Below are 50,055 nucleotides of genomic sequence, written 5' to 3' on the forward strand. Positions count from 1 at the left end.
ACGTGAGCAGGACCCGGCGACAAGCTTAGCACCATGTCCCGCCCGCTGTTTTCGATCGCTTGCCGGATCAGTTCGACTTCGCCTTCGTGGTAGCCGTACAGCCGCGAATCTGCAATATCGTCGACCTTCACGTAGTCCACGCCCCAGTCGGCATACAGCTCGAACAAGGAATCGTAGTATGCTTGCGCGCCTTCCTTGGACGGATCGACGCCGTACATATCCGTGTTCCACGGACAGATCGAATTGGTGTGCGCGATCTGCCGGGCAGTCGCTTCCGTGCCGAGAAGCTTCGTATCCGCGTGCACGGCCTGACGCGGAATGCCGCGCATAATATGAATCCCGAATTTCAATCCGAGTCCGTGCACGTAAGCCGCCAGCTCTCGGAAGCCGCCGCCGTCGGCAGCGGACGGAAAGCGGTTAGCCGCCGGAATCAGGCGCGAGTATTCATCCATCTCCAGCGGCACGAACGGCCGATAACGGGACGAATACGCGCCCGGTTCATACCATTGGATATCGACGACGACGTATTCCCAGCCGTGCGGTTTCAAATGCTCCGCCATATAATCCGCGTTGCCGCGAACTTCTTCTTCCGTCACGCTCGCGCCGTAGCAATCCCAGCTGTTCCAGCCGAGCGGCGGCGTCTGCGCGTATCCGTGATGCTTCATGTTTTTGCTCCTCTCTTGGTCTCCTGTTAGATGTCCGCCTGACGGGCACAAAGAATCGTAACCGCCGCATGCCTGCGCGCGGATACGGCGAAACGGACGACGGGTCGTCCGGCGTCCGTTTTTTCCGCTTTGGTCGCGCGTTGTCGGTACTAGCCTTTGATCGTCAGCACCGTTACCGACATCGGAGGCAGCGTCGCGTCAAGCGTTCCGTTTTCGCCGCGCGCGAAGCCGTCGAATGCCTGCGGCGCGATCGTTTCCGGCTGCTCGAACGTGTTATGAGCATCCATTTGCTCCGCCGTCAGCACGCGTCCGCTTACTTGGCCTTCCGCTCCGATGCCGCGCAGGTTCAGCTTGACGCTCGCGCTGTCCGTCGTGCTGATGTTGCACAGGCTGATATGCACGTCGCCGTCTTTTCTCGACGCGGATACGCTCACCTGCGGCAGCGTCTCCCCGTTCAGCTCGTAGTCCGCGCTGTCCACGGCCATTTGCAGCACGTCCGCGTCCTGGTGCACTTTGAACATTTCGAATACGTGGTACGTCGGCGTCAGCAGCATCTTGTCGCCTTCGGTCAGGATCATCGCTTGCAGCACGTTGACCATCTGCGCGATGTTCGTCATTTTCACCCGTTCGTGATGCTTGTGGAAAATATGCAGATGCAAACCCGCTACCAAGGCGTCGCGCAGCGAGTTTTGTTGATACAAGAAGCCCGGGTTCGTGCCCGGCTCGCTCAGGAACCACGTACCCCATTCGTCGACGATCAGCGCCACTCTTTTCTCCGGATCGTATTTGTCCATGATCGTCGTATGGCGCGTGATCAGCTCGTCCATATGCAGCGATTTCTTCATCACTTCGAACCAGCCGGCTTCGTCGAAGCCGAGCGCCGGTTTCTTTTCTTCCCAGCTGCCTTCCATCGTGTAATAGTGCAGGCTGAGTCCGTCCATATGGCGTCCGGCTTCGCGCATCAGCACTTCGGTCCAATGGTAATCGTCGACGTTCGGTCCGCCCGCGATCTTGAACAGCTTATTGTCGCCGTAGTTGCGGGAATACGTCTGGTAACGGCGGTATTCGTCGGCGTAATACTCCGCGCGCATATTGCCGCCGCAGCCCCAGTTCTCGTTGCCGACGCCGAAGTATTTCAGTTTCCAAGGCTTCTCGCGGCCGTTCTCCTGACGCCACTTGGCCATCGGGGATTCGCCGTCGAACGTCATGTATTCCACCCACTCGGACATCTCCTGCACCGAGCCGCTGCCCACGTTGCCGCAGATGTAAGGCTCGGTCTCCAGCAGCTCGCACAGACGGAAAAATTCGTGCGTGCCGAAATGGTTGTTCTCCACCACGCCGCCCCAGTGCGTGTTGACCATGCGTGCGCGGCCTTCGCGCGGGCCGACGCCGTCTTTCCAGTGATACTCGTCCGCGAAACAACCGCCCGGCCAGCGCAGTACCGGAATGCTCAGGTTTTTCAGCGCTTGCAGCACGTCTTTGCGGATGCCGTCGACGTTGGGCGTCTCCGAATCTTCGCCGACCCACATGCCTTCGTAAATGCAGCGTCCCAGATGCTCCGCGAACTGCCCGTAAATATTTCGGTCGATCTTGCCCAGCGCGACATCGGCGTTTACGACTACGGATGCTTTTGTCATTTCAGTTCCTCCTCGAGTTCTATGTAAATAATCATTTTGGATTGTACGTACAATCGTACCTTTCGGTATTCGGTATTGGCTCCTCGCTCGCTGCAAATGTGCTCAAAACGTCAACTTTTTCTATCAAAAGCACGAGCATTTTTGAAAATGTAAGCGTTTGATCAACAATTTAAGCCTCAAACCTTGAAAATGTGCATTTTTCGCTAAAAATTCGAACAAAACATCAACATTTCAAGCTGAAAAGCGATTTTCAGCAATAAATTTGAGCATTTGATCAACTTTCCTCTGATGCTCCAAACAAACCAACAGGAACGTCCCGGCAGCGCTTCGCGGATTCCGAAGCGATTGCCGAATCGTTCCTTGTTTGGTTTTCGGGAAACGAGATCAGCCGCGTTTGCGCAAACGGATCACGTTCCACGACGCTTTGGCCAGACGGCCCGTTACCACGCCGTCTTTCAGCTCGGAAGCGCCGCGGTTATGCGGAGCAACTTTCTCGCTGTCGGCCGTGTTCACGGCTTTGAGGTCGTCGTTTTCGAGCACGATATGCTCTTCGATCGCATACCCTTCGAAGCTGCGCACGTCGCAAGTCAGATCGAGCGCCTCGGTCAGGTGACGGTTCAGCGCGAAGATCGTCAGCGTGTCTTCTTCTTCGTTGTGCACGACCGCCGTATCCAGATAAGGCACGTCCGTATAGTCCTTCGCGTCGTATTTCGGCGAATCGACAACCGGCTTGAGCGATACGCCGCGCCCATAGACGGAAGCATGCAGGTACGGATAGTAGATCGTTTGCTTCCATGCGCGTCCGCCGTCCTCGGTCATGATCGGCGCGATGACGTTGACGAGTTGGGCCAAGCAGGCCGATTTGACGCGGTCCGCGCGGCGAAGAAACGTCATCAGCATGCTGCCGACGAGCAAAGCGTCTTCGAAGTTGTATACGTCTTCCAGCTGCGGCGGCGCCACGGTCCACGGATTGCGGTCGATTTTCGCGTCCGCTTCGTTGGAGTGGTACCAGACGTTCCATTCGTCGAAGCTGAGCTTCATCGTTTTTTTGCTGCGCTTTTTGGCCTTGATGAAGTCCGTGGTCGAGATGACCGTGTGAATGAAGTGATCCATGTCCATGCCGCGCGCCAGGTAGTTGGCCGAGTCGTTGTCGCGGTTGCCGTAGTATTGGTGCAAGGAAATGAAGTCGGCCACCTCGTACGTGTGATCCAGCGTTTCCGCTTCCCACGACGGGAAGGTCGGCATGCCGGTGCTGGAGCTGCCGCACGATACGAGTTCGATCGACGGATCGATCAGGCGCATCGCTTTGCCCGTTTCCAGCGCGAGACGTCCGTATTCTTCAGCCGTCTTGTGTCCGATCTGCCAAGGTCCGTCCATTTCGTTGCCCAGACACCACATTTTGATATTGTGCGGTTCCGCAAAGCCATGCTGCTTGCGCAGGTCGCTGTAGCGGCTGCCGCCCGGATGGTTGCAATATTCGACCAGGTTGCGGGCCGCGTCGATGCCGCGCGTGCCGAGGTTGACCGCCATCATGACGTCCGTGCCGGCGTCTTTGGCCCAGCGCATGAATTCGTTTGTCCCTACATAGTTCGGCTCCAGCGTTCTCCATGCCAATTCCAGGCGCTTCGGACGGTCTTCGACCGGGCCTACGCCGTCTTCCCAATCGTAGCCCGAGACAAAGTTGCCGCCCGGATAACGCACGATCGGCACGCGGAGGTCGCGGATTAGCTGCTTCACGTCATTGCGGAAACCGTGCTCGTCCGCCGTCGGATGACCCGGATCGTAGATTCCTCCGTACACGGCCCGGCCGAGATGCTCGATAAACGATCCGTAGATGCGCTCATCGATCTCCGAAATACGAAACGACTTGTCGACGATCATTCTGGCTTTCAGGTTAGATGCTGTCATGCTGCTTATTCATCCTTTCCATCTGCAAAATAATGAAGGCTCGCTTCCGGTGAAACGCTTACATTTGATGCTTTGTCAACTCTCAATCAGAGAGCTCAACCTTGCTATATTGTTGACAAAACACTATCGTCGAACCGTAAATCCGGGCGATCTCATGTCTCCTCGGGCATCGGTTGTACGGACGGAAGAACCTTTACGCACCCACTTTATCACGCATGTCCGTACAAGTCAATTCTTATATGAATTATTAATATTTATATTAACCATATTAAATCTATTGTTTGCTTTTTTATTAAAAACCCAACTCCTTCCGACTTGCGCGCGTCTTATCCATAACAGCTCTTGAATGGAGACAATTCCTTTGAAAACGAGATCGCAAAACCTTTATTTCGGCAGCATCGTCTGGGCATACCCGGTTCTGGCCTTTTTCATTCTGATCGGCGCTCCCTTTTTTCGAACATGGACGATTCCTTTAATCTTCGCATTGTCCTTCTGTTTATTATGGAAAAACGCGAAGCATTGCGCTTATTCTAATCTGTTGTTGTGGGTCCTGACCGCACCGGCCTGGTGGCTCTACGAACATGTTCATGCTCCGCCGTCGGCTGTTCATTTATTGGCTTCATGGCCTTTTATCGCGTTGATGCACGTGTTTCTCGTATTCGTTCCGCAGTTGTTGATCGTACTGGTCCGAAATTATGCGATTGGCGCTCGGTCGGGTCGGCGAACGTTCAAATCCTGAATAACGAAAAAAGCCGGATCGCTTTGACGCCGCGATCCGGCCCTTCCGTTTTTACCCCAACCGATAAATCGCCGCTTCGTAAGGACGCAGCTCGAAGTCGCTTCCCTGCGTCACGCCCGGTTCGTAGTTCCCGAACAGGAACTCGCGCGGACGTTCGCACAGCCGATCCGGGCATTTGAACGTCGGCGTCTCCGCGAAGAAGTTCAGCACGATCAAAAGCGTCTCGTCTTCGAACGTGCGCGTGTACGCGAAAATATGCGGGTCCAGCGGCAGCAGCAGGCGATACTCGCCGTACAGCAGCGTCTGGCTCACCTTGCGCAGCTCGATCAGCTTTTTATAGTAATGATAGATCGAATCCGGGTTGTTGATCGCGGCTTCAACATTGATCTCCTCGTAGCCCGGCGCCAACCTGATCCACGGATGACCGGTCGTGAAGCCCGCATGGGACGAAGCATCCCACTGCATCGGCGTGCGGCCCGCGTCGCGGGTGTTGCGTTTGGCCAGACGAAGCGCTTCTTCCTCGTCGATGCCGTTCTCGCTCGCATGATCGAGGAAATTCAGCGTTTCTTCGTCGCGGAAATCGTCCGCCGTCTCGAAGCCGCCGCCGATCATGCCCAGTTCCTCGCCTTGATAGATGGCCGGCGTGCCTTCGAGCGTCATCAGCAGCGTCGCCAGCATTTTGGCCGACAGCTCGCGATATTCGCCGGTGTGGCCGAACCGGGCAACGGAACGCGGTTGGTCGTGGTCGGCCAGATTGTTGGCGTTCCAGCCGTGGCCGTGCAGCACCGTCTGCCAATGGCTGATCGATTGCTTCACGTCGAGCAAGGTCCACGTTTTATCCGTCCAACGGCCGATTCCTTGCGACGAATGGGAAAGCAGCATATGGTCGGAGTTCAGCACCATATTCGCTTTGCCCGGCTCGTCGCTGATCGAATCCAGCGTCTGCGACGGATCGAGCCCGGCCGCTTCGCCGATCGCGACAATATCGTATTCTTCGCCGATCTCTTCATATAAACGTTTGACGATGCCGTTCACTTTGTCCAAGCTGGAAAACATCTGATACGCCCGCTCGACCGGCATATGCTGCGCGTTTCCCGTATCTTCGTCGTCGTGGCCTTCCGTTTTCACGATATGGGCAATGGAGTTGAAATGGAATCCGTCGACCCCTTTGTCCGCCCAAAACTTGACGATCTGATACGCTTCTTCGCGCACCTGCTCGTTGTCCCAATTGAGGTTCGGTTGGCGATGGCTGTACAGGTGCATATAATATTCTTCCGTATCGGCATCGAATTCCCAGACGGAACCGCCGAAGTACGACCCCCAGTTGTTCGGGAACCCGGAGCCTCGCCCTTCGCGCCAGATATAGTAGTTTCGTTTGTCGTTTTTCTTGGATGCGCGCGATTCTTCGAACCACGGATGCTCATTCGACGTATGGTTAAAGGGCATCTCCAGCATGATCTTCATGCTCCGGGCATGCGCTTCCTCCAACAGACGGTCGAAATCTTCCATCGTGCCGAATTTGTCCATGATCTTCCGGTAGTCGCGAATATCGTAACCGCCTTCATGATCGGGCGAATCGTAGACGGGCGTCAGCCATAACACGTCCACGCCCAAATCCTGCAAATAATCCAACTTCGAGATAATGCCCGCCAAATCCCCGACACCGTCGCCGTTTGCATCCATAAAGCTTTTCGGATAGATCTCATAAACGACGCTTTCCTTCCACCATTTCGGATTCATGAGTCTTCCTCCTTCCGATTCGCGAACCAAAAGAAGCGGAAAGGTCTGCCCTCTAACGAGACAACTTTCCGCTTCCCCTCATTTACGTCGAATACATCAAGCGACCGACCGTTACCCTTTTCCGCCTTGGAAAGAAGGATATTTGGTCATGCCTCCGTCGGCAAACAGCGTGATACCCGTCACGTAGCTGGATTCCGACGACGCGAGCCAGGCGGCCACCGCGGCGATCTCCTCGGGTTCTCCTACGTAACCCATCGGGATCATGCTTTCCACCTGTTTTTTCTGCTCGGGATCTTCGAATTTCTCTTTGTTGATCGGCGTGTTGATGGCACCGGGCCCGATCGAGTTTACCCGAATGCCGTGCGGCGCATACTCCAGCGCAAGCGTCTCGGTCATCATCTTGACCCCGCCCTTGCTCGCCGCGTAATGCACGAAGTGGGGCCATGGAATGATCTCGTGGACGCTGGACATGTTGATGACCGTGCCCTTGACGCCGTGCTCGAGCATGTAGGCGATCGCCTCGCGGCTGCCCAGGAAATACCCCGTCAAATTCAGCTCGATAACCTTGTTCCAGTCGTCGAGCGACAGCTTGTGCGATTCGACTTCGTTTTCCTTGCCGGCATTGTTGATCATGATGTCGAGACTGCCGAATTTGTCGTGCGCGGCTTGGATCAAGCTTTTTACGCCGTCCTCTTCCGAGGTGCTGGCTTGAACCGTAATGGCTTGCCCGCCCGCCTGTTCGATTTCTTTCACCATATCTTCGATACCTTCGCTATTGCTGTGGTAATTAATGACGACATTGGCTTTCTCACGGCCGAGCCGCAGAGCGATCGATTTGCCGAGGCCCGATGCGGCACCGGTCACGATCACCGTCTTTCCTTCCAGATCCGGATACATAACCATCCCTCCTTCTTCTTATTTGTACACGCTTGGGCTGTTGCAGAAACTCTATTTTTGCTATCGCTTTTTTTTTAAAAAACCCTCAAAGTTAAGCTTGGGTTAAGATTCGGGGTTTATAGTACAGATAGAAAGAGGCAACAAACCACCAAACACGCAAACAGAAGGCCGACCTCCATATAGCAAAAAACGACAGGTATCCAAAATAAGAAAGCGAGGAATTTGTATGAAAACCATGCGAAAAAACAGTACGAAAAACACGCAGCCCCGAACCTTGAGCGCGGCGTCCGAACTTCCGGTGAAAAAAAGCATCAATCTGAAACGGATCTGGATCATCGGCACGCTTGCGCTCGGCATCACTTTGGGGAGCGGATTGGCCGGAGGCAAGGTTGAAGCCGAAGCCGTTTACCGCGAGACGCCTCCTTCGTCCAGCGACGACGCAGCGAACAAACCGAACGCTTTCTTGTACGCGCTGGGCGCGCAAAACGAGCAAGCCGTCTATGACCTGATGTACGAAGGTCTGTCGCTTCGCGAAATCGCCGTGCTCGGCGGAGGCAGCGAAGACGAACTGGCCGCCCTGCAAGTGCGCGAGCTGGAACAGCAGTTGGAGCAACGGCTGGCCGACGGCCAAATCACCAAGGAAGCTTACATAGCGTACAAGGCCGAACTGCCTGAGATTATCTCGGCGAGCCTGTCGTCGAGCATGGAAAGCTTGTAATCCTGACGTATACGCCAACCACATAGACTGCTTCAAGCGCGCAACGAAGACTCCCTTTTCTTTTCGGAAAAAGGAGTCTTTTTATCGTGCTCTTCTTTATTCTTCCTCTAACTTCATCAGCAGCTGTTCGATCCGCAAAGACATCCCCGTCGGCTCCTCCTCCATCCCGCGCTCGATCCAATTCTGAATCACGCCGAATACGCCCGACACGATAAATAAACTTTCTGTTTCTTCGAACACGGTTGGCGGATGGCTCAAGGCCCTTTCGGTCAATATCTCTTGCAGCACTTTGGTTTTGAAAAAGTCTTTGAATGTATTCGGCGTGAGCAGCGTGTTTTGGGGATCGGCCAGCATGCGGAACAACGTTCGGTTTTCATAGATGTAGTCGGTGAGTTTTCGGATAAAATGAACGACGCCGCGGCGATCCTGTATCGGAAAAGACTCGTCGTACAGCTGATCCATGCGTTCGAACATCTCTTTCTCGATTTCTTCGTACAGCGCGTAAATATCCTGGTAATGCAAATAAAATGTCCCTCTGCCGATATTCGCCCGCTCCGTGATTTCAAGAATCGTGATTTTGGAGATGGTTTTGGTATCCAGCAGGGTTAAAAAGGCTTGTTTGATCGCTGCCCGGGTTCGGACGGCGCGACGGTCTCCCACGACGGTTCCCCCTCATTTTATGTACAATCCGGACGACTCTGTTCATTAATAGACAAAGTCGGCGAATCCGCTATATTTTATTTCTTTTCCGCTTCCTACAATAAAGAAAACGTACAGACAAAGAAAATCTGCACACCAAAGGAGAAAACCATGCAAACTTACCGTTTGGCCGAAAAGCACGAAATGCGCGAGGTCGCCACGTTGTTCACGGAGTCGTTTATGGACTATCCGCTGTTCAAGCTCATTTTGAGCAAAGGCGAAGCGTACCGAAACGAATTGTTCAAGCTCAATTATATCAATACGAAGTCGTATGTTCAGCAGGACTCCTGCTTTGTCGGGATATTGGACGGGAAGATCGTATCGGCGGTATTGCTGAAAAAAAGCGGAGATCCGGGGCCGGGCTTCATGCGGTATCTGTTCAACGGCGGATTGGCGCTGGCGGCGCGGGTAGGCGTCAAGCGGATCACGCATATTTTGAGTACGTTGGACAAGATGAAGGAGGCTTGCAGCCGGTACGGGAAAGACACGTGGTACGTGGATTCGTTTGCGGTGGCGAAAGGCTATCAGGGGAAGAGCCTGGGGAGCGCGTTGTTCCATTACTTTATTTTCCCGCATGTGCGCAAGCAAGGGGGCGGAATGGTCACGCTGGTAACGCATACGGAATTGAATAAGAAGTTTTATTGTAAAAACGGGTTTGAGGTGTTTAGCGAATTCGGGATCGGGCCGGAAGGCGGGCGAATTCCGAACTATAGTTTTCGGCACGAGATCGGAGAATGATGGGGGGAAGCTTGGGCGCTGCGGGGGAAATTACAAGCATATGCTTCCGAAGTGCATTTCTTCGAAATGCTTCACAAGACGCTGTCTCACCCGGAAAATTTGATTAAAGTTTTAAATGGAATTTTCCGGGTTCAAAGGCGTCTTTCACTGAATTCCCCCCTTCGCTATAGCTTCTTGAGAGGGTAGAACAGGGAAAAACAACTACTAAGATCTTGATTTTGAGAATAAGTGCGAATATGCAGTTGTTTTCTTCTAATTTCACTTTTCCAGAAGAATAGATGCGAATATCCATTTAATCTTTCGACCTTGTGCTTTTTCACGCGTTTTTGCTTCAAATAACTGTAGATTTGCATGTATGCAAAGAATGCAGAGCGAATCGCTCGAAACAAGTGTATGTGAGCACTTATTTCAAAAGGTTCGCTGCTGTATCGAGTGCCAATCACGCCTCGGCAGGCTCAGGGGAGATCAGACGGATGCCTAAGCGGCCGGTCAGTCCCTCGATGCAGTCGGCCATGACGCGGTTGTGGTTCCAGACGAAGGCCGGGCGGAAGAACGGGGCCCAAAGGTTCATCCAGCGTTTTTTCGTTCGTACCTCCCAGGTGTAGCGGACGCGGGTGCAGGCGCCGATCTGTTCGAACTCCAGGCGTCCGCGGCCTTCGAGGTGGCCGTCGGCGCGCAGTTCGATCAGGCGGGGTCTGCGCTTTTCGACGATCTGCGCGGTAAAAGATAGCTTATAGAGCATGCGGGTACGGATGACGGTGAGGTATTCGTCTCCAATGCCGTCGCCGCTGCTTCCCGCTTTCACTTTGCAGATCGAACAGCCGCGCCACCAATCGGCACGCTCGGGTTCTTCGATCAGTTTCCATAATTCTTCCGCGCTCGTCTCCAACATCCAGTCGCTGACGAATCGGTATCCGTTCATAAGGCTTCGCTCCCTTGCCGATTGATCTTCTTCCTTTCATTAACACCGGGCAAGGAAATTGAACAGCGGGTCAGTAGAAAAAACGAGGAATGTCTTTTGGCGAAAATTGATTTCCTCTATGGACATTGCATACGGAGGTTTTTTCGCATACCGACATCCATGATCGATCCGAAACTTGTTTCCTGAACGCCGGTATTCCTGGGCGATCCGAAGATCGTGTTCCGAAGGCGTGGATTTTCGGTCCGCGACTTTTAACGGATCGTAGCGACACTTAGCAGCTGATATCGGCCTTTTGAAAAATGTAACGGATCAAGCAGACGCTTAGAGGAGAAAACTCGGATTTTCAAAGCCGAAAACGGCTCTTTTTCCGGCTAAGCGTCGTCTGGTTCCGTTAAAAATAAACAACCGCCTAAAAGAGATCGCTAACGGACATACGATCCGTTACGAACCCTTTTAGACGGTTTTCAAGAAATCAGCGTCCAACTTCCACCTCTACCCGTTGCAATTACGCCGTCACGGGTTTAAAAGGATTCGGCAGCTTGCTCCAATCCTGCCCCATCTCCTCAGTCGTCAGCAGCGTCGCATCCAGCGACCGCTCGATCTCTTCGCGATCCATGCCGATCCCGATGAACACCAGCTTCGTCACGCGGTCGCCCCATTTATCGTCCCAATCCGGCGAGTTTTCTAGCGATTCGCCTTCGCCAAAGTAGAACGCGCGCTCCTCCGGCGTCAGTGCCGACACCCAAAGTCCCGCGCTGGTGAATTCTTTCGAGCTGCCCGCCTGGCTGAACGAATACGCTTTACGGTTATCGAACGCCATCCACACGATGCCTTTGGAACGCACGACGGCTTCCGGCCAGCGTCCCATCCAGCGGCCGAAGCGTTCGGGATGGAACGGGATCTTTCTTTTATACACGAACGAATTGATCCCATACTCCTCCGTCTCGGGCGTATGCTCCTCCTTCGACAGTTCCAGAACCCAGCCCGCCGACGCACTCGCCTGATCGAAATCGAAACGTCCGGTGTTCAGGATTTCCTTCGGATCGACTTTTCCTTTGACCGAACGAATAAACTTCGCCGTCGGCTGAAGGCTGCGCAGCACCTCTTCCAGACGATCCAGCTCTTCCGGCTCCACGAGGTCGCATTTGTTCAAGATCAGCACATCGCAGAATTCCACCTGTTCGACCAATAGATCCACGATGCTGCGTTCGTCTTCGTCGGCGACTTCCTGTCCGCGATCCCGCAGCTTTTCCCGCGACTGATAATCTTTCCAGAATTCCGCCGCGTTCACCACCGTCACCATCGTATCGAGCTTGGTGAGCTGCGTCAGGTCGATGCCGTTTTCTTCATCCACGTAGCTGAAGGTCTGGGCTACCGGAACCGGCTCGCCGATCCCTGTCGATTCGATCAGAATATAGTCGTAACGTCCGTCCTGCGCCAAGCGCTCCACTTCCACCAGCAAATCTTCGCGCAGCGTGCAGCAGATGCAGCCGTTGGACATCTCCACCAGCTTCTCGTCGATCCTCGACAGTCCGCCGCCTTCCCGCACCAGATCCGCGTCGATGTTCACTTCGCTCATATCGTTCACGATCACGGCCACCCGCAGCCCTTCCCGGTTATTCAGCACATGATTCAGCAACGTTGTTTTGCCCGATCCCAGGTAACCGCTCAGAACTGTAACCGGAATCCGGCGATCGCTCCCTGTTTGTTTGGTATCAAAAAGACTCATAAGACTTCTCGCTTCCTTTCGGAATGAATTTAATCGTAATTATTACGATTTAACTTGTTGTATCTTAATCCTTTTCGATAGAGATTGTCAATGCGTGCCGATTTTCGTTCGCGAAACGGACACCATGCTGTCTCAGTTAACGGACTATAATGGAGGTTGAGGAAAAAGGAGGAATTCCATGCCAAGTTACGATTACGCATCCAAACACGAGTTGAAAGCCGCGATTCACGCCGCTTACCTCAAGCTGGATGCCGAGTATGACGGAATCAGCGACGCGGATCGCGACGCACGTTTTCCCGATGTCGATCGCACGCCTGCGGAGATTTGGGCGTATCAACTGGGTTGGGGCGACACACCGAAAATGCCCGCTCCGGGCTACAAATGGAACCCGTCCCTTGTCAGATCCAGAGGTATGGTTACGTCCAACTGAAACCCACCTACACCATGCGGGTTTCAGCCGAACGAAATCCAAGGATTTAAGTCTGACAAGGAACCCACTCGGCGGGATGTACGCAGACTTTTATCGGCAGTATGAAGGCTATTCGCTGACCGAGCTTCGAGCAATGTTCGCCCAAGCGGAATCGGAATGGCTGGAGTGGATCGAGAATTTGAGCGAGGAGGAGCTGTTCGTTCAAGGACAGCGCCGCTGGACCGGAGACAAGCCGAACTGGCCGATGGCGCGTTGGATACATATCAATTCGGCTGCGCCGTTCGGGACTTTTCGGGCGAAAATACGGAAGTGGAAAAGGGCGAAGGCGGCGGCGTGAGATAAAGGAAATGCGCGGCATTCTGACATGTCTTGCAGAAAGTTAGCGGGGGGTTGATCGGAAATTTACATCCTCCAACCATACCCGATCCACGCCCGCGTATTCGGATTAAAATACAGACTTTTGTTCTCATTGCCGAACCGCGGATTCAAATCCGGGTAGGTTACGCGCACCGCATACCCGCCGTTCGTCCAGCACAACCAGCGGTGAAAAGTCTGCCAACCTCCAATAGAAGCGACGTTGTTTGACCCCACCCGCTCCACCTGAGCCTCAAGCAGCCCCGGATACCCGTCCAGCGCTTCGCGCTCTTCGACCTCCATATGCCGATAAGACGCCTGAATAAAAACATCTTCCGCAATAAACATCGTGCTCCATATCCAATAACCGATCACCAAAACCAATATGGACAAAGCCGTCACAAGGCGCGCTTTGCCCCATCCTCGGCTCTGTTTGGTTTCGCTCGCTTCTTTTCGTGCGGTCAACTTCATACTCTTTCCTCCTGGTCGGTGCTTGAGCAATCGAGGTCACTCCTACACCCGATTCGTCAAGAAAAAGGAAATTCCTGCTATTCATCAACATATCGATGAATAGCAGGAATTTAGAAAAACGCAGCTTAAGCTTTTTCAACTCCGGTCCGGCTGCTCGTTTTCTCTGCGTTAGACCGGCCTTGCGTCATCTTCCATTGCAACGCAATCATCGCGACAATCGCGGCTAACATCACAGTAAGCGCCCCGTTGAAATGACCTGACGCATCGTGCAAAGCCCCGATCGTCAGCGGCCCCATAGCCCCGAGCATATAACCGCCGCCCTGCGTCATGGCCGACCAGCCGCTGGCTTCTTCGGGCGTATTTGCTTCCGCGATCGGCAGCATTAATGCCAACGGGAACAATCCGCCCGCTCCGATACCGAGTGCGATAACCGCCGGAAGCATGGGAAGTCCAAGCAGCAGCATGCCGATCCCCGAAAGTTCGAACAGCGCGCACCCCACCAACACCGCTCTAGGATTCCCTAATTTGGCGACCAGGCTCGGCGCGGTCAGCGATATCGGAATCTGGATCAGCGTGAACAGCGTCAGAAACGTCGCCGCTTGATCCGAGGTATACCCGAAATCGACCGCTATCGGCGCGATCCAAGCCGTGACCGAATAGAACATGCCGGACATCAGGCCGAAAAACAACGTCAGTTGAATCGCTTTGCGGTTGCGGATCGGCAGCACGGAACGTGCACGAAGACCCGATGCGGATGTTCCTCCGCGCCGGGCGAAGCCTACCCAGAATACCGCTGCGACTACACCAAGAACCGCCCAACCCGCCAACGCAACGTTCAAATGCTCGCCGCTCTGCTCATACACCGGAACCGACAGCGAAGAAGCAAGCGCCGCTCCCACCGTCATCGAGGCGGAATAGATACTAATTACAGCAGGCCGATGCGGAAACATCTTTTTAATAAACGCCGACAACAGCGGCCCCGCCAGACTGATCCCGATCCCGCCGACAATCGCCGTCAGAATCAACAACCACACCGAGCTGCCCAATCCCCGAAGCCCGGTCATCGCGGCGATCAACAACAACGAAGCCCAGATCGTCCGCTCCATCCCCAACCGATCCCCGATCTTCGCAGCCAACGGCGCAAACAGTCCCATACACAGCACCGGAATCGTCGTCAACAAACTCGCCGTCGCCCCGCTCATCCCAAGCTCCTCCTGAATCGTCCCCAGCAAAGGCGCAACCGAAGTCATAAGCGGTCTAAGATTCAACGCCGCGATCCCAATCGCCAGCAGCGCATAAATGTTTTTCATCTTCACAAGCCCACCTCCATCAATATTTCAGTTGGCTCTTAGTATAGGCAAGCTTCATTCATTGATCAATTCTATAATCTTTATTATTATAATAGGATAAAACTATGATTGGGCATGTGAAGAAAAGCCCTTTCTTGACTGAAGCGACAAGCGGAGGGAGAAATTCAGTGAAAGACGCCTTTGAACTCGGAAAACTCCCTTGCTTAAATTCAATCCAGTTTTCCGAGTGAAACAGCACCTTGAACGAATTTCTCCCGCAGCGCCCACACGCTTCCCCAACGAACAGGATTTTCCCCACACCCGAAATTATAAAGGTGGCGACGATTATGGACACCCGCAATATCCAATATTTCATGGCCGTCTACGAACATCTTCACTTCACCCGCGCCGCCGAAGAGCTGGGCATCTCCCAACCGACCCTCAGCCAACAAATCCGAGCGTTGGAAAACGAACTCGGCATCCCCCTGTTCGACCGGATCGGCAAAAAAGTCGTCGTAACCGAAGCCGGCAAAATGTTCAAGCACTACGGCACAAAGATGCTCCAAGCCGAAATGGATATCAAAACCGCGGCGACCGAACTCAAATCGGGTAACCAAGGCGAAATTCGTTTAGCGGCTCTGCCTTCCGACCTTGATTTCCGCCTGGTCCCGCTGTTCGTCCGCTTCAAAACTAAATACCCCGATACCCGGCTTCAGGTGATCTCGACCATCTTCGCACACGACGAAGTGTTGAACCATAAGGTCGATCTGGGCATCGGGCTTCAAGGCTCGACGGACGATCGGCTTACCCGCATCCCGCTCGGCTCCGAGCCGTACCATCTGTTCGTGCACGCTGACAGCAAGCTGGCCCGCAGAAAACGAATCAAGCTGGAGGATCTGAAAGACCACCCGTTGGTCATGTATCCGAAAGGCTACGTCGGCCGCGATCTGGTGGATGCCACCTGCCGAAAGCTGGGTTTCGAGCTGTCCACGGCGATGGAGACGGCGTCGGCCGCTTCGCTGCTTCAGCTTGTTTCCGCCGGAATCGGCGCCACGATCCAGCCCGCGGGACTGATCCGGCAAAACGGCAAAGATTATCCCGATATCGTCGCGATTCCTTTGTCCGGCGTAGAGCCGGTTCGGCATCTGGAGCTGACTTACTACGCGGACCGCTTTTTGACGGGCGCGCAGCAGGAGTTGATTCGATGGCTGACGGACTTTTTCTCGGAGATGCGAACTTTTCCTTAAGTTTTTGCCGGCGGAACAAGTCTTTTGGCGGATCAAAAGCGTCTATGAGTTAACGGATCGATAAAAGGAGGTTCGACTTTGCGATGAAAAAACGAAGATTCCCGGCGGCCGTGATCCTGCTGGCGCTGTTAACCGCATGTTCCGCCGACCCGGCTCCCGACTCCATCGGGAAAGACTCGGACACGGTAACGGCCGTCAAAAAAATTCCGGACAGCGATTTCGAGCTTCGCCTGATTGCGGAGCGCGTCGAGCAGGAAGATAACGTCTTTAAGCTCGAAGCCGGTCTGCGTTACACGGGCGATCAGCCGGAAGCGACGGTCATGCACGGCGATCCGTTGTTCTACGCGGGACTGACGATCGACGGCGAACAGGTCAACGGACCGATCGCCATATCGACGGTCGGCCTTTTCACGCCGCTTGCCGCGAACGAATGGCATACGAGGGACGTCAGCATCCAATCTTCCCGTACGCAGATCAAACAGTTTTACGCAAAAGGCGGGGAGATTACGCTGCATGCCGAATTCAGCGCCGACGACTACGCGAACGGGTCCGGTTACGATGCGACATTAAGCTTGAAAAGCGCCGAAATCCTCCACGAAAAGGAAGGCTAGGACTTGGATGCGTATCCGCGAAAAAAGCCGATTCGACAGGCATTGCGCCCGTCGAATCGGCTTTCCTTGTTTACGGCCTTGGTTACTTTGCCGCCATTCTTTTGATCGAGAGATTGGATATGTTCTCGTCGCTGGAGCGCCCGGTAACGATCACTTGAAACTTCTTCCCGTTCTTTTCCACCGAAATCACTTTGCTGCTTTCGATTTCGGTCAGCGTCCAGCCTTCCTGATCCAACTTGTCGTGATAAGAAACGTGAAAAGAATCGTAATCTTGAGGCACTTCGTACTTCCCTGCTTTCCTTTCGGCATCGAAAGCCAGCTGCTTCGCCTCGACGGGAACCGGGATGCCGCCCAGTTCTTCAACGTAACGATACTGCGATTCTTGTTCGACGGGATCGGTTTGACTTCCGCAAGCGGTAAGCAGAACGATCAAAACCACAAGCATAAAACGCATATCTTTTCGTCACCTCGATTTTCCGGAATTTCGTTTGCAGCGGATCGGTTCCGTTAACCGCTAACGAAAAACCTGATCGACTTATTATTTTACTCTGCGCATTCCGTCCTCACAAATCCGAACTCCGGCTTTTTGATGCATTCCGTATCGAATTCGGCAGGCCGCATATACGTACATCCATTCCGCTTACGGCTGCGCTGCGCCGTTTTTTCGCATAAAAAAAAGCGATTCCCGAAGCCGCATAACGGCTTTCGGGATCGCTTTTTTTCTCGATTTCGCTTCTATCTCGCGCTTACTTCGCCGCCAATTTCAGCACCGTCTCGTCCATTTGTTTGAACAGCTCTTCCTTCGTGATCTTCTTCGCCACGTAAGCTTGCATCAAAGCGCCGAATTCTTGGGAAGTGCCGTCCGGCAGCTTAGGCCATTGCCAGCCGAGGGTTTTGTCGGCTTGCACGTATTCTTGGATGCTGGCCGCGATCGTGCCGAGCTGTTCCGGTTCGTACGTGATCGTTTTGAGCGCCGGGATGAATTTGAATTCTTCAACCGTGTAGCGTTTGCCTGTCTCGGAAGTGACCATCCACTCCAGGAACTTTTTCGCTTCTTCTTTGTTGGCCGAGTTTTTGTTCACGACCCAGTTGTTCGGCACGCCGACGAAGATGTTGTCGTTCAGCGCTTCGTCGTCGTTGATCGGCATCGGCAGAACGCCGACTTGCAGCTCCGGATCAATGCCGTCGATTTGCACTTGCGTCCAGTTGCCTTGCTGCGTCATCGCCGCCATGCCGGAAGCGAATTCGGTCATTTGCGTGTTATAGTCGGTCGTCAGAGGGCGGTCGTTGCTGAACTCCATCGTGAGGTCGACCAAGTTGATCCATTCGTTGAAGATCTCGTTGTCCACGACCGAAGTCTTGCCTTCTCTCCAGTCCGCGATGAATTTGTCGGGATCGTCTTGTTTCGCGTAAGCGCCGTTCACCAAGTGCTGCCCGATAACCCACCATTCCTGGTAGCCGTTTTCGAACGGTACGATGCCCGCGTCTTGCAACTTCTGAGCGGCTGCGCGCAGTTCCGTAAGCGTCGTCGGAATCTCCGTGATGCCGGCTTGCTCGAACAGCGCTTTGTTGTACAGGAAACCGTAACCTTCGATGTTCATCGGCAGGCCGTACAGCTTGCCGTCCATCGTCATCGGGTCTTTCACGTTATCGCTGAGGTCCGCGACCCACGGTTGATCCGACAGATCTTCCATGCGGTCTTTCCACAGCTGCGCTTCGTTATAGCCGCCGTTGTTGAAAATGTCCGGTTCGTCGCCCGAAGCGAATTTCGCTTTCAGCGCCGCGCCGTAGTCCGCGCCGCCGCCGACCGTTTCGATCGTGATCGTCACGCCGGTTTCTTTTTTGTACTCGGCCAGCAGTTTCTCCATCGCGTCCGCGATTTCGACTTTAAACTGGAACATCTTGAGCGTGACGTCGGATGCCGGGGCGTCGGTTCCCGTTGCCGGTTCCGTCGTATCCGTTCCGGTCTCGGTCGTGCCTGTTCCCGTCGTCGTGCCCGTCTCCGGATTCGGCATGCCGCCCCCGCCGCAAGCGGCAAGGATCGAAATCATGAGCAGTAAAGCCAGGGTGAGAAAGCTTGTTTTTTTCATGCGTGTAGCCTCCCTTGTGTGTGATGAAACGGTGCGCCCCTCGATCTTTCGAAACTGTCGTGCGCCGACGCGTTTTCGAACGCCGCCGACGGACTCGTCTTGACCTCTTTCCAATCGTTTGGCAAGCGTTTACAATAAGGGAGCTTTACGTCCCTCATCTCGCTTTTATGTGGTCGTTCCGCTTACCCGTGGTTGATACGTCAGCCTTTCACGGCTCCGGCCGCGATACCGGCGATGATATGTTTTTGCAGTGCCAGGAAAAAGACGATGATCGGCGCGATGCCCATAAGCAGTCCCGCCAGCGCCAAGTCCCATTGTTTGGTGTATTGGGAGAAGAACGCGTTGGTGGCCAGCGGAATGGTTCGCAAATCCGCGTTGCCCCCGACGATCAGGAGAGGCAGCAGGAAGTCGTTCCAGATCCACAGCGTGTTCAAGATGAACACCGTCACGATCATCGGCTTGAGCAGCGGCATGACGATTCGGAAAAAGACGCCGAACGGCGAGCAGCCGTCCACGATTCCCGCTTCTTCGACCTCGATCGGAACCGACTTCACGAAGCCGTGGAACAGGAAGATCGTCAGCGATGCGCCGAAGCCCAGATAACAGATGATCAGGCCCGGCAGATTGTTCGTCAAGCCCAAGTTGGCCGCGACCCGCACCAACGGGATCATGATCGACTGGAACGGGATGACCATCGCCGCGATGAACGCCATGAACACGATATTGTTGAAACGGCTCGGGAAGCGCACCAGCCGGTAGGCCGCCATGGAGCAGAACAGCGCCAGCAGGACGTTCGCCAATAGCGTGATCACGAGCGAATTGGTGAACGCTTTCGGAAATTCGAGAATCTCCCAAGCCCGCGTGAAGTTGTCGAAGGTGACGGCTTTCGGCAGCGCGGCGGAATCCTTGAGGATATCGGCGAACTTCTTGAGCGAGTTCACGACCACGAAGTAGAAGGGTACGAGGAACAGCAGCGCGAGCAGAACGGCGATAAGTTCGAGCGTAAGCGTTCGCCACGAATATTTGCGATCCGTTTCCATTTACGACTGAACCTCCCTTCTCTTCGTGAACCAGACTTGCAGCGACGAGACGAGCGCCACGATCACGAAGAACAGCAGCGCTTTGGCCGTGCCGAGTCCGTAGTTGCTGTTGGTGAACGCCTCGGTGTAAATGTTGAGCGCCAGCGATTCGGTTGAACCGAACGGCCCGCCCCGCGTCAGCGACAAGTTGAGGTCGAACATTTTGAACGCGTTGGACATCGACAGGAACAAGCAAACCGTGATCGAAGGCATGACCAGAGGGAACGTGATGAAGCGCAATTTTTGCAAATAACCCGCTCCGTCGATATCGGCCGCTTCGATCAGCGAACGGTCGACGTTCATCAGGCCCGCGATATAGATAATCATCATGTAGCCGGCAGCCTGCCATACGAACACGATCACGATGCCCCAGAAGCCGGTCGCTTCCGTGCCGAGCCATTCGAGATTGAAAAATCCGATGCCGGTCGCTTTGCCCACGGCCGCGAAGCCGCGGATGAAGATGAACTGCCAGATGAAGCCGAGCAGCAGTCCGCCGATGACGTTGGGAATGAAGAACAGCGTCCGCAGCAGATTGCGCATCTTCAGCGGCTGCACCAGCAGCAAGGCCAGCAAGAACGCGATCACGTTCGTAAGAATGACCACCGCCAGCGTGAACCGGATCGTGAACCAGAAAGAAACCCAGAATTTCGTGTCCGCGAACATGGCGGCGAAGTTGCGCGTGCCGACCCAATTGACGGTCACCGCGACGCCGTTCCAGTCCGTGAAGGAATAATACATGCCCAGGAAAAACGGGATGACGACGATAACAATAAAAAAGAGCAGCGACGGACCCAGGAATACGCTCTGCATCAGTACATTCATCCAGCGCTTGCGTCCAGCCAAGTTGGTGCACCTCCCGTTTCGGTCTTTTTTTCGGGTACGCACTTATTATAGAATCAAAAAGAAAGCGCTAACATAGAAGCAAATGACGAATTCGGTGGACTATATTGACCTACTGCCCGATCTCCGTCGACAATGAGATCAATATGCGGGAAAAAAGAAGAGTTCCTACTTTGTCAAGAAAGTCACGCGCGTGCGCAAAGCGAAGAGACGTCGTCGACCGTTTGAGAGATCGTTTCTATTTTCGGAAAAGGAGAGCGCCATGTTCAGACATTCGATCCGCAGCAAGTTGATTGTATTCCTTGTGTTCGCCACGGCTTTGCCTATTCTGCTCTCCGCCCTGATCGCCTACAATCTGACCAAAGAGAACGTCAAACGCAGCGCCGTCGAAGACAACGCCAGCCTGCTTTATCAAGGACAGATCAATATCGTCAACTATCTCGACACGGTCAACAAACTCTCCCTGCAAATTTACGACGAATCCGTTTACGGGGATACGGTGATCGATATCATTCTCGCAGGTTCCGACGAGCTGGATTCCGGCCTCGACCGAAACGACGTCATGGGCGCGCTGCGACGCTCTTATTACTCGCTGGACGGCATCTACCAAGTCTTTTTGCATATCGACAAAAGCAGCAACTCCTACCTCTACTTCGCGGGCAAACCGTACGGGCCGATGCGCCAGGAGCAGCTTCCGGAGTATCGGCGCTGGAACGTGCAGGCCTTCGCGGGCTTGACCCACCGGGCGGGCACCTACAGGCTGCGGCCCGAAAACGAGGAGCGGACGACGGACGTGTTTACGTTTAACCGGATCGTCTACGATATTCCCCGCAACGAAAAAGCCGGCCTGCTCGCGATCGACGTGCGCATCGATTTCCTTCGCTCGTTGACGCAGCGCCTGGCCGCCGAAGGCGAGCAGGTGTATATCGTGGACGGCGAAGGGCGGCTGATCGTCGGCCCTCCCGACCGCCTCGGCGAGAAGCCTGACCTGAACGGACTGGACGAAGTGTTGGCGGCGCGCGACGAATCCGGCTACACGGTGCAAAAAGACGGCAGCGACTCTTTCCTTTTTTACGAAAAGGTACGCAGCCCGCTCGCCGATTGGACGTTAATCAAAAACGTCGATACCGACACGCTGTACCGCCGCGAGCGGCAAATCCTGCTGCTCAACGCCGCCGTAGGCGCGCTGTCGCTGATCGTGGTCGTCGTGGCAACGGCGTTTATCTCGCTCAAATTCACCCAGCCGATCCGCAAACTGATCCGCGGCATGCAGCAGGTCGAATCGGGCGGGCTTCCGCTTGAACTGGAGACGAACCGGACCGACGAATTCGGCGTGCTGTCGAGGCGGTTCGAAGGCATGGTTCGCAGGTTGAACGACTCCATTTTGAAACAGTACCGGTTGGAGATCATGAACAAGACCAATCAATTGAGGGCGCTCGAAGCGCAGGTCAATCCGCATTTTCTGAACAACGCCCTGCAATCCATTGCAACGCAGGCGCTCCGAAAAGGCGATAAAGAGGTCTACGGCCTCATCACCTCGCTCGGGCGCATGATGCACTACAATATGCACGTCGGCGACGCCTTCGTCCCGCTCAGCCGGGAGCTGGAATACGTGCAGGATTATCTCGGTTTGCAAAAGCATCGCTTCCAGGGCAACTTCCGTTTCTCCCTGGAGATCGAGCCGGAAGCGAAAACCGTGCAGGTGCCGCGAATGATTCTCCAACCGCTCGCGGAAAATTATTTCAAGCACGCGGACGAAGCGCCGGAAAAAGAAGGCGTGCTGCGCATTCGGGCCTTCATCCGTTGTATGGAAGTTGACGACATGAATCCGAGATCCAATGCTGCTCTTCGCCGCGAACTGATCATCATCGTCGCCGATAACGGCCCCGGCATCGAACAAAACAAACGGCAGGAATTGCAGGATATGCTCGACCGACCGCTCGTGTTCGGTCAAAATACGGAATCGCCGCAGATCGGACTGCGCAGCGTCGGCGATCGGCTCCGGCTCTATTTCGGCGAATCCGCTGCGGTTTTCTTGAGTCAGGCGCTGGAAGGCGGGCTTCAGGTTACGCTTCGGATCCCTTTGTTTGGAGACGAGGATTTTCGGACATAAATAGAAGAAGAGATCGATTTTCCAAAAAAAGGAGCAGCCATCATGAAAGTACTCATCGTAGACGACGAAGCCCATGTCCGCGAAGCGATTAGACTCCTGATCGATTGGGAGCGCTACGAACCGACCGAAGTGTTGGAAGCCGCGAACGGCCGCGAAGCCGTCGCCATGATCGAACGGCACGCCCCGCATATCGTGCTGACGGATATGATCATGCCGGCCGGAGGCGGAATCGACCTGCTGGAGTGGATCAGCGTCCAAGCGCCGGATACCAAGACTTTGGTCATCAGCGGGCACGGAGACTTCGACTTCGCCCGTCAGACCTTGCGCTACGGCGGCATGGATTATTTATTGAAGCCTATCGACGCGGATCAGCTTAACGACTCCTTTTCGCGTGCCGTGCAGAGTTGGAAAACGAGCGAAGCCAATCGCAGGCAGCTGCTTGCCCAGGCGATGGAGGTCAACCGCTTCAAGCCCGTTTACCGCGACAAACTGTGCTCCGATCTGCTCGGCGCCCCTGCCGCGCGGGAGACGGCGGAGCGGGAGCTGGCAGGGGAGTTCGGCTTGAACGAACCCGCAGGCACCGTGCGAAGCGCCGTTGTGCGATTGAGCGAAAACTCGCCGCTGTGGCACAAATATGCCGGGCGTACCGAACTGCTCTTCTTCACGTTGGCCAACGTCGCCAACGAAATGCTCGGACGCGGCTCGGACGGTTATGCTTTCCGCAATCTGGGGCGCGAACGGGAGATCGCCGTTTTCTTCTGGAACGGCGCGGCGCATGCCACGGAAAAGCTTAATCGGATCAATGCGGGTCTGGCCGCCGTACTCGGCGAGCCTCTGCATTTCGGCATCGGCGGATGCGCGGACGGCTTGGGCGACGGGTTGCGCGCTTCGTATCTTCAGGCAGAGGAAGCTTTGAAACAATATTCCTTACAGCCTGCCGTCATAGCGGCCGCCCATGCCGGAGCCGCAGCGGGCAGCAAAGACGCTCGCAGCGCCTTCGCCGCCCCGGAACCCGACAGCAATGAGAACAGCATCTATGTCCACGCCTTCGAATCCGGTTCCGCCGGCGGCGCAGGCGTGATGGAAGAGATCGCCGCCTATATCCGCGAGCATTACCGCGAAGAATTGACCCTGCAAGACTTGGCAGACCGCTTCTTCCTGAGCCGCGAATACATCTCGAGGCGCTTCAAACGCGAACTCGGCGAAAATGTCTTCGACTACCTCGCCAACATCCGCCTCGAACGCGCCAAACGCCTGCTCCTCGACTCCGACATGACCGTCGTCCGCATCGCCGAACTGGTCGGCTACCAAGACGAAAAATACTTCAGCCGCGTGTTCAAAAAAACGACCGGCCACACGCCAAACGAATTCCGGCGCGCCTTTTGAATCTTTTTTCCCAAATCAGACCATGCCGTCAAAAAAAGAGCTGCCCCCAAGCCGCAACCGCGACTCCGAGACAGCCCTTCTTTTCTATATGCCTTATATTTCTCTTGAGTTGCCTTATTTTCTTCCGTCTTTTTCTCTATTCTTTACCTTACTCTCCCCACCGGGAGAGGCTTCTTCAGCATCCGCAAAGCCCTATCGGAGAGGAAGCGCAGCAGCGGAGGGAGAAATTCAGTGAAATACAGGATTTCGAAGAAAACCTGCGGTAACATTCAGTATGATGTTGACGCCTTTGAGCGCGGAAAACCGAAGGTTTTCTGCGCGAGACAGCGTCTTGAACGAATTTCTACCGCAGCGCCTCCAAGCTCCCTCCCCGAATAGGGTTTTCCGAGGCTGCCCCAAGCCTCTCCTCCCCTCACACTCTAAATTGACCGACTTCCCCCTGCAACTCGCTCGACAACCGGCTCAATACCTCCGCCGACGCCGATACTTCCTGCATCGAAGCCAACTGCTGCTCGGAAGCCGCGGCCACGCTTTGCGAACGGGCCGAAATATCCCGCGACAGCTCGTTCATGTCCCGCTCCGAGCTGAGCGTCTGCTGCATCCCCGCCGAGATTTGTTCAACTGCCGCGGCGGCTTCCTGCATCCGGCCCGTAATTTGCTCCAAAGAGCCGTAAATACGGTAGAACGATTCTCCCGCGCGGTTTGCCGTCTGCGCTCCGCTTTCTACTTCGCGCGACCCGACCTCCATGGCTTCGACTGCTCCGTGCAGTCGATTCACGATGCTGCCCAGAATCGCTTCCACCTCGGAGGCCGCCGTTTTCGACTGCTCCGCCAGCTTTTTCACCTCTTGAGCCACGACGCCGAAACCTTTGCCTTGCTCGCCTGCGCGAGCGGCTTCGATCGAAGCATTCAGCGCCAGCAGATTCGTTTGCCCCGCGATAGCGGCGATCGTTTGCACGATTTCGGCAATACGTTTCGATTCCCGTTCCAATTCATGCACCGCTTCGGACGAACGCCCTACTGTTTCCTTCGCCAATCGCATGCGTTCCATCGTTTCCCCGATCAGCTTCGTGCCTTCCTGAGCGCCTTCGAGCGCTCCCGCCGAAGCTTTCGACACATCCGAAGTCGTATCGGCTACGCGGCGAAGATTTTCGCCTCCGTCTTCGAGAGCCAGCTTGTTCTCGTCCATTCCCGCCATTTGGCGCTCGGCTCCGGTCGCCACGCTTTGGATCGCCGACGTGACATGGTCCGCTGCTTCGGTCGCCTGCCCGGAACTTTTGAGCAGCAAGTTCGAAGCGCCCGATACCTGCTCCGAGCTGCTGCCGATCTTGACGATCAGGTTCCGCAAATTGTTTTTCATCATATTGAACGCTTCCGCCATCTCGCCGATCTCGTCTTTATTGGTTACTTGCAAATCGGCTCCGCGCAGATCGCCTTCCGATATCCTTTTCGCTTCGGCGGCGATCAACGATACCGGACGCGCGATTTTGCGGCCGATCACGAAAGCGATCAACGTGCCCAACAGCAGTCCGGTCGCGACGACCCCGACGATAATCATTTCGATGTTCCGAACATTCGATGCGGTATCGGCGACCGAAGCGTCGAGCATTGAGCGTTGAATCGTTTCGAGCTGCTGCGAACGGTCGGCCAGCGCGTCGGCCAGCGGTACGCATTCTTCTTCCACGACGCGGGTATAACCTTCCGTATCGCCCGCCTCCTTGAGCGCGACCAGTCGCTGTCCGACTTCGCCGTAGCTTCGCTCCAGTTCAGTGATTTCGCCCAACAGCGCCTGCGATTGCGAGTCGGTCAGCAGAATGTTCAACTGCTGCATTTTTGCTGCCATATCGGCTTTATTTTGTTCAAAAGAATCCGCATGCTCGGTATTGCCCGTTATCAGGTAACCCCTTAAATTTTTCGCCTGCGCGGTCGCTTCGTATTTCATGTCCGCGATCGCCTGAATTTCGGCCACGTGCCGATCGATCAAATTTGCGTAGTTCCGATGAACCTGTTCAACCTCGTAGAAGCTGAACGCAGCCAAGATCAACATAATGACCAGTACTCCCGCAAAACCCGCATGTAGCCTTCTTCCGATCGTCATTTTCATGATTGTCCATCCCGTCCTGTCTCTGAAGTGTGTATAACATGCTCCCATCGACAGGCGGAAAGAAGGAATCCTCATAACCTGAACACGGGTCTTTCGGTGACTGTCCGCCTTGTTTCTTCTAGTTATTTAGACTCATATTTTAAGAATGAAACAATCTTCGGCAAAATTCGATTGTTTACGTTCTTTTTACAATCCGCGATAAGCGATCCGATTTCCGACCGCTTGGCCACGCTTGCTTCCGACTCCCCGCTCGAGGGTATAATGAAGGTATGCAGGATAAGGCAAACTCGAATCGGGCACGCGATTTTCCGTTCCGATTCATGTTCGCGCTTTTTCCCACTCTGACGCAAAGGCAGGTTGATCGTTATGTTCCTTTATTTGTTCCACGGCACGCTACCCGAAGATCCGCAGTTGGATAACGTATACACGCTACAAGACGACAAAGAGACGCTGTACTTGTTCGAAGCGGCCCACCCGCCGGATACTTCGATCGATTCCAGATCCGCTTATCAGGCGATCGACAGCGCCGGTTCGTTGGCGGGCGGCTTCGCGGTCCTGAACAATATTCCGGTCAGCGAAGACGGTCGCGCCGCTTTCGAAGAACGGTTCCTCGGACGGGCTCGCCGCGTTGAAGACATGCCGGGCTTTTCGGGCATTCGCGTCCTGCGTCCGCTGCAAGGCGATACGTACGTGATCCTGACCGTCTGGAAAGACGAAGACAGCTTCAAAGGCTGGCAGGAATCGGAAGCCTACAATCACGCCCACCAAAAACGCGATACCGCGCAGGGCATCACGCAGCAGCGGCCGGAGATTTTCGCCCGCCCTTCTTTCGTGACCACTTACCGCGTGACGTCTCCCGAATCCGGCCGCGGCGGTTCGTGTTAAGCCGCGAACGCCTATGACGACGTCTCCGTCATCGTGCCGTTAAAAAAAGCTGTCCCGAAGCCGGATCGCGGCATCGGGGCAGCTTTTTCGTAAAAGCGGGAGGTCTATGAATGTTGCCGCGCCGAATTTCGGCGCAGAAGACGGTCTTTGCGTTTGTTTTGCGGAACGATAATTATCAAATCGGACCATTGGTAAGGATGCATCAGCTCGCCGAAGTCGTTCGCTCCGCCGGCTTGCTCCGTCATCAGCGCCAACAGCGGGTACTGCCGATCGTCCGGCGCTCCGTAACGGTCGCTGCCGCGAAACGGATAAGCGAATCGTTGAAGTACGTCCAGCGCGATCGCCGTTTGCAAAGCCTGTTCCATGCGGGCCGCGCCGTCGTTGCCGGAAGCCGCCGCCCGCTCGGACCAGGAATGACTTGTCCGGCGCCAACGGCGAACCGACAGCCACAGATCCCGGGCCGCGGGCCGGACGGCGAACGCCGGCAGCAGCAGCCTCACGGGAACGGCGTACAAGAAGGCTATTCCCAACGCCGCCACCCCTTCCGGATCCGGATAGAATACGACGCTGACGGCAGCCGAAGCAAACAACGCCGCTAACGCGAACAGCGTTCGGGAGCGCACGCGCACGCAGGCAGCGGCAGCGAAAACGACGGTCAGCACGTTCCAAACCAAAGCGTCGGAGTTTGTTTCTCCGGCGGCCGCATAAAGGCCGATCCCGCTTCCCGCAAAGCAAATCGCGAATCCCCATACGAACAACCGAAGCGGGATCGACCGCCGAACCGTTTGTTCGATGCCGTCCCTTTTTGCGACTTCCGCGAACCAAGCCCGAAACTCCCGGTTCAACCTCCGCTTTTTCTTCCGGTACAGCGCCCGCTCCGCAAGCCCGTCCTGAGGGCCTGCCGGTCCGGCGATCGCGTCCAACCGAAATTTCCTGCCGCTGCCGTAATCGTCAAAAAGCCGGTCTTTCAGCAGTCTTTCGTCTTCGGTCAACCAGGCATGCGGATCTTCGAACCGGAACTCGAACGTCAAGTTGGGAGCGTCTTCGGCCTGAATGTAACGAGGCTTGGCCGGTACTCTCCGCATCGAGAGTACGCCACGACGCACCAGCGACAGCAGTCCGACGGTGGTATGTCGGCGCTTCAGGCGGCTTTTGCGATAGACGTAGGCCAGCAGCAGCGGATCCAGCGCCTCCACTTCCTCGTCGGACAAACTTCCTTTTTTCGATAAAGAAACCGCAAAAACCGCGATGCGCAGCACGGCGACGACGAGCAGCAGCCCCAACAGCCCCGCGCCGAGCGCAGGCGCCCAATGACCTTGGGCCAAGGTCGTCTGAGATATGCCCAAAAGCTTCATTTCGATCACTCCTATCTGGTACAGAGTACTAGCTTTTTTATACGCCGAAAAGTCCGAGTCGTCTCATTTGCATAAAAATGCCGGGAAAACAACCGATTCCTTTGACGCTTCCGAAGAGGACATGATACATTTATAAAATCGGAATTTTGACGGAAGCGGATGCCGCAGCGAAGAAAAAAACGCTGCGGGCAAGAGTATTTTTAGCCGCCAAGCGAAGCGATTCGCAAACGCAGGCGCTGGCGAGCGTACAGATTGAGGGGATCGAGCAGTGGAAAAATCGACATCGGGATTTGAAAACAAACCGTTCGGCGCATCCTCGGCCCGGGTGCCCAGAGCGGAAATCGCAAAAGCCCATGCAGAGCGGGGACATTCGGCTAAAAGAGCCGGCGGACAACAAGGAGAGCTGGACGCCGCTTATTTTCATCGACTGGAGCAATCCGGTATTCGCCTGAACGCCGCGCAGATGGCTGCGGTGCGCTGCACGGAAGGCCCGCTGCTCACCTTGGCCGGGGCGGGCTCGGGCAAAACGAGCACGCTCGTCTGCCGAACCGGCTATCTGCTGGATGTTCGCGGAGTAGAGCCGTCCGGCATTCTGCTGCTGACCTTTTCCAGCAAAGCCGCGGCCGAGATGCGCGAGCGGATCGCCGGACTGCCGGGAATCAGCGAATATGATGCCGGACGCATCCAAGCACGCACTTTCCACTCCTTCTGCCTCTGGCTGTTGTTCAGTCAGGGCATGCAAAAGGAGATTTTCGGCGATACGCGCAGGCAGCATATTCAGCTTCAGCAAATCATGCGCGAATTGAGCCTTCAAGACGCTTACCCGCCGGAAAACCTGCTCGCCCTGCTCTCCTCCTACAAAGTCAATCTGATGACCGCCGAGCAGCTTCCGGAAAGCAGCGAAGCCGACCGCCAGATGAAACGGATCCTGCTTCGTTACGAGTCTTGGAAACAAGAACACGACCGCATCGACTTCGACGACGTTCTCACCAACGCGCACGCGCTATTGAAAGAACGGCCCGAACTGCTGGAGCGGCTGCGCCGCCGTTTCTCGCATCTGATGATCGACGAATTCCAAGACACGAACCTGCTGCAATACGAGGTGGTCAAAATGATCGCCGCCCCGCGCAACAATCTGATGGTCGTCGGCGATGACGATCAGACCATCTATTCGTTCAACGGCGCGCGCAGCGAATTCATTCTCGAATTCGAAAAGCTGTATCCGAAAGCCCGCGTCATCACGCTCGATATCAATTACCGCTCCGTGCCGTCCATCGTCGGATTGGGCAACGAGGTGATTCGGCACAATAAAATGCGGCGCGACAAAACGCTGCGAGCTGCTCATAACGGAGCCGTGCTGCCTGCCTATATGCGGCCGGATTCGGCCGACGACGAGGCGGGACAAGTCATCGCCTTCATCCAACGCGAAGTGAACGCCGGGCGCCGCGAGTACGGCGATTTCGCCATTCTCTACCGCTCGTCGAGCACCAACCGCGCCGTGCTGGAACAGCTCGTCATGAAAGACATTCCGCATATCGACTACGGCGACGGGCGCCTGCTGTACGAGCATTGGCTGGTCAAGCCCGTATTGGACCATATGCGTTTGTCCATCAACCGCCGCGATTTCGACGCCATGGCGAGCGTGCTGCCGACCTTATATATCGCAAGGGATAAAGGCCTGACCCATATCCAGACCACGGACGCGGCGCGTCCCAAAAAAGGACCGCTCGTCCATCTGCTGACGCTGCCCGGCTTGAAGGACTTCCAGCTCGAAAAGATCCGCCAGCGCCTGGAAATGATCCGCTCACTCAAAGGCCTTGTCCCTGCCGCCGCGATCACCCAGATCCGCAAGAGTTTCTACGACGCCTACATCCAAGCCGGCGAGCATAGCGAACAGACCTCGCACCGCGAAATGCTCAAGGAAATGCTCGACGAACTGGAAACGTCCGCCGGACGCTTCGATTCCATCGTCTCCTTCCTGGCTTTCGTCGACGACATGCTGCTGCGCAACCAACAGACCGCCGCCGTGAAGTCGCAAGCTCAGGGCAACCGCGTGGCCCTGATGACCATTCACAAGTCCAAAGGCCTGGAGTTCCCGGCCGTCTTCCTGATCGGCGCTTCCGAAGGCACGCTGCCGCATTCCTCGGCGCTCGGAGCCGATTCGCTGCGCGACACCCGCGTCGGCTTGGAGGGCGAAGCCAGCTATACCGAAGCGCTCGAAGAAGAACGCAGACTCGCCTACGTCGCCGTCACCCGCGCCAAAGAGCAGCTATTCGTCAGCTCCCCGGCTTTGCAGCGCGGCAAAAAAGCCGCCGTCTCGCGCTTCCTCCTGTCCGCGTTCGGCCAGGACACCACGGCTTCGGACGCCGCGGCGCGCGCCGAACACGGCAACCGCCGAAGCGTCCCGGACCCGACCCGCTTCGGCAAAGTCCGCACCGGACGTTACGGCAGTTCGAACGCTTCTTCGAACGCGGGAAGCTCGCCGTCCGGCGGCTCGGCAGCGGCCGCCGGACGGACGCAAAGCGTCCCCGTCTGGATGTGCACCGCCGGCTCCTGCGTCGCTTGGACCCGCATCATGCACAGCAAAGACATGGCCGCCGCGCACAAGCCGTGTCCGTTATGCGGCTCACCTATGAAAAAAGGCCGCAAAGACGTCCCGGTTTGATAGTAATCCTTAATCCGACACCGCAGCGAATACGGAGCTTGCATGCCCCGCATACGCCGACCAAGCAACGGCATGCCTTTGCATGCCTCATCGACTCGCGACAAAAAAGGAGATCCAAGCCGTATCACGGCCCGGATCTCCTTTTTGTTATTTTTTCGGATGCGTATCGAACTTATACGTCCAGAACTTCTCGCTGGCAAAACGTTCCCGGATCGTCGGATGGTTCGCAGGCAGGCCTTCGAATACGGGATCGGTATGAAACTGTGATTTATGCGCCTTGATCGATCCGATCTTTTGTTCCAGGAACAAAGTGATGTCGACATGAACATCGGCCGGACCGAGTGCACGCTCATGGCCTTTTGCAAAAGCGACCACATGCACTTTCGGGCGATCCTTGGGCTTCATCGCTTCGACGACGCGCACCACGGCGGCACCGCAGGCGTCATGATCGGGATGAACGCTGTACTCGGGATGGAAAGTGAGAATCAGCGACGGATTCAGTTCCTCGATCAGCTCGCGCAGCTTGCCGTCGAGCAGCTCGCGATCTTCGAATTCGATCATTTTGTCGTGAAAGCCCAATGTGCGGACATCCGTGATACCGATCGCCGCGCACGAAGCCTCAAGCTCGCCGCGGCGCACGGTCGGCAAAGTCACGCGATTCGCGAACGGCGGATTGCCAAGGTTGCGGCCGAGCTGGCCCATGGTCAAGCAGGCATACGTGACCGGCGTGCCGTTATGCAAGTGATAAGCGGCTGTACCGGATACGGTATAAGATTCATCGTCGGGATGGGGAAAAACAATCAAAACATGACGTTCCACGGGTATACCCGCTCCTTTCCTGATGCGGTGCAAGCCGCCTTGTTGGAAATCATTGAATACGTAAAGATTTAAAAAGGCTCGGGGCTCAGCATCAGGCTGACGACCAGTTTGCCGTCATTATCGTTACCGGCAAGAATGGCTCTTTCCGGCTCGGTTTCTTCGTAATGAGTCAGTCCTTCGGCATAGATCCAGCCTTCGGGCATTTTCAGGCCGACCCGGTACGGGCCGACACCGGAGATCGAACCATTCGAGTAGCTGACTTTGACGTTGCGGATCAGGTTCGAAGCGACGAGCTTCGACCGATCTTTCTCGAATGTATAGGCGCCGTTGGTCAGCTCAAGATGCAGATAAAGCTCTTGGTTTTTCAGCTTGTCGAGCAGCTCTTGAACGGCTTGCGGTTGAATCGGCAGCATCGGAGTCTTCCCTTCGGTTTAAGATTTACTAAAAGTAACTTTAATTATAGTACAGGATGTCGATCGGGACAATGAAGAGGAGGTTTTGAGCAGGCGAAAAAGAAGGAATAGCTTCTTGGGCGACGCAGTTTGTCGCAGGAAGGTCCTGTTCGGTAGGGCAACGCAGGGCTACGGGGAAAATTCCAGCATATGCTTCCGAAGTGCATTTCTTCGAAATGTTTCACAAAACGATTCTTCACCGTAACGTGTCCTTGACAGCTGTTGACTCAAAATAGAAAACAAGCCGCATCTCCGATATCGTGGGATTCTCGAAATCTACACGAAAAAGAGAGCGGCTTGCTTTCTAGATTTTAAATCAATATCTATTTTAAAAATCCTATTTTATTTTCAACCTAATTCTCTTCTAAACAAAGCAGCGAATCCGACTCAATAATCCATATTCAATCAATTGTATAAATCAACCAATTATTATCAGTATCCTTGCGTATCGCGTAAAGCATTCTGAGATCTTCAATCTTATCTAAAGAAGTATCCAATCGCTGACCTAAAACAATAATCAGAAACTGGTTTTGAACAGAGGAATCTTTTTCGAAACTTTCAATATTGGTAAACTTATATTTGAACTTGCCGTCTAAATACCAACTCATATCATTAGCAAGTTTTTCGTTAGCAAATCCCGATTGATATAAGGCAGAATCATGCGTGACAAGTGCATTTAAATTGTTTTCAAGTGCACGAAGAGCTGGAACGTCTTCCTCTTCTAATTGTGACTCAAACATTTTCAAGTCGACTGTTGTTCCGGATTTGAAGTTCCTATCGGTTTTCTTATTCTCTTCGACTTGATCCGCAGCTTCTTGCGAAGTTTTAGCACTTATAGTTGACAAGTCTTGCTGCATATTTGATTGACTTGATACATCTGTATTTTCACTACAAGCTGCAAGCAAAGCTAAACAAACAATAAATAATGATACCGTGAAGGTTTTTCTCATTGATACACCACCTTTTGTAAGTTATACATGCAGACGACTCAAAATATCTTTAAGTTTCGCTGAAATTAAAAAAGGAGAATCCAAGTAGGATTCTCCCAGATTATTGACAAAAGCGATTGGGAATAAAGGAAGCTAGGAATTCGGGTCCGAATCGCTGACTTTCGCTCTGCCTCCGGCGGCGGAGGTCTTGGAGTCGATGACGAAGTCCTGAGCGGCATCGGTAGACGACGGCGTCGGAAGTTCAGCAGCGACGGGCGCCAAGCTTGCGGGTATGGAAGCAGACGCTTCATCGACTTTGAAACGACTGATCATATGCTCTAAATCGGCCGACATGCTCTCCAGCTCGGCGGCCGAGTTTTTCATGCGATCAATCGCGGTCAGTTGGCCGCCGGCGGCTTCCTCGATACCGACAAAGTGCTCGGAGGTGATGCGGGATGCTTTTTCCATCAACTCGGCAGCGGCTGTCGCTTGTTGCGCTCCCGCCGCAGTCTGTTCGGAAACGGCCGAGATTTCCTGCAACTGCTCGGCGATCCGCTCTACGGAAGCCAGGATACCGCTGAAAGAATCGCCGGTGCGTTTGACCACGCCTGCCGCTTCGTCGATCTTGCCTGCTTGAACGCGAACGCCCTCGACGGCTTCGTGCGTTTCGCCGATGATTCCGGTGACGATCACGGCTACGTCCGAAGCGGACTTGGCGGTCTGCTCGGCCAGCTTGCGAACTTCGTCCGCCACGACGGCGAAGCCGCGGCCGTGTTCGCCGGCTCTTGCCGCTTCGATCGAAGCATTGAGCGCAAGCAGGTTCGTCTGCGACGAAATGGACTGAATCTCGCCCACGATCTCGCCGATTCGGCTGGAATGCTCATTCAAGCGTTCTACGCGAGATTTCGTTTCGTCCGAGGAAGCCTGCACCGCTTCCATCTGACCCAACGCGCCGACGACGAACTCTCCGCCGTTTTTCGCGGTCTCCGAAGCTTCCTGAGCCGCTCCTGCCACCACATTAAGCGCGTCGGCAATATGCTGGATGCCCCCCCTGACCTCGCCCAGAGCCCTGGAGTTTTCTTCGCTTAGGCGAGCCTGCTCCCTCATGCGTTCGCCGGCTTCCCCCAGATGGGAAGCCATCTGTTCGCTGGCTGCCGCCCATTCTTCAGCGCTGCCCGACAAAGCTTCGGCCGAGCGACGCGTATCCCGAGTTCCCGAGCGCACGCCGAGAATCATGCCGCTCATCGCGTCCAGCATGGAACGGAACGCCTTGGACAAGCGGCCGATCTCATCTTTGCGCGCATCGGTAATCTCCAACGTCAGGTCGCCTGCTTCCACGCCGCGCATCTCGCCGGTCAGCTTACGCAGCGGCGCGACGATCATGCGCGAAACAAGATAGAGAACAAGCAAAGAGAGAGCCAGGACGATCCCGCCGATCAGCAGGGCCTGATTGCGGTTATGATCCATTTGCGCCTGAATGGACGTCGCGTCGAAATCGGCACCCAGCACGCCGAGAATCCTGCCGTCCGCGTCTTTGATCGGCACGTAGGAAGTGAGCGTCGTGCCGTAATCGTCCTCCGTCGTCAAGCTGCCGATTTGCGCTTCCCCGGTCGCGAAGGCAGCTTCAAGCTCCGGATTAATTTCTTCCTCCACAGCTCCGAGCGCGGACATTTCTTCCGCGGCCGCATCTGCTGGAGCGCCGTCAACCGCATAGAAATACTGCGGGTTCCCGTCGTTGTCGCGCATGTTCATCGTATACAGATATTTTAGACGATTGGCTTCGCGAAGTTCGTTCAGCGTTTTGCGCAGTTGAAAATAATACGCGGTAGCGCCGCTATCGGGCGTGATCTTGCCATAAGCGTCAGTATCGATCTCTCTAGTCGCATATTCCGCTATGCTCTCCGCCTGTTCGCCTACCGACTCGACGAGGAGACGGGATGAAGACCTGTACATGCTGTAACCCAATACGACTTCCGACGCGATAATCAAAACAGAAAAAACCAACATGATCTTCAACTGCAAACTTTTCAACTTGCTTCGCCTCGCAATCCTGAACTTGAACGCCGAAGAGGAGAGCCCTCTTTCTATCTTGATAAGTTTAGGCGATCGGCTTATGCGTTTCAATCAATTTTTGGGATAAAAATCTTACATTTCGCATATTTTTTTGTTTTTTCTTTAAAATCAAGTCGACTTTATTGACATCCTCTAAGCACTTAAACCCGAATATCTACTCAAAAAAAGCCGCGCTCTTTAAAAGAGCGCGGCTTTTGATTCTCTTTGAAAAACAATAACGGTATCCCGCCCGACAATGATTAGTTGTTGAGCGTAAAGTCGTTGGAAGCCGGAGACAGCGCATTGGCCGTCGCTTGTTGGCCGTTCGAGAGCGACAGCACGTATGCCCGGTACTGCGTATTGGCTTGCAAAGCGTTGCCGTAAATATCCGTGTCTCCGCTGTTCAGGCTGAACGAAGCCGAACCGTTCGAAGACTTGGAGTAAACCTCCGAAGCATTGTTCGCGACAGAAGCCGTAAAGTTCGGAACATCGGAAGTGCGTACCAGCAGGACGCGGTAACCCGTGATACCGGAGGCATTGGCCGGCGGCGCGAAGTTGACCGTCACGGTCGGGCCGTTCGTCGTTACGCCTACGGAAGCTACCGGCTGAACCGCCGCTTCGCTGAGCGAAATTTCGGCCGAACCGTTCGACAGCGAATTGCTTCCGCTGCCCGATACGGTCAAGACGTAGATGCGGTATTTGCCGCCTGTCGTGATTGCGTTGCCGAAGACGTCACGGCTGTTGGCATCGAACGACTGGCGAATTTGACCCGTTCCCGCTTTCGAGACCGTTACGTAATTCGAAGTCGCGTTGGCGTCGGCCAGCGAATAAGAGCCGGAACGATCCGAAGGCACGGCCAGCAGACGGTACTCGGAAACGTTCTCTTCGTTCGAAGAACGCGTGAACGTCGCTTCGATATCGCTCGCGTTGCCTCTTGCGCCGCTTACCGTAGCCGCTACGTTGCTGGCGCCGGATACGCCCGAGTTGCTCGACAGCGACACCGCGTTCGATACGCCCGACAGCGCGTAGTTCGAGTTATTGTTGGAAGAACTTGTCGAGCCTACCGACAGCACGAACACGCGGTAGCTGACTCCGCTGCGGATCGGCTCACCGTTCACGTCGCGCGTCGAAGCGCTCAGGAACTGGCTTTGATTCGCTCCGGTTTTCGATACGGCCGTATAGTTTGCGGACGGCACGTTGATTGCCGAAGACAGGTTGAAGCTGCCCGCGCTGCCCGATTTCACGACCAGGATACGGTACTGCGACAAGCTGCTTTCGTCGGAAGCGCGACCGAACGTGACGAGCAGGTCGCGTCCGTCCCCGTTGTCGCCGGCGTCGCTAAGCGACGGCGTGGATGCCGCGCCCACGCTGTAGTTGCCCGACAGCGTGATCGCTTGCGAAGCATTCGACAGCACGTTCGTGCTCGAAGAAGTGCCGGAACCGACGGTCAATACGTACACGCGGTAAGGAACGCCGTTGCGGATCGCGTCGCCGTCCGTATCGCGTGCTCCGTTCGTCAGCGATTGCGCGATGTTCGAACCGGTTTTGTTGATCGTCGTGTAGTTCGCGCTGGATACGCCGTTCGCCGTATTCACGTTGAACGAAGACGATTTGGAATCTTTGACGACCATGACCCGGTATTGGCTGACCAGCGATTCGTTGGTCGCCCGGTTGAAGTTTACGCGAAGGTCGCGTCCGTCGCCGTAGTCGCTCACGTCGCTTGCCGACACGGCAGTAGCCGACACGTCGGATCCGGCCGTCGCCAACGTCACCGAAGACGAAGGAGCCGACAGCGTGTTGTTCGACGCTACGTTGCTCGTGCTGGTCGCAAGAACGAATACGGTATAAGGAACGCCGTTTTGGATCAGATCGCCCGCGGTATCGCGAGACTGCGCGTTCAGCGTCACGCTAGGCGCGGCGGCACCTTTCGCGACCGTCGTCGAGTTTTGCGCGTTCACTCCGTTAGCCGCATTCAGGTTGAACGAAGCCGCGTCTCTCGTTTTCACGACAAAGACTTTGTAACCCGACACGCGGGATTCGTCTTGAGCTTTCGCGAACGATACCGTGAGGTCGCGTCCGTCTCCGTAATCCGCCGTATCCGTCGCTTTGACCGCAGTCGGGGTAACCGATCCGGCCGACGTGCCGCTCAACGTTACGGCCGCCGAAGGAGAAGACAGAACCGTTTCGCCCGTCGCATAGCGGTTGCCTACCGCAAGCACGAAGATTTGGTACGATTGGCCGGAAGCCAAAGCTTGACCGTCCGAATCTTTTGCCTGCGCGCTGAGCGAGATGGATTGGTTCGATCCGGTCGGAAGCGCGGTCGTGTAGCTCGAGTTCCATGCTTTGGAAGCATTGAACGCGGAAGCGCTGCCCGACTTGACGGCGTATACGCGGTAATGGTCCACGTAGGATTCATCCGCCGATTTGGCGAAGTTCACTTGAATGTCGCGGCCGTCTCCGTACTGCCCCAAGCTGCGAGCCGTTACGGAAGAAGGCGCTTGAAGATCTTTGGTCGTGGTGATCTGAACGCTTTTGCTCGCCGCGTTCCATCGCACCTCTTGTCCGAGCGACTCGCCGATGAATCTGAGCGGCACGACCGTGTTGCCTTTGATCGCGCGGGCCGGCACGTCGAGCGTCACCGATTGGCCGTTGACCGTCGCCGCTTTGGAACCGATCTTCAACATCACGGTATTGCTGCCTTTGTATGCCGTGATCGTTTGGGTCTTTTGATTCCATACGACTCTGGCGTTAAGTTCCTCGAAAATGCCGCGCAGCGGTACCAACGTGGTGTTGCTCTGAATGACCGGGGCTTGGCGGGTCACCAATTCTACCCCGTCGACGTAAATTTTAATATTCGTTGCCGCGTCTGCCGAATAGGGGAGGGCCGCAGGCATAAGAAGCGCTCCGGCAAGCAAAGCCGCACTGATTTTTTTCATGTTCTTCTTTTTCATGATCTTAAATTCTCCTTTCCGAAACCTTCGGTTGGATTTTGAAATATTTTGAAGTTCATTGGGAAACCTATTTCTCTATACTCCTAATATTTGACGCATGAAACATGAAAAAGGTTGCTTTCGTCTCCGAATTTTTCCCAAAGCAATTGGTAAAGCGTCATCTAAACGCACGTCGTTCAAGGGTTTATTACGAAAATAAATTATAAAAAAAGCTTGACGATACGCCGGATTTCGCGTTCGAAAAGCTTCTTCGACATCTTTTTTTCGATAAAATTGTTCTAATCTTCAGATCAGTTGTATCAGCGACAATACGACACCGACCAAGAATCCGCAGACCGCGCCGTTCACGCGAATCCATTGCAAATCCTGTCCGATTTTTTCCTCCAACAATTCCACGAGCTGCTTGTCGTCCATCCGGTCCACGTTGTCCCGAACCAGTTGGCCGATCCGATAGTGGTTTTGCTCGGCGATCTGAACGATGGCGCCTCGCGTCTTGTCTTCCCACATCTGGATACGCTCCGGCTCCGACGCCATGTTCCGCATCACGGCAGCATACAAGCGAAATACGATCCGGCCGCCTTTGGCACGCTCTTCGGCCGTCTTTGCGAGCGCAAATTCCCGCATTTTCTCCAGATTGTTCAGAATGAATGCCTCCGTCGCCTGTTCATGCAGCACCTCGAGCACCTGCCCGCGTACGTACTCCAGTTTCTCTTCGTCTCCGGCGGCTTCGAACAACTTCACGCGTACCTCGCGCAAAATCGCCAGCCGCTGTTCGCCGTAAGGGTCCAGCAAAGAATCCACGCCTGCCACCAGCATGGTCTGGATCATCGAACCGAGCTTGTCCTCGTTGACCATCCCCGCAAACGCCTGAAAAGCAAATCCGGTAAACCCGCCGACTTTGGCATTCGAGAGCTGGTTCATCGCCAATGCGCCCATCGTATCTTTCGTTTCCGGCCGCTGCGCCCAGGCTTTGGCTTCGTTCAGCGCGTAATCGAACAACTTGATCTCGTAACCGTCGTTCAGCACCTTGGTCAGCGCGCGATCCGCCAGACCTGCCGCGTCGACGCCGCGAATATAATTTGCCGCCGCGTCGCGTACCGGCTCCACCGCCTTTTCGAGCGGAAGCTTCGCAATCGTCTCTGCCGCGAAGTCCAGCACCTGTTGACGCGTACGCTTGCGGGCAACCACGCGGGTCAGCATTTGCGCAGCCGCTTGAATCAGGTTCAGCTTGCGCAGCTGTTCCGTGATACTTTCTTTGTTGAGCAGTTGCGTTTCCATGGCAGAAACCAACGAGTCCACGATCCGCCCTTTATTTTTCAGCAACAAGGACGTATGCGGAATTCGAAGTCCGAGCGGATGCCGGAACAGCGCGGTGACCGCGAACCAGTCCGCCAATCCGCCGACCAAACCGGCTTCGAAGCCTCCGATCAACAGGAAGGTCCAGTTATTCTCGGGTAAAAACAGACATCCCACAAACCCCGCGGCCATCACGATAAGTGAGATTCCGGCCAAATTTCTCGATCCCACGTTCATCTCCCCTTGCTTCAATGTAAAAAAACGTCACACTTTCTTCTTCATTTTAGTACAGCACCTGATTGAAACGCAAAAAACAGCTGTAAATCAGTAGTAGGAAAGTCCGGCGTCCCCATGCAGCGGGTCACGGCGAAAGGATGGGAGACTCAGATGGACAATATCGTATTCATTACCTTCAAACAGGAAAAGCCGCTTCTAAACGTGCTGGATCGTTTCAATGAAAACCCGATCACCGATGATTACTCCGTGATGCAGGCTGCCGTATTGCGCAAGATATCGGGTAAAATCGTACGCGAACGCAGCTGCGATTTCGGCGAAGACGAGGCCGGAACCCGACATTTGACGAATGATCTGATCGATTCGATCGTCTCGGTCATGTCCGGTCCGATCGGCAATTTGATCGGCGGCTATACCGGACCGCTGCTGGATGCCGAACTCAACGCCAGACAGATCGTGGAGGACTCCGGCATGCTCGAAGCCATCGCGGCCAAGCTCAACGAGAACGAATGGGCGCTGCTTGCTCTGGTCCGCGAACACAACGAAATCAGCCTCAGCAGCCGACTCAACACGCTCGGTGCCAGCGCCGCCGTACGCAAGGATGCCGCCCTAGTCGCTTATGAGGTGATGAACGCGCGTGCGATTCGCGGCGAATGGGAGGAACGTAACGGGGCTTTCGATATTGAAGCGGCAGACGATGCCTTGAAAGAAAGCATTCGAGCCGAACTGCGCGAGCGTGCCAAGCGCAATTCTTTCGAGCAGGAACAATCTATTCGCGACCGCCTGAGCGGCGACTTTGATTACTTGCAAAACAAAACCGTCGCGCGCGAAGCGCAGAGCCGCACTCCTTCAGCCGACAGATAACAACAAGCTGCCGCATCCCTATCGGTCTTTAGGCTCAATTCGCTGCATCTTCCCCTGTCTAACGCTTCAAATCAAGCCCTTTTTCACGAATTTGTGGAAGCTTGGTTTATAATAGGCAACACGCGGCGGAACTAAAAAGCTGCTAATCGTTGCACATACATAGAGGAGGTTGTTTAATCATGAAAAAATGGTGGTCCTTGTCCCTCTCCCTCGCGCTGATCGGTTCCGCGGTCCTTCCGTTTTCCGCCTTTGCCGCAGAAACCGCGCCTTCCCAACAGCAACCTGCCGAAACAGCCCCTGCCGCGACGGAAGAGCTGACTCCGGCCATGGTCGCGGCGCTTGATTACTCCGACGCTCTTGAAGACATCATTCAATATGAAGACAAAGCCGCTGACGCTTTCAATTCGGTCGGCATGGTCTCCGCATCCAATCGTAAAGCCGTCTACTCCACGCTGAACAACGTCATCGTGCCGAACTACAGCAAATTTTATTACCATTTGAAACAAATCAAGCCGTCCAACAAAGAAATAACCAAGCTGCATAACTATTATTTGCAAGGTGCCGCACTTCAACTCGAAGGCATGCAGCTGATCAAAAAGTCGCTCTACGGCGCCAAAATCAACTGGACGACCTACAATCAAGGCCAGGCGAAACTGAAGTCCGGCAAAGCCAAAATCGACCTATTCATTAACGGCTTCGAAAAGTATATGGACAAACTCCAATAATGAAATGATTTCATGGGCAAATGATAAATGATTTTGTACTTGTATTTTATATTTCCCCTGTACCTTACAAAAACGGCAGCCGCCATTGCGGCCTGCCGTTTTTGTCGAGCAACTCCAACGTAGCCGGAAGCGAGAAGACGGAGAGAGAAATTCAGTGCAGGAGCGATAGCGTTCGCCTTTGAAATCGGGAAAATACAAATAAAACTTCAATCCTTTTTCCCGATTTCAACACGCGACCGAAACGAATTTCTCTCGCAGTCTTCTCGCTTCCCGCACCCGGTAAACTTTCTCGACGTTTCAGGCAGACCACAATCGCCTGCTTTTCCTCATCACCTCTTCAATTTTTGTCGAACTTTACCGAAATATAGCGATATACAGTGTTTTATCATCATTCTTGCGTATAATTTATTGCAATTATGTTGCTCGAAATATAAAATGCTAGGAGAATATGATTTTTTATTGAAGAAAGGATCGGTACTGCGATGGATCAACAACGCTTTACGCTTGATTCCCACCTCTGCTTCTCCCTATATGCCTGCTCACGGGCCATTTTCCGGATGTATCGGCCTTTGCTTGACGAGCTGAATTTGACGTATCCTCAATACTTGGTCCTTCTTGTACTGTGGGATCGTCAAGAGAGCAGCATCAAAGAATTGAGTCAAGTTCTCAGTCTAGATTCCGGTACGCTGACTCCCATGTTGAAGCGGATGGAAGCTTCGGGCTTGCTCGAACGCAGCCGGTCGCTGGAAGACGAACGCATCGTGACGGTGCGCATCACGGAAAAAGGTTTGGAGCTTCAAGATCGCGCCAGCTGCATCCCTGCTTCCCTGGTTGAATCCAGCGGTCTTGACATCAATCAGATCGATATGTTGAACGAAACGATTCGAACGCTGATGTCCAGCGTTGACAACTATCGTTAGCACCTTGTCGGCGCTAAAGGTATTGGCCGTACTCTGACAGTTTGAGCTTCGTGCGCGACACGCTATTCGAAGTCTGTCTTATGCAGCCGATCGTTCCCATGAACGATCGGCTTTTACTTTCCGGACTTCCGTTCGCACGGAAATCCATTTCATGTAATCACAGCGGCAATTCTATCCGATAACAAGAATGAACCCTGTTTTCGCCTCGGGTTTGATCGCGGCCCGAAGCAAAGTTTTTCAAGAAATGAGGAATCTCAATGACCGAATACCGGCGCTTCTTACGCCGGCTCGTGCGCAATTATATCATCGGGTCGGTACTGGCCGTTCTCTGCCTCGGAGGGGCCGTCATGTCGTCAGCGCTCAAGCTGCCGATTGGAGGGTTTAGTTATCTCTTCGTCGTGCTTTTCATCTCCTTCCTGTCCATGATGTCCATGGAACTGTTCACGTTCGCGAGACAGGTTCGACCGATCCGAGGACTTTTTTTGAAAGAAAAGCCTACGATTGACGACATCCGGAATGCCTATGTGCAGATCCACCGGCTCCCGTCCTTGTCGGTACTTCGCATTATGGGCCCGCATCTGCTGGGTTTGTCTATTCCGGCCATCTTGCTAACCCTGCTGTTCATGCATATCGGCTGGGTCGACCTGCCGGTCTATTACATCGGCATCGCCGCTTCGGGCGCTGTTCTGGTGGCGGGCATGCATGCTCTGATCGAATACTTTTTGACGGATCAGGCGATTCGTCCCCTGCTCAAATACGTGAGCGAAATGGGCGAACGCGAATACGGGATCAGCGTCTCCCTGGACGGCCGGGTCATCGTCTCGACGCAGCGCAAGTTCCAGCTCAGCGCGTTTTCGATCGGCACTTTTCCGTTGTTCTTTTTCGTTTTGGCTACTCAAATCCGCCTGAGCGTTACCGGTTCTCCCCTGATCCAAGATTACTGGCAGTGGGCCTCGCTCATTCTGGTATTCGGCATTCTGTTTTCGTCGTTCGGCGCATGGCTGCTCAGCCGCAGCGTCCGTCAACCGATCGGCAATTTGGAAAAGGCTCTCCGCGCCGTTCAGACCGGAGATCTCGAAGTACGCGCTTCCGACCTGTACTCCGATGAATTTTCCAGGCTTGTCGCCGGTTTTAACCACATGGTGCAGGGATTATCCCAGCGTCAACGCGTCAACGAACAATTGCTGCAAAGCTATTTCTCGACCTTGGCCGCCGCGCTCGATGCCCGGGATACGTACACCGCGGGTCACTCGCAGCGCGTCGCCGAATATTCGCTCCTGATCGGCCGCGGCGCAGGACTCGGACGCGAAGAACTTGACCTGCTGAACAAAAGCGCGCTGCTGCACGATATCGGCAAGATCGGCGTCCGCGACAGCGTGCTGCTCAAAGACGGCCGGCTGACCGACGAAGAGTTCGAGCAGATCAAGAAGCATCCGGCGCTCGGCGAGGAAATCCTGAAGCAGATCGAGCCTGTCGAGATGATGGCTCCCCTGCTGCCCGGCGTACGTTCGCACCACGAGCGCTATGACGGCCGAGGCTATCCCGACGGGCTTGCCGGAACCGACATTCCGAAGCTGGGCCGCATCATCGCCGTAGCCGACGCATTCGATGCCATGACGTCGGACCGTCCTTACCGCAGCGGCATGCCGCTGGAGAAGGCGATCTCGATCATCTCCGAAGGCAAAGGCACGCAGTGGGACCCTTATTACGCGCAAATCTTCGTCGACGCCTTTTACCAAGGAAAAGAAAAGCCAGAAACGCCGCCGTCGGAGCCGGAACGGTTCCGTGCGGAAGCCTGAGTTTCCCGCTGACGCATTCCGTCGAATCCAGACCTGCCTTTTCGTTATCCGTACAAAAAAACCGCGCCGGACGCCGCCCTCACAGGGCAAAAGCGTTCAGCGCGGTTTTGATTTGCTGCGGCGGCAGCGGTTCGTACAGATCGTCCCAGTCGTAAATCATCTGCAAATACGAACGGTAAACGAGAAAAGCGATCACTTTCGGCTCAAGCCGGAACGTCTCGCCGGATTCGATATGCCGCTTTACCAAAGCCTCGATATGAAAAACGATTCCTTCTTCCAACGCTTTGCGCATCTCCAACACGCCGTGCGCACCCGATTGCCGGGCTTCCCTGTAAATGCCGACCAGCAAACGGTGGCGGGACCGCAGCGCGATCATCGCGTCGAAGGTCCGGTCGATGTCTTCGCCGAACGGCTGCCCCGGCACGCAAACGCGATCGGATTCGGCCAGTAGTTCTTCCAGCAAATCCTCCACGATCGCCCGAAGCAAAGCCTCTTTATTTTCAAAACAATCATAAATCGAGCTTTTGCTCACGTGCGCGGCTTTGGCTATGCTCTCGATCGTCGTTCCCCGAAAGCCGAAGCGCTCGAAGCAGAGCATCGCGCCTTCGAGAATGCGACGTCGTTTCTTTTCCATCTTGGCCCCTCCTCTTTCTCTATCCCTCGCTTCTATCGTAATCGGTTTTCATGCAAAAAAGCTTCCCGGCAAAGCGATGTTCTCGCTCGCGGGAAGCTTTGTTCAACATATTGTCATATGCGTCGCGGCCGCCCGCGACGGCTTTACGCTTTGGCAGGCGCTTGATTCGGCACCATGCCTTCTTGTTCTTCTTCGATGCCCGTTTTAATTTTTTTGCTGCTGAACAAGAATACCGCCAGCGCAAGCAGGATGAACACGACGCCGAAGATCGCGACATGTCCGAGCTGCGCCCAGAAGTAACCCCAATCGTTGCCCAGCGATACCGCTTCGCGCAGGGCGCGAATGCCGTAGGTCGCAGGCAGGAACGGATTGATCGCCTGGAAGAAGTCCGGCGTCAATACTTTCGGGAACGTGCCCGCGCTGCCGCCGATCTGCATCAGCAGGATCAGGAAAGCGATGAATTGGCCGACCTTGCCGAGCGCCGCGAACAGGAAGAACAGCAGGGACAAGAATGTCAGACTGAGCGTGAACGTAATGGCGTAGAAGTGCCATAAGCTCTGCACTTGAAGTCCGACGAAGCCGATCAGCACCGCGTCCAGGATCGCCGATTGCAGAATCGCCATGAACAAGATGATGCTGAATTTGCTCCAGAACCATGCCAGTCCCGAGCGAGGCCGGATTTGCGGCGTTTTGAGCGGGTAGACCGACGAGAACATGAGCGCGCCCGCGAATAGGGCAATCGACATCATGTAAGGCGCCAAGCCTTCGCCGTACTCCGTCACGTCGTGTACGTCGGAATGCTGAAGCTCCGTCGGCTGCGCGAACATGTCGTACGTTTTGTCGTCCGAGCTGACGTCGCCGGCTTTTTCCACGCCGTCGGTCAGGGAGGTGTACAGTTCGTTCGTGCCGTCTTTCAGATCGCCGACGCCGTTGTTCAGCGTAACCGATCCGTCCGCCAATTGATCGGCTCCGTCTCTCAGCTCGCCTGTCGCGCTGCCGAGTTTGCCGATGCCGGTAACCAGTTGGCTGCCTCCGTCTTTCAATTGGCCGAGTCCGCTCACCAGGCTGCTCGAACCGGTTTGCAGTTTGTCCGCTCCGGAAACGAGGCTTTGCGAGCCGTCTTGCAGTTGACCTGCGCCGCTCACCAGACTGGAGGAACCGTCCTTCAATTGGTCGGCTCCGCTTACCAGGCCGGACGATCCGGCCTTCAATTGATCGGCTCCGCTCACCAGACTGCCTGCGCCGTCAGCCAACTTTTTCGAACCGGCTTCGGCTTCGCCGATCTTGGTTGCCAACGTGCCGAGGCCGTCCGTCACTTGTTTTTGTCCGTCGACCAGACTGGACGAGCCTTGCAGCAATTGATCTTGACCGGTTGCCAGTTGGCCCACCGCCGATTGAATCTGCTGCGCGCCTTCGTTGAGTTGCGCCACGCTCGAAGCCAATTGATCCAATTGGCCGAGCGACTGTTGCAGCCCCGAAGCAGAATCGCCGCCTGACGCCGTATCATTGCCGGAAGCCGAGGCTCCCGCCGCCATCATCGCCAGCAGCTTTTGCTTCTCCGCATCCGGAATAGTGGAGCTGCCTTGAATATACGCGGCCATCGCTTCCTGCTGCTCTTTGATCGAAGCCGCTTTTTGCTGAAGCTGCTGCTGCGCCGCTCCCAGACCGTCGACCGCCGCCGAAGCTTGCGTACCCAGCCCTTGAACCGCTTCGTTGAGCTGCGCCATGCCTGCCGTGAACGGCGTAAGCTGTTCTTGCAGTTGGTTCAGGCCGGCGCTCGATTGCCCCAGTCCCTGATTCAGCTGCTCGGCTCCGCTTTGAAGCTTCTGCGAACCGCCCGACAGCGTAGTCGCGCCGTCCTTTAACTGCGTCAGACCTTGATCGAGCTGCACGGCTCCGCTTTGCAGGCTGCCTGCTCCGCTTTGAAGCGTGCCCAGACCGTCATCGAGCTTCTGCGCTCCGGTCGACAAGGTACCGAGACCGTTATCCAACTTCTGCGCTCCGGCGGACAATGTGCCTAATCCGTCATTCAACTTGGCAGCACCGCCGGACAGCGTGCCCAGACCGTTATTTAACTGCACGGCGCCTGTCGTCGCACTGGCGATCCCGGTGCTGAGCGTGCCCGCGCCCGTTTTCAGATCGCCGACGCCTTCTTGGAAGGTGACGCTGTTCGCGGCCAACTTTTTGAGGTTATCGGCCAGCTTCTGCGAACCGTCCGCCAAATCGGCAGCGCCGTCGTCGAGCTTCTTGGCTCCGTCGTCCGCATCCTTCAATCCGTCCACCAATTCGGTCAGGCTTTTGAATACGGTCGTCGCGTACTCCTTCGTCACCTGCTCCGCGATCTCCTGATTGACTTCCTTGATCGCCGACTTGGCGATTTGCGCGGAAGAATAACCCATGCCGGAGTTGGTGTAATACTGAATATTCATCTTCTTGGGATCGTTGTTCAGCAAGGTCGAAGCATTTTCCGAAAAATTCTTCGGCAGCTCGATCACCATAATGTACTTCTCGTCATTCAGCCCGGTAAGAGCCTCTTGCTTGCCTGTCGTGACCCACTGGAACGAGTCGTTATCCTTCAGCCCCTCGACGAAATCCTTGCCGACGTCAAGTCGCTTGCCTTCATATTGCGTGCCTGCGTCTTCGTTAACGACAGCCACGGACAACCGGTCGGTATGACCGTAGGGATTCCAGTACGCCGAAAGGAAGAACAGACCGTACAGGCCCGGCACCAATAACATGGCGATCACGGTGAGCATGGTCATCCGATGCTTCAAAATACTTTTCCACTCTGATTTAAACATTTTCGACGTTAGGCTCCTTTCTTTAAACTGACCAGAAAAACATTTCGGTCATTCGGTACTGATGAGAAGTATATCACATTCGACATATAATTCAACATCTTTTTCATCCTTTTTCAAAAACTTTTCATTGGGGCGAAAAGGTCCTGTTCGTTATGGAAGCTGGGGGGCTGCAGGAGAAATTCGTTTCGGTCGCGTGTTGACTTCGGGAAGCACGATTAGAATTTTATAAGGAAGCTTCCCGAAGTCAAAGGCGAACGCTAGCGCTCCTTCACTGAATTTCTCCCTCCGCCTTATGCTTCGATTACGAGCAAAACCTTTTCGAAAGATGAACGTTTTCTCTTTCTTTTTATCGTAGGGGCGCAAGGCTTAATGTAGAATTTCTTTTACATTAATAAGTTATTTTTCATTTTTTTGAACAATTTCTATTAACGTTGCTTATTCATCTCTACTTTTCCTTCTGAACGGGTGCTATAATTGCCATATGTGGAAAGTCTGATAAACGAGGTGAGTTCCGTTGAACACGGAGACCGATCTGGAGCTAAAATATAAAGTGCTGACCGAACTGCTGCCGGGAATACTATCCAGCGAGACGCCTTCGCAGCTTCTTACGCATGTTTTCGGTTGCGTAAGCAAACATTTTAGCCTGGATCTTTTGTTGAATTATTGGGTGGAGGAGCGGTTTCCGTATCGGCTTCAATTGATCCATCATCGCGGCGTGACGATTGAGGAAGCGAATGCGTTGCTTTCTCTCGATCAAGGACAAACGATTTGTGGGGCCGCGATCAAGTCGATGCAGCCGTATATCTGCGAGCGTTTGCAGGAGACGAATGATTTTCATGGTCGCATTTTGCGACAAATGGGGTTGCAGCGTTATGTATGCTTCCCGATTATCGTGGTGGATGAAACGCGCCCGTTCGCGATCGGGTTCGGTTCGCGCACAAGAGACACTTTCGATCCGACGGAGCTTGAGGTGCTGCATCTGATGGCTTCGCATCTGGTACGGGCTTTTGAACGAATCGGCCGAATCGAAGAGCTGGAACGGCAGAATGCGGCTTTGGCCGAAACGAATCGGTTTCTTTCTTCTTCGGAAAACCGATTTGCCGCCATCTTCGCCGCGAGTCCGCATCCGATGCTGATTACCACGCTTGAGGACCGCGAGATTATCGAAGCGAATGACGCTTTTCTGCTGCTGCTCGGCATCACGCGCCTTCAAATGGACACGCAGTACGGCGAGCTGATTCGCGGCAATGAACTGATGCTTCAGATTCCCGAGCCGGACGAACACTCGACGGTTCCCGAAGGGATCAGCCGCGAAGTGACGTTTACGAACCATGCCGGGGACGAGAGGGCCTGCATTTTGCGCACCGTAAGGCTCGACTTTAACGGCGAGTTGCTGCTGCTCACGATGATTAGCGACCTGACGGAGCATAAGCAGTACGAGCACGAACTTCAGCGCCTGTCCCAGCTGCATCTGGTCGGCGAAGTCGCGGCAGGCATCGGGCACGAGGTTCGCAATCCGATGACGACGGTGCGCGGTTTCCTTCAACTGATGCTCATGCAGGGCAAAAACACACTCGAACCCGCCTATCTTCAGGTCATGATCGAGGAGCTGGACCGCGCCAATCAGATCATCACGGAATTCCTGTCGCTGGCCAAAGACCATATGGTCCAGCTCAAGCGCGAGAATCTGAATGATCTGATCCGCAAAATCCTGCCGCTGATCGAAGCCGATGCTTCCGTCACGGGCAAGATCATCACGACACATCTGACCGATGTCGAGTCGATCGAGATGGATAACAAGCAAATTACGCAGCTGATCCTTAATTTCATCCGCAACGCGCTCGAAGCCACCGGGGAAAACGGCTGGATTCAGCTCAAGACGTATATGCAGGACGGACGCGCCGTACTGGTCATCGAGGACAACGGTCCGGGCATCCCGGCCGACGTCGTCGAACAGATCTGGAAGCCGTTCTATACCACGAAAGAAAACGGCTCCGGTCTCGGCCTTGCCGTCTGCTTCAGCATCGCGAACAAGCACGGCGCTTCGATCGACTTGTCGACAGGCAAGGAAGGTACGGCGTTTTACGTGCGGTTCCGAACAACTTGATCATTCATTAGCCTACTACTCTGTATCACCTCAAATAGTAGGTTTACGTTTGGCCGAAACGCACATGGGTCTAGTGCGTTTCGGACGAGCGTAACCGTACCTTCATCTGATACAGAGTACTAGTTTTTACAACAAGCTGCGTTTGGCGATAACGAAACGGA

At 54.8% G+C, this 50,055-nt stretch carries 40 protein-coding genes (1 of these 40 only partly in view); 16 read left to right on the forward strand and 24 right to left on the reverse strand.

Annotation, left to right across the window (positions count from 1 at the left end):
* The 3 genes from SACSAC_RS08700 to arfA all read right to left on the reverse strand — a co-directional run.
* Positions 1-665: the 5' portion of a glycoside hydrolase family 27 protein gene (locus tag SACSAC_RS08700; protein WP_037285365.1), read on the reverse strand. Its footprint begins 631 nt before the window's first position; only the first 665 of its 1,296 coding nucleotides appear in the window; its start codon is at positions 663-665; the stop codon falls past the left edge of the window.
* 149 nt (positions 666-814) lie between these two features.
* Positions 815-2,302 (reverse strand): alpha-N-arabinofuranosidase, encoded by a 1,488-nt coding sequence (locus SACSAC_RS08705; protein ID WP_037285366.1) that lies wholly within the window; start codon positions 2,300-2,302, stop codon positions 815-817.
* Positions 2,303-2,686: 384 nt separating this feature from the next.
* Complete coding sequence (arfA, locus tag SACSAC_RS08710) at positions 2,687-4,210, reverse strand: arabinosylfuranosidase ArfA (RefSeq protein WP_037285368.1); 1,524 nt, start codon at positions 4,208-4,210, stop codon at positions 2,687-2,689.
* A gap of 361 nt (positions 4,211-4,571) precedes the next feature.
* Here arfA and SACSAC_RS08715 point away from each other — a divergent pair, with 361 nt between their 5' ends.
* Positions 4,572-4,949: a hypothetical protein gene (locus SACSAC_RS08715; RefSeq protein ID WP_051506987.1), complete on the forward strand. Its 378-nt coding sequence runs from the start codon at positions 4,572-4,574 to the stop codon at positions 4,947-4,949.
* Positions 4,950-5,000: 51 nt separating this feature from the next.
* Here the strand turns inward: SACSAC_RS08715 and SACSAC_RS08720 are convergent, their stop codons facing one another.
* Both SACSAC_RS08720 and SACSAC_RS08725 read right to left on the reverse strand, forming a co-directional pair.
* The gene (locus tag SACSAC_RS08720; RefSeq protein ID WP_037285370.1) at positions 5,001-6,689 is read right to left on the reverse strand and encodes a glycoside hydrolase family 13 protein; all 1,689 of its coding nucleotides are present in this window, start codon (positions 6,687-6,689) and stop codon (positions 5,001-5,003) included.
* 111 nt (positions 6,690-6,800) lie between these two features.
* Positions 6,801-7,586, reverse strand: coding sequence for a glucose-1-dehydrogenase (locus tag SACSAC_RS08725; protein WP_037285372.1), 786 nt, complete (start codon positions 7,584-7,586; stop codon positions 6,801-6,803).
* A gap of 226 nt (positions 7,587-7,812) precedes the next feature.
* Here SACSAC_RS08725 and SACSAC_RS08730 point away from each other — a divergent pair, with 226 nt between their 5' ends.
* Positions 7,813-8,304, forward strand: coding sequence for a hypothetical protein (locus SACSAC_RS08730; protein ID WP_037285374.1), 492 nt, complete (start codon positions 7,813-7,815; stop codon positions 8,302-8,304).
* A 96-nt stretch (positions 8,305-8,400) separates the two neighbouring features.
* On the opposite strand, the gene SACSAC_RS08735 is transcribed toward SACSAC_RS08730, so the two are convergent.
* Entirely contained in the window at positions 8,401-8,964 is a 564-nt protein-coding gene (locus SACSAC_RS08735; RefSeq protein ID WP_037285376.1) for a TetR/AcrR family transcriptional regulator, read from the reverse strand.
* Between the two features lie 150 nt (positions 8,965-9,114).
* On the opposite strand from SACSAC_RS08735, the gene SACSAC_RS08740 reads away from it, so the two are divergent.
* Positions 9,115-9,741, forward strand: a complete 627-nt coding sequence (locus SACSAC_RS08740; RefSeq protein WP_037285378.1) for a GNAT family N-acetyltransferase — start codon at positions 9,115-9,117, stop codon at positions 9,739-9,741.
* 439 nt (positions 9,742-10,180) lie between these two features.
* Here SACSAC_RS08740 and SACSAC_RS08745 read toward each other — a convergent pair whose 3' ends face one another.
* Together SACSAC_RS08745 and SACSAC_RS08750 are read right to left on the reverse strand one after the other, a co-directional pair.
* Positions 10,181-10,663 carry an SRPBCC family protein gene (locus SACSAC_RS08745; RefSeq protein WP_051506988.1) on the reverse strand — a complete coding sequence of 161 codons (483 nt, stop codon included), beginning with the start codon at positions 10,661-10,663 and terminating at the stop codon, positions 10,181-10,183.
* Between the two features lie 505 nt (positions 10,664-11,168).
* The gene (locus SACSAC_RS08750; protein ID WP_037285381.1) at positions 11,169-12,392 is read right to left on the reverse strand and encodes a GTP-binding protein; all 1,224 of its coding nucleotides are present in this window, start codon (positions 12,390-12,392) and stop codon (positions 11,169-11,171) included.
* A 178-nt stretch (positions 12,393-12,570) separates the two neighbouring features.
* Here SACSAC_RS08750 and SACSAC_RS28625 point away from each other — a divergent pair, with 178 nt between their 5' ends.
* Both SACSAC_RS28625 and SACSAC_RS28630 read left to right on the forward strand, forming a co-directional pair.
* Entirely contained in the window at positions 12,571-12,822 is a 252-nt protein-coding gene (locus SACSAC_RS28625; protein ID WP_037285383.1) for a ClbS/DfsB family four-helix bundle protein, read from the forward strand.
* A complete protein-coding gene (locus SACSAC_RS28630) occupies positions 12,788-13,159 on the forward strand; it encodes a ClbS/DfsB family four-helix bundle protein (protein ID WP_342666452.1) in 372 nt (123 codons plus the stop codon). The genes SACSAC_RS28625 and SACSAC_RS28630 overlap by 35 nt, the downstream gene beginning before the upstream one ends.
* Positions 13,160-13,224: 65 nt before the next feature.
* Here the strand turns inward: SACSAC_RS28630 and SACSAC_RS08765 are convergent, their stop codons facing one another.
* Together SACSAC_RS08765 and SACSAC_RS08770 are read right to left on the reverse strand one after the other, a co-directional pair.
* Complete coding sequence (locus SACSAC_RS08765; protein WP_037285385.1) at positions 13,225-13,647, reverse strand: hypothetical protein; 423 nt, start codon at positions 13,645-13,647, stop codon at positions 13,225-13,227.
* A gap of 125 nt (positions 13,648-13,772) precedes the next feature.
* Complete coding sequence (locus SACSAC_RS08770) at positions 13,773-14,957, reverse strand: MFS transporter (protein ID WP_037292463.1); 1,185 nt, start codon at positions 14,955-14,957, stop codon at positions 13,773-13,775.
* Positions 14,958-15,283: 326 nt separating this feature from the next.
* Between SACSAC_RS08770 and SACSAC_RS08775 the strand changes: the two genes are divergently transcribed.
* Positions 15,284-16,183, forward strand: a complete 900-nt coding sequence (locus tag SACSAC_RS08775) for a LysR family transcriptional regulator (protein ID WP_037285386.1) — start codon at positions 15,284-15,286, stop codon at positions 16,181-16,183.
* An 83-nt stretch (positions 16,184-16,266) separates the two neighbouring features.
* Positions 16,267-16,794, forward strand: a complete 528-nt coding sequence (locus SACSAC_RS08780; protein WP_037285389.1) for a hypothetical protein — start codon at positions 16,267-16,269, stop codon at positions 16,792-16,794.
* Between the two features lie 82 nt (positions 16,795-16,876).
* Here the strand turns inward: SACSAC_RS08780 and SACSAC_RS08785 are convergent, their stop codons facing one another.
* The 4 genes from SACSAC_RS08785 to SACSAC_RS08800 form a co-directional block, all read right to left on the reverse strand.
* The gene (locus SACSAC_RS08785) at positions 16,877-17,248 is read right to left on the reverse strand and encodes a hypothetical protein (RefSeq protein ID WP_037285392.1); all 372 of its coding nucleotides are present in this window, start codon (positions 17,246-17,248) and stop codon (positions 16,877-16,879) included.
* Positions 17,249-17,540: 292 nt separating this feature from the next.
* Positions 17,541-18,884 (reverse strand): ABC transporter substrate-binding protein, encoded by a 1,344-nt coding sequence (locus SACSAC_RS08790; protein WP_037285394.1) that lies wholly within the window; start codon positions 18,882-18,884, stop codon positions 17,541-17,543.
* A 200-nt stretch (positions 18,885-19,084) separates the two neighbouring features.
* The gene (locus tag SACSAC_RS08795; RefSeq protein WP_037285396.1) at positions 19,085-19,924 is read right to left on the reverse strand and encodes a carbohydrate ABC transporter permease; all 840 of its coding nucleotides are present in this window, start codon (positions 19,922-19,924) and stop codon (positions 19,085-19,087) included.
* Positions 19,925-20,785, reverse strand: a complete 861-nt coding sequence (locus SACSAC_RS08800) for a carbohydrate ABC transporter permease (RefSeq protein WP_037292465.1) — start codon at positions 20,783-20,785, stop codon at positions 19,925-19,927.
* A 280-nt stretch (positions 20,786-21,065) separates the two neighbouring features.
* Between SACSAC_RS08800 and SACSAC_RS08805 the strand changes: the two genes are divergently transcribed.
* Both SACSAC_RS08805 and SACSAC_RS08810 read left to right on the forward strand, forming a co-directional pair.
* Positions 21,066-22,916: a cache domain-containing sensor histidine kinase gene (locus tag SACSAC_RS08805; RefSeq protein WP_037285398.1), complete on the forward strand. Its 1,851-nt coding sequence runs from the start codon at positions 21,066-21,068 to the stop codon at positions 22,914-22,916.
* Positions 22,917-22,958: 42 nt separating this feature from the next.
* On the forward strand, positions 22,959-24,302 hold the full coding sequence (locus SACSAC_RS08810; RefSeq protein ID WP_051506990.1) for a response regulator transcription factor: 1,344 nt from the start codon (positions 22,959-22,961) through the stop codon (positions 24,300-24,302).
* Between the two features lie 412 nt (positions 24,303-24,714).
* Here the strand turns inward: SACSAC_RS08810 and SACSAC_RS08815 are convergent, their stop codons facing one another.
* Positions 24,715-26,406, reverse strand: a complete 1,692-nt coding sequence (locus SACSAC_RS08815; protein WP_051506991.1) for a methyl-accepting chemotaxis protein — start codon at positions 26,404-26,406, stop codon at positions 24,715-24,717.
* Between the two features lie 366 nt (positions 26,407-26,772).
* Here SACSAC_RS08815 and SACSAC_RS08820 point away from each other — a divergent pair, with 366 nt between their 5' ends.
* Positions 26,773-27,291: an antibiotic biosynthesis monooxygenase family protein gene (locus SACSAC_RS08820; RefSeq protein WP_037285400.1), complete on the forward strand. Its 519-nt coding sequence runs from the start codon at positions 26,773-26,775 to the stop codon at positions 27,289-27,291.
* A gap of 104 nt (positions 27,292-27,395) precedes the next feature.
* Here the strand turns inward: SACSAC_RS08820 and SACSAC_RS08825 are convergent, their stop codons facing one another.
* Positions 27,396-28,646 carry a DUF2207 domain-containing protein gene (locus tag SACSAC_RS08825; protein WP_037285401.1) on the reverse strand — a complete coding sequence of 417 codons (1,251 nt, stop codon included), beginning with the start codon at positions 28,644-28,646 and terminating at the stop codon, positions 27,396-27,398.
* Between the two features lie 268 nt (positions 28,647-28,914).
* Between SACSAC_RS08825 and SACSAC_RS08830 the strand changes: the two genes are divergently transcribed.
* Complete coding sequence (locus tag SACSAC_RS08830) at positions 28,915-31,311, forward strand: UvrD-helicase domain-containing protein (protein ID WP_037285403.1); 2,397 nt, start codon at positions 28,915-28,917, stop codon at positions 31,309-31,311.
* Between the two features lie 147 nt (positions 31,312-31,458).
* Here SACSAC_RS08830 and bshB2 read toward each other — a convergent pair whose 3' ends face one another.
* The 6 genes from bshB2 to SACSAC_RS08860 all read right to left on the reverse strand — a co-directional run bounded on the left by bshB2 (position 31,459) and on the right by SACSAC_RS08860 (position 40,041).
* On the reverse strand, positions 31,459-32,130 hold the full coding sequence (bshB2, locus tag SACSAC_RS08835) for a bacillithiol biosynthesis deacetylase BshB2 (RefSeq protein ID WP_037285405.1): 672 nt from the start codon (positions 32,128-32,130) through the stop codon (positions 31,459-31,461).
* A gap of 68 nt (positions 32,131-32,198) precedes the next feature.
* On the reverse strand, positions 32,199-32,543 hold the full coding sequence (locus SACSAC_RS08840) for a YojF family protein (RefSeq protein WP_037285407.1): 345 nt from the start codon (positions 32,541-32,543) through the stop codon (positions 32,199-32,201).
* A gap of 440 nt (positions 32,544-32,983) precedes the next feature.
* Positions 32,984-33,532 (reverse strand): hypothetical protein, encoded by a 549-nt coding sequence (locus tag SACSAC_RS08845; protein ID WP_037285409.1) that lies wholly within the window; start codon positions 33,530-33,532, stop codon positions 32,984-32,986.
* Positions 33,533-33,664: 132 nt separating this feature from the next.
* Positions 33,665-35,542, reverse strand: a complete 1,878-nt coding sequence (locus tag SACSAC_RS08850) for a methyl-accepting chemotaxis protein (RefSeq protein ID WP_037285411.1) — start codon at positions 35,540-35,542, stop codon at positions 33,665-33,667.
* A 281-nt stretch (positions 35,543-35,823) separates the two neighbouring features.
* Positions 35,824-38,514, reverse strand: a complete 2,691-nt coding sequence (locus SACSAC_RS08855; RefSeq protein WP_051506992.1) for a copper amine oxidase N-terminal domain-containing protein — start codon at positions 38,512-38,514, stop codon at positions 35,824-35,826.
* Positions 38,515-38,799: 285 nt separating this feature from the next.
* Entirely contained in the window at positions 38,800-40,041 is a 1,242-nt protein-coding gene (locus SACSAC_RS08860) for a DUF445 domain-containing protein (RefSeq protein ID WP_037285414.1), read from the reverse strand.
* 156 nt (positions 40,042-40,197) lie between these two features.
* Here SACSAC_RS08860 and SACSAC_RS08865 point away from each other — a divergent pair, with 156 nt between their 5' ends.
* From SACSAC_RS08865 to SACSAC_RS08880, 4 genes are all read left to right on the forward strand, one after another.
* Positions 40,198-40,908, forward strand: coding sequence for a hypothetical protein (locus SACSAC_RS08865; RefSeq protein ID WP_037285416.1), 711 nt, complete (start codon positions 40,198-40,200; stop codon positions 40,906-40,908).
* Positions 40,909-41,087: 179 nt separating this feature from the next.
* Positions 41,088-41,633 carry a hypothetical protein gene (locus SACSAC_RS08870; RefSeq protein WP_037285418.1) on the forward strand — a complete coding sequence of 182 codons (546 nt, stop codon included), beginning with the start codon at positions 41,088-41,090 and terminating at the stop codon, positions 41,631-41,633.
* A gap of 482 nt (positions 41,634-42,115) precedes the next feature.
* Entirely contained in the window at positions 42,116-42,553 is a 438-nt protein-coding gene (locus SACSAC_RS08875; protein ID WP_037285420.1) for a MarR family winged helix-turn-helix transcriptional regulator, read from the forward strand.
* Positions 42,554-42,810: 257 nt separating this feature from the next.
* A complete protein-coding gene (locus tag SACSAC_RS08880; RefSeq protein ID WP_037285422.1) occupies positions 42,811-44,352 on the forward strand; it encodes an HD domain-containing phosphohydrolase in 1,542 nt (513 codons plus the stop codon).
* Between the two features lie 79 nt (positions 44,353-44,431).
* Here SACSAC_RS08880 and SACSAC_RS08885 read toward each other — a convergent pair whose 3' ends face one another.
* Both SACSAC_RS08885 and SACSAC_RS08890 read right to left on the reverse strand, forming a co-directional pair.
* Positions 44,432-44,986 (reverse strand): TetR/AcrR family transcriptional regulator, encoded by a 555-nt coding sequence (locus tag SACSAC_RS08885; RefSeq protein ID WP_037285424.1) that lies wholly within the window; start codon positions 44,984-44,986, stop codon positions 44,432-44,434.
* A gap of 143 nt (positions 44,987-45,129) precedes the next feature.
* Entirely contained in the window at positions 45,130-47,787 is a 2,658-nt protein-coding gene (locus SACSAC_RS08890; RefSeq protein WP_051506993.1) for a YhgE/Pip domain-containing protein, read from the reverse strand.
* Positions 47,788-48,301: 514 nt separating this feature from the next.
* Between SACSAC_RS08890 and SACSAC_RS26985 the strand changes: the two genes are divergently transcribed.
* The gene (locus tag SACSAC_RS26985) at positions 48,302-49,894 is read left to right on the forward strand and encodes an ATP-binding protein (protein WP_051506994.1); all 1,593 of its coding nucleotides are present in this window, start codon (positions 48,302-48,304) and stop codon (positions 49,892-49,894) included.
* Positions 49,895-50,055: the final 161 nt, after the last annotated feature.

The sequence above is a fragment of the Saccharibacillus sacchari DSM 19268 genome (assembly GCF_000585395.1).
GTDB classification, from domain to species: domain Bacteria; phylum Bacillota; class Bacilli; order Paenibacillales; family Paenibacillaceae; genus Saccharibacillus; species Saccharibacillus sacchari.

Excerpts from the sequence above, each read along its gene's own strand:
- SACSAC_RS08705 (WP_037285366.1), bottom strand. The coding sequence starts at position 2,302 with ATGACAAAAGCATCCGTAGTCGTAAACGCCGATGTCGCGCTGGGCAAG.
- arfA (WP_037285368.1), bottom strand. The coding sequence starts at position 4,210 with ATGACAGCATCTAACCTGAAAGCCAGAATGATCGTCGACAAGTCGTTT.
- SACSAC_RS08720 (WP_037285370.1), bottom strand. The coding sequence starts at position 6,689 with ATGAATCCGAAATGGTGGAAGGAAAGCGTCGTTTATGAGATCTATCCG.
- SACSAC_RS08725 (WP_037285372.1), bottom strand. The coding sequence starts at position 7,586 with ATGTATCCGGATCTGGAAGGAAAGACGGTGATCGTGACCGGTGCCGCA.
- SACSAC_RS08730 (WP_037285374.1), top strand. The coding sequence starts at position 7,813 with ATGAAAACCATGCGAAAAAACAGTACGAAAAACACGCAGCCCCGAACC.
- SACSAC_RS08740 (WP_037285378.1), top strand. The coding sequence starts at position 9,115 with ATGCAAACTTACCGTTTGGCCGAAAAGCACGAAATGCGCGAGGTCGCC.
- SACSAC_RS08745 (WP_051506988.1), bottom strand. The coding sequence starts at position 10,663 with ATGAACGGATACCGATTCGTCAGCGACTGGATGTTGGAGACGAGCGCG.
- SACSAC_RS08750 (WP_037285381.1), bottom strand. The coding sequence starts at position 12,392 with ATGAGTCTTTTTGATACCAAACAAACAGGGAGCGATCGCCGGATTCCG.
- SACSAC_RS28625 (WP_037285383.1), top strand. The coding sequence starts at position 12,571 with ATGCCAAGTTACGATTACGCATCCAAACACGAGTTGAAAGCCGCGATT.
- SACSAC_RS08765 (WP_037285385.1), bottom strand. The coding sequence starts at position 13,647 with ATGAAGTTGACCGCACGAAAAGAAGCGAGCGAAACCAAACAGAGCCGA.
- SACSAC_RS08770 (WP_037292463.1), bottom strand. The coding sequence starts at position 14,957 with ATGAAAAACATTTATGCGCTGCTGGCGATTGGGATCGCGGCGTTGAAT.
- SACSAC_RS08775 (WP_037285386.1), top strand. The coding sequence starts at position 15,284 with ATGGACACCCGCAATATCCAATATTTCATGGCCGTCTACGAACATCTT.
- SACSAC_RS08780 (WP_037285389.1), top strand. The coding sequence starts at position 16,267 with ATGAAAAAACGAAGATTCCCGGCGGCCGTGATCCTGCTGGCGCTGTTA.
- SACSAC_RS08785 (WP_037285392.1), bottom strand. The coding sequence starts at position 17,248 with ATGCGTTTTATGCTTGTGGTTTTGATCGTTCTGCTTACCGCTTGCGGA.
- SACSAC_RS08790 (WP_037285394.1), bottom strand. The coding sequence starts at position 18,884 with ATGAAAAAAACAAGCTTTCTCACCCTGGCTTTACTGCTCATGATTTCG.
- SACSAC_RS08795 (WP_037285396.1), bottom strand. The coding sequence starts at position 19,924 with ATGGAAACGGATCGCAAATATTCGTGGCGAACGCTTACGCTCGAACTT.
- SACSAC_RS08800 (WP_037292465.1), bottom strand. The coding sequence starts at position 20,785 with ATGAATGTACTGATGCAGAGCGTATTCCTGGGTCCGTCGCTGCTCTTT.
- SACSAC_RS08805 (WP_037285398.1), top strand. The coding sequence starts at position 21,066 with ATGTTCAGACATTCGATCCGCAGCAAGTTGATTGTATTCCTTGTGTTC.
- SACSAC_RS08810 (WP_051506990.1), top strand. The coding sequence starts at position 22,959 with ATGAAAGTACTCATCGTAGACGACGAAGCCCATGTCCGCGAAGCGATT.
- SACSAC_RS08815 (WP_051506991.1), bottom strand. The coding sequence starts at position 26,406 with ATGAAAATGACGATCGGAAGAAGGCTACATGCGGGTTTTGCGGGAGTA.
- SACSAC_RS08820 (WP_037285400.1), top strand. The coding sequence starts at position 26,773 with ATGTTCCTTTATTTGTTCCACGGCACGCTACCCGAAGATCCGCAGTTG.
- SACSAC_RS08825 (WP_037285401.1), bottom strand. The coding sequence starts at position 28,646 with ATGAAGCTTTTGGGCATATCTCAGACGACCTTGGCCCAAGGTCATTGG.
- SACSAC_RS08840 (WP_037285407.1), bottom strand. The coding sequence starts at position 32,543 with ATGCTGCCGATTCAACCGCAAGCCGTTCAAGAGCTGCTCGACAAGCTG.
- SACSAC_RS08845 (WP_037285409.1), bottom strand. The coding sequence starts at position 33,532 with ATGAGAAAAACCTTCACGGTATCATTATTTATTGTTTGTTTAGCTTTG.
- SACSAC_RS08855 (WP_051506992.1), bottom strand. The coding sequence starts at position 38,514 with ATGAAAAAGAAGAACATGAAAAAAATCAGTGCGGCTTTGCTTGCCGGA.
- SACSAC_RS08865 (WP_037285416.1), top strand. The coding sequence starts at position 40,198 with ATGGACAATATCGTATTCATTACCTTCAAACAGGAAAAGCCGCTTCTA.
- SACSAC_RS08870 (WP_037285418.1), top strand. The coding sequence starts at position 41,088 with ATGAAAAAATGGTGGTCCTTGTCCCTCTCCCTCGCGCTGATCGGTTCC.
- SACSAC_RS08875 (WP_037285420.1), top strand. The coding sequence starts at position 42,116 with ATGGATCAACAACGCTTTACGCTTGATTCCCACCTCTGCTTCTCCCTA.
- SACSAC_RS08880 (WP_037285422.1), top strand. The coding sequence starts at position 42,811 with ATGACCGAATACCGGCGCTTCTTACGCCGGCTCGTGCGCAATTATATC.
- SACSAC_RS08885 (WP_037285424.1), bottom strand. The coding sequence starts at position 44,986 with ATGGAAAAGAAACGACGTCGCATTCTCGAAGGCGCGATGCTCTGCTTC.
- SACSAC_RS08890 (WP_051506993.1), bottom strand. The coding sequence starts at position 47,787 with ATGTTTAAATCAGAGTGGAAAAGTATTTTGAAGCATCGGATGACCATG.